Below are 45,876 nucleotides of genomic sequence, written 5' to 3'. Positions count from 1 at the left end.
TCTAATCCTGATAGATGTGTTTGGATAATTTCCGTCAGTTATTAAAGCACAAAAAGCGCCCGGTCGGCGCTTTTTGCGTAAAGAAGAGCGCTTGCTTAACGCGTGGCCGACCCCGGTACAAGGAGTTCGGTGGCGATAATCACTACCAGCAGACCGACGATAACCGGCACCGACGTACGCTTCACCACCTCAAACGGGGAGATGTTTGCCATTCCCGCCACCGCCACAACCACACCAGAAACCGGCGAAATCGTCCGCCCCAGGTTAGACGCCTGCAGCATCGGGATGGACAAATAGGCCGGGTTGATGCCCGACTGGTGGGCCAGTTTCGGGATCATTTCGACAAAGGCGTAGAAAGGAGCGTTGCCGGAGCCGGTAGTCATCGCCGCCAGCATGGTCAGGATGACCAGCACCAGCATCAGGATGATGCTGGCGGAGCCAAACGAGGTGGCAATAGAGATAAGGCTCTGAATAAAGCCAATGGTGCTGAGCCCCTGGGCAAAGACCCCGGCGGCGACCAGCAGCATGACCACACCGGCGAAGGCGTCCGCCATGCCGCGATAGGCCACTTCCAGACCGGAAAAGACGCTCTGGGTGTTAAAGCTACGCAAAAATTCCAGGATTGCCGCCAGTATCATGCAGATGACCAGGATAGTGATAATGTGCAGCTCCGGCCCCCATTTGCCATCGAAAATCAGCACGCCAATAATCGGCGTAAACGGCAGAATGGCATAAAACGACGGCGCGGTGGTGGTGATATCTTTAACATCCAGCATCTCCGTCGTGATGTGCTCTTTTTTATCCAGAAAACGTTGCCAGAAAAAGTGGGCGACAGCCATACAAACAATGGCGGTAATGGAAATAGGCAGCGTGGTTTTAAACGCGAAATCAATCAGCGGCATTTCCGCCGCCTTCGCGGCTAATACCACGTCGCCGGAGGTGGGCGATAAAATAATCGCGGCCGGCGAGGCGCAAATTGCCGCCGCCGCCCCGCGGCTAATGCCGACATTGACCATGACCGGAAACAGCGTCGCCATTAATAATACGCCAAGACCGGTAGCCGAAGAGACCGCCAGCGACATCAGGCAGGCGACGAAATAGGCGGCGACCATCAATAAATAGGGCGAGTTAATTAAACGCAGCGGGCGCGATGCCAGTTTCACCACCATGTCGTTGGCGCCGATATGGGTCATATATGCGGCGAAACCGCACAGCACCATAATCATCATGCCGAGGTCGCCGCCGCGGCTCATCAACAAAATCTTAATATATTCAAAGATATCGGTAGTGGTGTAACCCGTGCTGGTGGCATCGGCCGGCAGGACTTTATGCCCCATCAGAGCGCTGACGATGAGCAGCAGCAGGCCGCCGACAAACAGCACGCCGGTGGCCGAGTAGCCTTTGATGATATAGCGTGCCACGCCAACGATAACCGCGACGCCAATCAGAAGTTCTATAAACGTTAACATAAAGTGTTGGATCCCAGCAGAAAGGTATAAAAGGCGACCGAAAAAGAAAAAGGCAATGTGCCGAAGTTCAGCGCAGCTGTAGATGATTAAAATCAAGGAAGGGCCAATTTAAGCATATTGTTGTGAGAATTTACTGATTGGTTGGCAAAACGAGGCTGGCGGGGACGGTCTTTTTATTGGCGTCAAAGAAAAGTTAGGGATTTGTTTTAATTTGGTTGCATCAACTCGCGTTGCGTAAATTAAATAAAAAAGCCTTTTAAAATAAAAAACGCGCCGCCTATACTCGCCTTCACTTACCGTATTCACTGACGGACGATTATGCATACTGGCGGGTCAGCGGGCTTACACGCAATCAGGCGGCATCTGGCGATGCTGCTTATCGCGTTCGGCTGGCTGTTTATCCAGAGCCAGGTCGCTATCGCCTCGCACGATTGTCAGCTCGACGTGCAGGGCGAGGCGGTGATTGCCCAGCATCATCATATGATGCCGGAAACGCTCACCCCGTCCGTGCATCTGGCGAAAGCTCCGCTCTGTGATAAGCACTGCGTGCCGGATACGGCACAAAAAGAGAGCGGTCACTTTACGCCCGTCGCGCTGCCGGTAAGCGTAACGCTGGCGGTAGTCGCGCCCGTTTGCATTGAGAGCCCGCATGAAGGCTGGTCATTAACCCCGCCTGCCACAGGCCCGCCGGCAACCATCCGCTTTTGCCGGTTTCGGGAGTAGAACGCTGTTAATTCGTTGAAATTTTAACTATTTACGATTAACAGGAGTTCAATTATGCGTTCTTATTTTTTCCGCGTGCTGACAGGCGTGCTGGCTCTGCTTTCCCTTTCCGCCGTGCAGGCGCACGACATCCATCACGATATGACGCAGCACAGCGCCGCGCAGGCCCCGGTCTATCATGCCCGCGGCATCGTCAAAACCATCACTTCGCAGACCCTCACCGTTCGCCACAAGGCTATTCCCGAACTTAACTGGCCGCCGATGACCATGCAGTTCGAACTGCCGCCAGCGGCAACGCTGCCCGCGGTAAAAGCGGGCGATAGCATTCAGTTCTCGTTTGTTCAGAGCGCGAACGGCTATCAGGTCGTCTCCCTGACGCCGCAAGACTAACGGGGGCGCCATGAAACATAACTCACTGAGCCTGCGGGCCGGTGGGGTTTTGCTGTGCCTTATCTGCTCCGCCGCAAAGGCGGAGCCGCTGACGCTGACGCAAACCCTCGCCGCCGCCGAACGCTATTCGGCTGAACTCTCCGCCAGCCGGAACGAAGCCCGGGCGCTGGACGCGATGGCCGAATCGGCCCGGCAGCTTCCCGATCCCAAACTGAAATTTGGCATTGATAACCTGCCGGTGCAGGGCAACAACGACCGCCGCTTCACCCGCGAAGGGATGACCATGCAGCGGGTCGGCGTGATGCAACGCTATGTCAGCGACGAAAAACGACAGCGTAAGGCGCTGACCCTGCAGGCGCAGGCCCGAAGCGTTAACGCGCAGAGTGCCGTTACCCGCGCCGCCCTGCAGCGCGAGGCGGCCCAGGCATGGCTTGAGCTGGCGATTTCGACACGCGCGCTGGATACCGCCCGCAGGCTGCTGGCGGAAAGCGCCGCCCAGCAGGGGGCGCAAAAAGCCAGCGTCGGCGCAGGCAGCGCCAGCGCGGATAGCGTGCTGGTCTGGCGGCTTGCCCTCAGCGCTATGCGTGACAAAGTCACCCTGGCCGAGCGCGACGTGGAACTGGCTCAGGCGCGTCTGGCGGAGCTTACCGGCCAGAACGTCACGGCTGCCAGCGGCTCGTTACCGCGCTATCAGCGGCTGCCTGCCGATGAGCAGACCCTGAAAGAAGGGGTGGCGCAGCACCCGGAAATGGTCGCTGCCGCAAGCGTCGCTAACAGCGCGAAAGCGCGCTCGGCGGAGTCGGCCATCGCCGCTATTCCCGATGTGGACGTTGAAGTCTGGTATGGCCGGCGCGCGCAGGAGTATGAAGATATGGCCGGGGTAATGTTCACCGTCGATCTGCCGCTGTTTACCTCGCAGCGGCAGGATAAAGACCACGCCGCCGACCTTTCCCGCTCTATGCAGGCCAACGATCGGCTGGCGCAAACCACCCGCGAACATCAGGCGCAGATCCGCACGCTTATTGCGAACTACCGCGCCGCGCAGGCGCTCTGGCAGCGCCAGCGGGAGGAGGTAACGCCGCTGGTACGCCAGCGCGCCATGCTGTTGGCGGCCCAGTATCGGGCCGGGCAGACCCAACTACCCGAACTGCTGGAGGCGCGTCGCGCGGTACTTGATAGCGAGCTTTCCACTCTGCAGGCGGAAAAAGATCTGGCCCGCGCCTGGGCCGCAATTCAATGGCTGATTCCTCAGGAGCTGGCGCAATGAACAAGATAATTCTCGCCGTCGTTATTGCCGCTTGCCTGGGGACAGGTTTTATCGCAGGCAGATCGCAGATCGCCGCCCCCGCGCCGCAGGAGAAGCCCGCAGAGCGCAAGGTGCTCTACTGGTACGACCCGATGGTGCCGGATCAGCGTTTTGATAAACCCGGTAAATCGCCGTTTATGGATATGCAGCTGGTGCCGCGTTATGCCGATGAAGGGCAGAGCGATGCGGGCGTCGCCGTCAGCGCCAGGCAGCAGCAAAACCTTGGCATGGTCACGGCGCGGGTGGAAAAGCGCCCGCTCGGCTCCGCGTTTTCGGCCTTTGCCACGGTCACCACCGATGAGCGCAGCATACAGACTATCCCCGCCCCGGCGGATGGGGTGGTGGAAAAACTCTACGTGCGCGCGCCGCAGCAGTGGGTAAAAAAAGGCGAACCGCTGGCGCAGCTCTGGATCCCGCAGTGGACGTCCGCTCAGCAGGAGTATCTGGCGGTGCGGCAACTTGGCGACCGGGAGCTGACCCGTGCCGCCCGCGACCGTCTGGCCCTGCAGTTCATGCCGGAAGGGGTTATCCGTTCGGTGGAGCGCAGCGGTAAACCCCAGACCCGACTGACGTTACGGGCAGAGCGGGCGGGTTATGTGGTGAAGTTGGATGTGCGCGAAGGGGCGCAGATTGCGCGAACGCAAAGCCTGCTTGAACTGGCGAGCCTCGACCCCGTCTGGCTGGTCGTGGATTACCCGCAGAGCGAGGCGCGCAGCCTTGCGCCCGGCAGCGACATTATCGCCACCTCCGCCAGCTGGCCTGCAGAACAATTTCATGGTCGGGTCAGCGAACTTCTGCCGCAACTTGAAACCGCCACCCGTACCCTGAAAGCGCGCATCGTGCTGGCTAACCCGCAGCAAAAACTCAAGCCCGGCATGTTTCTGACGGTCACGCAGCCACCAAACGGGCAGCAACAGCCGGTTCTCGCCATGCCTGAAGAGGCGCTGATTGAAACCGGCAGCGCCAGCCGGGTGCTGCTGGCCACCGGGGAGGGCCATTTTCAGGCGGTGAATGTGCTGACGGGCCGCACGTCACAGGGCTGGACCGAGGTGCTTTCAGGGCTGCGTGAAGGAGACCGGGTGGTCACGTCCGGCCAGTTCCTTATCGATTCCGAAGCCAGCCTGAAGAGCGCGCTGCCGTCGCCCGCGGCGGAGAAACCGGCGCAGGCCTGGCAGAGCACAGGCGTGGTGAAGGCGATTACCTCGGATAGCGTCACGCTGGCGCATCAGCCAGTCCCGGCGCTGAACTGGGGAGCCATGACCATGGATTTCGTCCTTAAAACGCCGCAACCGGCGATTAAACCGGGCGACCGGGTGACGTTCAGTTTCACGCTGGATGATGAAAACGGCGCGGTGATAGAGCGCTTAACGCCGCAGCCGGAGGAGAAACCATGATTGCCGCCATTATCCGCGCCGCATTACGCAACCGCCTGCTGGTGCTGCTCGCCGCGCTGGCGCTGACCGGCTGGGGCGTCTGGTCGGTACAGCGCGCGCCGCTGGACGCGCTGCCGGATCTCTCTGATGTACAGGTGATTATTCGCGCCAGCTATCCGGGGAAGGCGCCGCAGATTATTGAAAACCAGCTCACTTACCCGCTCACCACCGCCATGCTCTCCGTGCCGGGGGCAAAAACGGTACGCGGGTATTCCATGTTCGGCGATGCCTATGTCTATGTTCTGTTTGATGACGATACCGATCTCTACTGGGCGCGCTCGAGGGTGCTGGAAAATTTAAGCCAGATCCAGAGCACCCTCCCGGCTGGGGTGAAGGTGGCGCTCGGACCGGATGCCACCGGCGTGGGCTGGATTTACGAATATGCCCTGACGGACCGTACTGGCCGCCACAGCCTGGCGGACCTGCGCGCCCTGCAGGACTGGACGCTGAAATATGAGCTTAAAACCGTGCCCAACGTGGCGGAAGTGGCCAGCGTCGGCGGTATGGTGCGTCAGTATCAGGTCGTGCCCGATCCGCAAAAAATGCGCGCGCTGAACATAACCCATACGCAGCTTATCAATGCCGTACAGGCCGCCAACCAGGAGAGCGGCGGCGCGCTGCTGGAGATGGGCGAGGCTGAATTTATGGTTCGCACAACAGGCTATCTGCGCGGGCTGGACGATTTTCGTCAGATAGTCATCGCCAGCCGCGACGGCGTGCCCGTCATGCTCGCCGATGTGGCAAGCGTGCGCCTCGGGCCTGAGCTACGTCGCGGCGTGGCGGAATACAACGGCGAAGGGGAGGTGGCGGGCGGAGTGGTTGTGATGCGCTATGGCAAGAACGCGCTTGAAACCTTGCACGGCGTCAAAGCGAAGCTGCAGGCGGTGCAGAAAACCCTGCCTGAAGGGGTACAGATTGTGCCGGTTTACGATCGCGCCACCCTGATTGAGCAGGCGGTAGAGACCCTGACCCATAAGCTGCTGGAAGAGTTTATCGTGGTGGCGCTGGTCTGTACGCTGTTCCTGTTCCATTTCCGTTCGGCGCTGGTGGCGATAATCTCCCTGCCGCTCGGCATTCTCGGGGCGTTTATTGTGATGCACTACCAGGGCATCAACGCCAACATCATGTCCCTCGGCGGCATTGCCATCGCCATTGGCGCCATGGTCGATGCGGCCATCGTGATGATTGAAAACATGCACAAGGTGCTGGAGCAGTGGCGGCATGATAACCCCGGCCGCCAGCCTGCGTCCGCTGATTACTGGCGGCTGTCGGAACAGGCGGCGGTGGAGGTCGGCCCGGCACTCTTCTGCAGCCTGCTTATTATCACCCTCTCGTTTATTCCGGTCTTTTCGCTGGAGGCGCAGGAGGGGCGCATGTTTTCCCCCCTGGCCTTTACCAAAACCTGGGCGATGGCGGTAGCGGCAGGGCTGGGCATCACCCTGGTGCCGGTGCTGATGGCACTGTTTATTCGCGGCAACATTCCTGATGAGAAAGCGAACCCGCTTAATCGCTGGCTGATTCGTCTTTACGAGCCGCTGCTCGAACGGGTGCTGCGTTTCCCGAAAGCTACCCTGGCGGTGGCCTTTTTGCTGCTGCTGGCGACGCTCTGGCCTTTAAGCCGTCTGGGCAGCGAGTTTATGCCGCCGCTTAACGAAGGGGATTTGCTGTATATGCCCTCGACGCTGCCCGGCGTGTCGGCGCGGGAGGCGTCGCGTCTACTCCAGCAAACCGACCGGCTTATCAAAAGCGTCCCGGAGGTGGAGAGCGTGTTCGGCAAGGCGGGCAGGGCGGAGAGCGCCACCGATCCCGCGCCGCTGACCATGCTTGAAACCACTATTCGCTTTAAGCCGCGTGCGCAGTGGCGGCCCGGCATGACGCCGGAAAAACTGGTGGAGGAGCTGGATAAAACGGTCAGCCTGCCGGGCATTGCCAACGTCTGGGTACCGCCGATTCGTAACCGCCTTGATATGCTGGCGACCGGTATAAAAAGCCCGGTCGGCATTAAGGTGAACGGCAATAATATTGCCGATATCGAGCAGGTGGCCCGGCAGATAGAGCAGGTGGTGAAAACCGTGCCGGGGGTGACCTCCGCGCTGGCGGAAAGGCTGGCGGGCGGCCGCTATGTCGATATTAATATCAACCGCCAGCAGGCCGCGCGCTACGGCGTTTCGGTCAAAGAGCTGCAGTCGCTGGTGGCGACGCTGGTCGGCGGTGAGAACGTGGGGGAGGTGTTACAGGGGCGCGAGCGTTATCCCATCAATATTCGCTACCCGCGGGAGCTACGCAATAATGTGCAGGCGCTGCGGGCGCTGCCCGTCATCACCGATAACGGCAGCCAGATAGCCCTGGGCGAACTGGCGGAGATAGTTGTAACGGAGGGGCCGCCAATGCTGAAAAGTGAAAATGCCCGGCTGTCGAACTGGATCTATGTCGATCTGCGCGGGCGGGATTTGAAATCGGCGGTGGAGGAGATGCAGCAGCGGGTGGCGCAGCAGGTTAAGCTGCCGTCAGGGGTCACACTCTCCTGGTCCGGACAGTTTGAATATCTGGAACGGGCCACGGCAAAACTGAAAATTGTCTTACCCGTTACGCTAATGATTATTTTTGTGCTGCTGTTTATTACCTTTAAGCGCATTTCAGACGCCCTGCTGATTATGGGAACCTTACCGTTTGCCTTAATTGGCGGCGTCTGGTTACTGTGGCTGCTGGGATATAATTTATCCGTCGCCGGCGCCGTTGGGTTTATCGCCCTGGCGGGGGTGGCAGCGGAATTTGGCGTTATCATGGTGCTTTATTTAAACCATGCCCTTAAGAAACATCTCATCAGCGATCCGCACGGCGGTAACGCCATGCTGCGCCGCGCTATCCACGAAGGGGCAGTATTACGGGTACGACCAAAAGTGATGACGGTGGCGACAATTATGGCAGGCCTGTTGCCTATTATGTGGGGCGGAGGAACGGGCTCGGAGGTGATGAGCCGAATTGCCGCGCCAATGATTGGCGGCATGATTACCGCGCCGCTGCTGTCGCTGTTTGTGATTCCGGCCGTCTATGAATTACTGCATCGACGCCGATAAAATGCCGCGCCTCGTTTCACGAGGCGTCAATTTTACCATGGTTAAAGAGTAATCATCCTGCTGCGTGCCGGATAAACAGGAGCTACGTAAAAACTTCGCGACATTTATCACTTTTTGACGAATAACGACTGGACAAAAGTCTCTACAATTGTTGTACTGTCAGTCGACACAGCATTTGTGTCGTTTTTCATGTAAAGGTAATATTGATGTCTAAGATTAAAGGTAACGTTAAGTGGTTTAATGAATCCAAAGGATTCGGTTTCATTACTCCGGAAGATGGCAGCAAAGACGTGTTCGTACACTTCTCTGCAATCCAGAGCAATGGTTTCAAAACTCTGGCTGAAGGTCAGCGTGTAGAGTTCGAAATCACTAACGGTGCCAAAGGTCCTTCTGCTGCTAACGTAATGCCTATCTAAGTTAGCATTAAGACAGAATTGTAAAAACCCGCTGAGAAGCGGGTTTTTTTTGCCTTCAGTTTGCGCTGACGGTTGAAAACAGCCAGAAGGCGAGCGCCGTCATGGCAAACGATCCCAGCAAATTGACCGCGACATTCAGCAGCGCCCAGCCAACACGCCCCTCCTGGAGTAAAAAAACCACCTCAGCGGAAAAGGTTGAGAAGGTAGTCAGCCCGCCGCAAAAACCGGTGGTCAACAGCACTTTCCACACCGGGTCGATATGCGTCATCCGACTAAACCAGGCGAACCCCATGCCAATAATAAACGCGCCCAGCAGATTGGCGCTCAGCGTACCGATTGGGATGGCATGGTGAGAGGGGTTGAGTTTCATGCTCAGCGCCCAGCGCGCCACGCTGCCCGTGCCGCCGCCGATAAATACGGCTAAAAGAAGTTGAAACACCGGGAAATCCTGCTATTTGATTTGTCAGAGTGATGAGTGTAACGCCAAAGCCTGACTGTAGCTATAACGGGCCGTTGAGGAGAACAGAGATGATTGTTGCGGCAGGGCAGTTCGTTGTAACCCCGGACTGGCGAAGCAATGCCAGCACATGCGTGTCGTTAATGGCGCAGGCGGCTGACCGCCAGGCCGCGCTGCTGGTGCTGCCAGAAGCGCTGCTGGCGCGGGACGATGGCGACCCGCATCTGTCAGTGAAGTCGGCGCAGGCGCTTGACGGCGAATTCCTGGCGTTATTGCGCGCCGAAAGCCGTAAAAACCGCCTGACCACCGTACTGACGATCCATGTCCCTTCCTCGGCGGGCAGGGCAATCAATACGCTGGTGGCGCTGCGCGAGGGGGAAATTATCGCACGCTATGCCAAGCTCCACTTATATGACGCTTTCAACATGCTTGAGTCAGAGAAAGTGGATGCAGGGAGCGTTGTCGCGCCGCTGATTGAGGTAGGGGGAATGAAGGTCGGCCTGATGACCTGCTACGATTTGCGCTTTCCTGAGCTGGCCCTGGCGCTGGCGCTGCAGGGAGCGGAGATGCTGGTTCTCCCGGCGGCGTGGGTGCGGGGGCCGCTTAAAGAGCACCACTGGGCCACGCTGCTGGCGGCAAGGGCGCTGGATACCACCTGTTATCTGGTGGCTGCCGGAGAGTGTGGAAACCGCAATATCGGCCAGAGCCGTATTGTCGATCCGCAGGGGGTGACCATCGCCGCCGCTGGCGAAGGGCCGCAGCTTATCTGTGCGGAAGCCCCGGCAGACAGGCTTTCGCAGACCCGGGCGAAGCTGCCGGTCTTACGCAACCGCCGTTTTGCGCCGCCGCGTCTGCGGTGATGTTTTTTTAAACAACGCTTGATTCATCTCGTTACAGATTGCTATTGTGTGCGCGCGCCGAATGTCCGTTAATGACGTCAGGGTATAATGGCGCTTTACGCAGTCTGATTGATGAAAGAAGGTATGTATGGGTGAGATTAGTATTACCAAATTGCTGGTGGTTGCCGCGCTGGTTGTCCTGCTGTTTGGTACCAAAAAGCTTCGTACGCTTGGCGGCGACCTGGGCGCAGCCATTAAGGGCTTTAAAAAAGCGATGAATGACGACGACGTCAGCGCGAAAAAGAGCGTCGATGGCGAGATTACGGCAGAGAAGCTTTCGCATAAAGAGTAAGCGCGCGCTCCGCCCGATAAAAAAACCGGCCTTCATAGCCGGTTTTTTTGTGGGAAGTGTAATCAGATATTACAGCGACTACTTCACTTCCATCCCTTTGGCCTGCAGATCGGCGTGGTAAGAAGAACGCACGAACGGGCCGCATGCCGCATGGGTAAAGCCCATTGCCAGCGCCTCTTCTTTCATCTCATCGAACTCTTCCGGGCTGACATAGCGCTGCACCGGCAGGTGGTGGCGGCTTGGCTGCAGGTACTGACCCAGCGTAAGCATAGTGACGCCATGACGGCGCAGATCGCGCATTACCTCAACGATTTCCGCATTGGTTTCGCCCAGGCCAACCATCAGACCTGACTTGGTGGGAATATCCGGGTGCGCTTCTTTAAAGCGTTCCAGTAATTTCAGCGACCAGTTGTAATCCGCCCCCGGACGCACCTGACGATAGATACGCGGTACGTTCTCCAGGTTATGGTTGAAGACATCCGGCGGCGTTACGGTAAGGATATCCAGCGCGCGGTCCATACGGCCACGGAAGTCCGGTACCAGGGTCTCAATTTTGATGGACGGGCTCTTTTCACGGATGGCGGTGATGCAGTCAGCGAAGTGCTGAGCGCCGCCGTCGCGCAGATCGTCACGGTCAACCGACGTGATAACCACATAACGCAGGCCCATATCGGCAATCGTCTGCGCAAGTTTAGCCGGTTCATTGGCATCGGGCGCCACGGGGCGACCGTGCGCGACATCGCAGAACGGACAGCGGCGGGTACAGATAGCGCCGAGGATCATAAAGGTTGCGGTGCCGTGGTTGAAACACTCCGCCAGGTTCGGGCAGGACGCCTCTTCGCATACCGAATGCAGCCCGTTTTTGCGCATTGCGGCTTTAATGCCCTGAATGCGGGAGGAGTCTGCCGGCAGTTTGATTTTCATCCATTCCGGTTTTCTCAACAGGGCTTCGCGCTCTGTTGCCACGTTTTTAACCGGGATTAGCGCCATTTTATCGGCATCGCGGTATTTAACACCGCGTTCCATCACAATGGGTTTACTCATAGCGTGCGTGTTCCAGTTGCGGATAACGAAGTAAGCTTTTTAATTCAAGGGAATGTTGTATTTATCAACTATTTTTGAATTCATGGGGTGCAGTATACCACTGAAAGCGGGGAGAAAGCAGCCTGACAACCGGGCAAAATGTAAAATAGTTGTTGTTTTGCACCAAATGCCCAACGCATGTTAGCGGGTTTGCCAGGCCTGCACAGAGGTTAGAATGCGCGGCGAATGACGTTAATCACGTTTTCCAGCACCGGATCGCGCAAACTTAACTTGTTATAATACAGCGAGATATCCAGCCGTTCGTTGCTGACCGGAGGGAAATCGATTTCCACAAGAGGCCAACAACCGCTGAATAACTTGAACAAGCGGGTAGGCATCAGTCCCAGCAGATCGCTGTTGCCAATCAGTGCGGCAATGGTAAACATATTGTAACTGCTAAAGCTCACCTGACGGTCGGGAAAGAGATCCTGCATACGCTGGCGCAGCCCGCTCAGATTCTGCCCTTCAAGCATCAGCACGGTATGTTCGTAATGCTGTAGCACATCTTCATTAATGGTGGAGCCCAGGCACGGGTGGCCTTCCCGGCAGACCAGCATCAGTCGATCGGTATAAAGCGCGTGATGGTTCAGCGTGCGGGTGGTGGGAATGTGGGTATCGATAATCAGGTCCGTCTGAAACTGCCCGAGCTGGTTCTCCACGTCATGAATGGGAATATTGCGCATCACCAGGTGCGGCGCGCTTTCTTTGATCGCCTGCCAGATGACGGGGATGACGATTGCGCCCAGCGAAGGCGGGGTGCCGATGGTGATCGTGCGCTGCTTATCGTAGCTGCCCGTCAGGTCGAGCGCGCCCAGGATAGACTCTAAACCCTGGCTGATATACTCGTGCAGATGCGACGCATAGGCGGTGGGCGTTACCCCCTGACCCTTACGGATAAAAAGCGGATCGGGAAATATTGTTCGTAATTTTTGAATGGACTGGCTTATTGCGGAAGGGGTGAGATTAAGCACTCGGGCGGCGTTGACGATTCCTTTATGTACATATACTGCCTCGAAAATGGTCAGTAAGTTGAGATCAATATTGCGTAACGTTCGAAATATTTGCGGTTTATCTTCCTCTGGGCGTTCCGCTACGCGCTTTTCCGGCAGGCTATTATAATCCACGCTTGTACCTCGTAATCATTCACATCATGAATGATAGTTGAAATTATTTTTTACGATCATGAAAAATTTAAGCCAAACCCTCTTCACTAGCATGCCAGAGGGATTTTCCAGAATGATGTCATTTGCAGCTTAAATCAGGTCTGAATATACGCAATATGCTTCCGCGCTCAGGCACGGCAGCGGCGAATAAAGCAGACGGGCAGGTAATTTGAAAATAGAGAATACAGCAGTGGTTGTAAAGGATTGATGTAGCAAATATATAACGGCCCGGTTAAATTCCAGGCCGCTATACATTATATATTAAGCATCAATATATTCATGAGGTGGATAGTTTAGCAGTGCTAAAATATTACTTATTAACTGTGCTCTTATTTTGTCCATATTCACATCAGGCTGAAAATGACTGAGCTGGGTCATTTCCATCCCCGCATACCCACAAGGATTTATGCGTAAAAAAGGGGTGAGATCCATGTTGATATTCAGCGCCAGCCCATGAAATGAGCAGCCTTTACGGATACGTAACCCCAGCGAACAGATTTTCTTTTCCTGAACGTAAACGCCGGGCGCATCCGCGCGGGCACGGGCTTCGACGCCCTGTTCACCCAGCGTGTTAATGACCGTTTGTTCCAGCAGGGTGACGAGTTCCCGCACGCCAAGCTTGCGGCGCTTAAGGTTGATCAGCAGGTACATCACCTGCTGACCGGGGCCATGGTAGGTCACCTGGCCACCGCGGTCGCTCTGGATCACCGGAATATCGCCAGCGGCAAGCACATGTTCAGCTTTGCCCGCCTGACCCTGGGTGAAAACAGGATAGTGCTCCACCAGCCAGATTTCATCGGGGGTGGCATCGGTGCGGGTGTCGGTAAAATCATGCATAGCCTGCGACACAGGCTCGTAAGGCTGCAGGCCGAGATTACGAATTAGGATTTTATCCTGAGACAAAACAGCATCTCCGGGAGAGGAAAAGGTGAGGGGAGTATATCACAGAGAGGGCGTTGCCCGACCAGCGGCCTGGCAACCCCTTACGATTACAGCACCATACGAACGATTTCGATATTGCCTAACTCTTCGTACAGTGTCTCAACCTGCTCAATATGGGTGGCATTGATGGTGATAGAGACGGAATGGTAATTGCCTTTGCTGCTCGGTTTAACCTGTGGCGAGTAATCACCGGGCGCATGGCGCTGTACCACTTCCACCACCAGATCAACCAGCTCCGGCTTCGCCAGACCCATCACTTTGTAAGTAAAGGGGGTGGGGAATTCAAGCAGTTCTTTGAGATTGGTTTTCATGTTAGCTCCGGCGTAAAAAATAATAACTCCTGCCACAAGAGCAGGAGTTTTTTGAGATGCTTAGTATATGGGGACGGAAATCACACTTTCAAGTGTTCATTTTTTAGCCGAACCAGTGGTGGAACATCAGCTTGATATAGTCGATGATTTTGCCGAAGAAGTTGCCTTCTTCGATCTGCTGCAGCACCACCAGCGGGCGCTGCTCAATGGTTTTACCGTCAAGCTGGAAGTTGATAGTCCCTACCACCTGGTTTTTCTGCAGCGGCGCGTGCAGTTCGCTGGTGGTTAACACGTAGCTCGCTTTCAGATCTTTCATCCGGCCACGGGGAATGGTCAGGTAGACATCTTTGTCCACGCCCAGCGAGGCGCGATCGCTGTCGCCAAACCAGGCGGGTTCAGAGGCGAACTCTTTGCCCGCTTTCAGCGGGTTAACGGTTTCAAAGAAGCGGAAACCCCAGGTCAGCAGTTTCTTGCTTTCGGCTTCGCGTCCTTTGAAGGTTCTGCCGCCCATCACCGCGGAGATCAGGCGCATCTGGCCTTCTGTCGCCGAGGCGACCAGGTTGTAACCTGCTCTTTCCGTGTGGCCGGTTTTAATCCCGTCAACGTTCAGGCTGTTATCCCACAGCAGGCCGTTGCGGTTCATCTGGCGGATGCCGTTGAAGGTGAACTCTTTCTCTTTGTAGATGGAGTATTCGTTGGGGACGTCACGAATCAGCGCCTGGCCGATCAGCGCCATATCACGAGCGGAACTGTACTGCCCGTCGGCATCAAGACCATGTACGGTCTGGAAGTGGGAGTTCTTAAGCCCCAGCGCGTTGACGTAGTTGTTCATCAGGCTGACAAACGCGTCCTGGCTGCCGGCAACAAAATCCGCCATCGCCACGCAGGCGTCATTGCCGGACTGTAAGTTAATGCCGCGAATCAGCTGCGATACCGGCACCTGCATGCCTGGCTTCAGGAACATCAGCGAAGAGCCGCGGAACACCGGGTTGCCGGTCGCCCAGGCGTCATTACCAATCGTGACCAGATCGCTCTCTTTGAATTTACCCGCTTTCATCGCCTGGCCGATGACATAGCTGGTCATCATTTTGGTCAGGCTCGCCGGATCGCGGCGGGAATCAGCGTTCTGCTCTGCCAGCACCTTGCCGGAGTTGTAATCGATAAGGATCCAGGATTCGGCGTCAATTTGCGGCGCGCCGGGAATCATGGTTTTGATATTGAGGTCATCGGCGTGAGCGACGCCAAGGGACGCTGCGGCCAGAGCCGTGGTGAGCGCCAGGCGCTGTATAAAACGAACGGAGAAAGTGGTCTTCATGGTCTGAACAACGACATCCGTGATGGAGTTAAAAAAAGTGCCTTACTATAACAAAGGCGACACTGGCAGGCACCTGACTTTCCGCATGACTTTGTTAATGTGCTTTACACAAAATTACAAAATCAGGTGCCTTTCTGTTATTGCGCGCTGGTGACGAACGACTGGAGCTGCGCTTCGTTTTGCAGGCGTTGCTGGAGCGCGCTGGCGTCCGCTTTGCTGCTGAACGGGCCAAGCTGAATGCGCCACACCGCGCCGTTTTGCGTCACCCGACCCGGTACAGAAAACTGCTGGGCAAGGCGTTGTTGATACTGCTGGGCGCGGGCCTGGTCGCTAACTGCGCCGACCTGCACCATATAGCTGCCGCTGGCGGCGGCAGGCTGCGCCGCGCCGGGGACGCTACCCTGAACGGAGCCGGGGGCGGTGACCGGCGTTGCGCGCGTCGGCGCGGCTACCGGCTGAGCCGCTGGTTGTACGGCGGCGTCCGGCGTGGCGGGCTGCGCCGCTGGCGCTTCGCTGCCTTCCAGGACGCCGTTGGCGAGGGGAGCCGGGGCGCCCAGGAAGCCGCCGCTGCTGGCAGGGGCTGCGCCGGAGGCGTCGGTTTTCAGCGTATCATCGCTAATGGCGTGTACATCGGCTTGCGGCTGGGCTGCCGGAACGGCGGCAGGCTGCGCCTGGTCGATAGGTTGCATCTGTACCGGCTGCGCCATGCCGTTGCCCAGATCCGGGCGCGCCGGCAGCGCATAGGTCTGTTTCGCAATGGTCGTACAGGCGGTGCCCGGGCCTGACAGGGTACCATCCTGCGCGACGATAATCGGGTCGATGCGCACTTTGGTGTTATTGGAGGTGTTCAGGCGATCGGCGGCGGCCCGTGATAACGAAATAACGCGATCGTTGCCGTAAGGGCCGCGATCGTTGATACGCACGACGATCATCCGGCCGTTGGCCAGGTTGGTGATACGCGCATAGCTGGGAATGGGCAGCGTTGGATGCGCGGCGGTGATCTGCGTCGGATCGAACGCTTCACCGGACGCGGTCAGATTGCTGCCTGGCTCGGCGTCATAAATGGCCGCGAACCCCGCCTGACTGAATCGGGACGGGTCCTGCACAATTTGATAACGCTTGCCGTCGCGTTCGTAATCCTGGTTAACGGAAGGATTTAGCGTCTCGAAACGGGGCTCCGCGCCGCTGATTTCAACGACCGGACCGTTACACACCGCTGCAGGCGGCGCAACCATCGTCTGTTGCTGAACATCATCCGTTGTACATGACGCCAGAAACAGTGCTGCTATACAGACACCTGGCCATTGCTTTCGCATTGCGCACCTCTTATACGCTTTTTGATAACATCTTCCTGTGGGTATGGATCGACATAACAATCCCAAACCCGGCCATCAGCACGATCAGGGCCGAACCCCCGTAGCTCACCAGCGGCAGCGGAACGCCCACCACCGGCAGAATACCACTCACCATACCAATATTTACGAATACATAAACGAATAAAATCAACATCAAACCGCCTGCCATGACCCGGCCAAAGGTGGTTTGCGCCCGGGCCGCTATCCACAGGCCGCGCATAATCAGCAGCAGGTAGAGCGCCAGCAGAACCAGAATCCCCACCAGCCCCAGCTCTTCGGCCAGTACGGCAAAAATAAAGTCGGTATGACGTTCCGGTAAAAATTCCAGCTGCGACTGCGTGCCGTGCAGCCAGCCTTTACCGCGCAGGCCGCCGGAGCCGATAGCGATTTTCGACTGAATAATATGATAGCCCGCTCCCAGCGGATCGGTTTCCGGGTCAAGCAGCATCATCACGCGCTGGCGCTGATAATCGTGCATCAGGAAGAACCAGAGTATCGGGATAAACGCTGCCACCAGCAGTACCGCAACGCCGATTAACCGCCAGCTCAGGCCGGATAAAAACAGCACGAAAAGGCCGGAGAGCGCGACCAGAATCGCCGTACCCAGGTCCGGTTGCGCCGCGACCAGCAGCGTCGGCATAAATATCAGCACCAGCGCAATACCGGTATTTTTCAGCGAAGGCGGGCAGACGTCGCGGTTAATAAAGCGAGCGACCATTAAAGGCACGGCGATTTTGGCGATCTCCGACGGCTGGAAACGCACTACGCCCAAATCAAGCCAGCGCTGCGCCCCTTTGGATATCGCCCCGAAGGCGTCCACCGCCACCAGTAATATCACGCAGAAGACGTACAGATAGGGCGCCCAGCCTTCATAGACTCGCGGCGGCACCTGCGCCAGCACCACCATAGCGATAAGCCCCATGGCTATCTGGCCGACTTTACGCTCGGTCATGCCGATATCCTGGCCGCTGGCGCTCCAGATAACCAACGCGCTGTAAATCAGCAGCGCCAGCACGATCAGCAGAAACGCCGGATCGATGTGGATCTTATCCCAGAACGATTTTTTGTTCGGATTATCCGTCATGTTATTGGTCCTCTGCCGCGGTGGCCGCCGGGTTTTCCGCCGGCAGGTCTGTGTTGTTATCGCCAAGCATAATATGGTCGAGGATCTGGCGCATGATAGTCCCCACCGCCGGACCTGCGCCGCCGTTCTCAAGGATCATGGCGACCGCCACCTGCGGGTTGTCATAAGGGGCGAACGCGGTCATCAGCTTATGGTCGCGCAGGCGCTCAGCGATACGGTGCGCGTTATAGGTCTCGTTCGCCTTCAGGCCGAAGACCTGCGCGGTCCCCGACTTAGCGGCAATCTTATATGGCGCGCTCGCAAAATATTTATGCCCGGTGCCGTTGGCGCGGTTGGCCACGCCATACATGCCGTCTTTGGCAATCTCCCAGAAGCCGGAGTGGATATCGCCGACCGGTTTCTGCTGGGGCTGCTGCCACGGCACCTGTTTGCCGTCTTCCATGGTGCTCATCAGCAAATGCGGCACTTTAACGATGCCGTCATTAATCAGGATCATCATGGCTTTATTCATCTGCACCGGCGTGGCGGTCCAGTAGCCCTGACCGATGCCGACCGGGATGGTATCGCCCTGATACCACGGCTTTTTAAAGCGCTTGAGCTTCCATTCCCGCGTGGGCATGTTCCCTGAGCGCTCTTCGGAGAGATCGATCCCCGTATAGTGGCCGTAGCCAAACTTGCTCAGCCATTCGGAGAGCCGGTCGATCCCCATATCGTAGGCGACCTGGTAGAAGAAGGTATCTGCGGACTCTTCCAGCGATTTGGTCACGTTCAGACGACCGTGGCCCCACTTCTTCCAGTCACGATAGCGCTTCTCGGAACCGGGAAGCTGCCACCAGCCGGGGTCAAACAGCGTGGTATTGCGGGTGATAACCCCGGCGCTCAGCGCCGAAACGGCGACATACGGTTTTACCGTCGAGGCCGGAGGGTAGACCCCCTGCGTCGCGCGGTTAACCAGCGGCGTATTGGGGTCGCTAAGCAGGGCGTTATAGTCTTTGCTGGAGATACCGTCCACAAACAGGTTAGGGTCATAGCTCGGCGTTGAGACCAGCGCCAGAATCGCCCCCGTCCGCGGGTCGGTGACCACCACCGCGGCGCGGCTGCCCTGCAGCAGCGTTTCGATATACTGTTGCAGTTTCAGATCGACGGTCAGATAGATATCGTGACCGGCCTGCGGCGGCACCTCTTTAAGCTGGCGGATCACCCGGCCACGGTTGTTGACTTCAACCTCTTCATAGCCGGTCTGGCCGTGCAGTATGTCTTCATAGTAGCGTTCAATACCCAGCTTACCGATATCATGGGTCGCGGCGTAGTTGGCCAGTTTTCCCTCTTTATCCAGTCGCTCGACGTCCTTATCGTTAATTTTGGAGACGTAGCCGATGACATGGGTCAGGGCGGAGCCAAACGGGTAGTAGCGGCGCTTGTAGCCTTTTACTTCCACGCCGGGAAAACGGTACTGGTTAACGGCGAAACGCGCGACCTGCACTTCGGTCAGGTTGGTTTTTACCGGAATAGAGGTAAAACGGTGCGAGCGGGAACGCTCTTTTTTGAATGTGGCGATATCATCATCGGTCAGATCGACCACCTCGCGCAGGGCGTTGAGGGTCTGTTCGACGTTGTCGACCTTCTCCGGCATCATTTCAATCTGATAAATCGTGCGGTTAAGCGCCAGCGGGGTGCCGTTACGATCGTAAATGATGCCGCGGCTGGGCGCGATCGGCACCAGCTTAATACGGTTTTCGTTCGAGCGAGTCTGGTAGTCAGCGTGACGAACAATCTGCAAATTGTAGAGATTGGCTATCAGCACGCCGGTGAGCAGCAAAATCCCGGCAAAAGCGACGAGGGCCCGGCGCACAAACAGCGCAGACTCAGCCGAATAGTCGCGAAAAGAATTCTGTAATTTCATCCGCTGCTTAGGTTACCTGGTGGTCATTACTCACGATGATAAGGATGGTTGGTCGTGATACTCCATGCGCGATAGAGGCTTTCCGCAACCAGCACGCGCACCAGCGGGTGAGGAAGCGTTAACGCAGAGAGCGACCAGCTCTGTTCCGCCGCTGCTTTGCAGGCGGGGGATAACCCTTCGGGGCCGCCAATCAGCAGGCTGACGTCCCGACCGTCCTGCTTCCAGCGTTCCAGCTCGTGCGCCAGCTGCGGCGTATCCCAGGGCTTGCCCGGTATATCGAGAGTGACGATGCGATTTTTGCCTGCCGCAGCCAGCATCAGTTCACCCTCTTTTTCGAGGATACGCTTGATATCCGCGTTCTTGCCGCGTTTGCCGGCGGGGATTTCCACCAGCTCAAAAGGCATATCTTTAGGAAAGCGACGCAGATATTCCGTGAAGCCCGTCTGTACCCAGTCCGGCATTTTAGTGCCGACGGCGACCAGTTGCAGCTTCACGCATCAGCCCCAGAGTTTTTCCAGTTCATACAGGCGACGACTCTCTTCCTGCATGACGTGAACCATGACATCGCCTAAATCCACGACGATCCAGTCGGCGGCATTTTCGCCCTCAACGCCGAGCGGCAACATACCCGCCGCGCGGGATTCCTGAACCACATGGTCTGCGATAGACATCACGTGGCGCGTGGACGTGCCGGTGCAGATGATCATACAGTCGGTGATACTGGATTTACCGTGAACGTCTAACGCAACGATGTCCTGACCTTTCAGGTCATCAATTTTGTCGATTACAAAATCCTGGAGTGCTTTACCCTGCAAGTGTTCCCCCTGGGTGAATTAAGAGACAGTGAAAATAAACAGCCTGACATTATACCTAAAGCGCAGCATTTGTCGGGACAAATGTCCGCCCCGGCTTTGCAAAAGTGGGCTATCATCCCACCCCGCGGGTGAGAATGCATCGCCATTTTTGTAAAACAATTTCTGCAAGGCCTGAAGAGCGGTGCGGAGAATAGCAGCCTGTCCGCGGCTGTCAATGACCGGGGCGGTGACAGACCGCTTTTAATCCTCCTGTTGCCAGGCCGCGCGGCTATTTAATACGCGCAGCGTGGCGAAGCCGTCATGAATGTCAATGGCGCTCCACGTTCCCTGATCGACGCGAAAATGCCACAGCGAGGCGGCGGGCATTTGCAGCAGTTTCGCAATCATCAGGCTAAGTACCCCCTGATGGCTGACAATCAGCAGGTTCTGGTGGGTATGCAGGTCAGCGAGCTGGTCAATAAAGCGTTGCACGCGGGCGGAAAAGGCCTGAAAACCTTCGCCATTGGTGGGGATGGCGTTTTGCCAGTCGGCGCACCAGGCGGCATAGCTTTCCGGGTCTTCCTCCACCAAATCGCGGTGGTGGCGCATCTCCCAGTCGCCAAAAAACATTTCGTTAAGAAGCGGGGTGGTATCGGTGGCAATCTCGTGCCCCTCTAAGACCAGTTCTGCGGTGCGCCCGGCCCGCTCCAGTTCGCTGCACATTACCCTGTCAAACGGCACTTCCCGTAGCAGGTGATGGAGCGTTTGCGCCTGGCGGATGCCTTTTGCCGTTAGCGCGGTAGGCGAGTGCCCGCTATAAAGACCGGCGACATTCGCCTCGGTTTCACCATGTCGAATCAGCCAGAGTCGCATTGCCTTCTCCCGTCAGAGTTTGTGCTGGAAGTTTATCATCGCATCCATATTCCCGATGCGTTTTCGTTTAAAATAGCCGCTTTTGCATGGAGCGGAAGATGGCTTTATTTCACAGCGCGCACGGCGGCAATATTCGTGAGGCCGCGGCAATGTTAGGCATCGAGGCGGAAGATCTGCTGGATTTCAGCGCCAACATCAACCCGGCGGGGATGCCCGCGTCGCTGCGTCAGGCGCTGGGTGAGAACTTCTCCGTGGCCGAACGCTATCCCGACCCGGAGTATCAGCAGCTGCACCAGACGCTGGCGGCCCACCATCATGTTCCCGTTGAGTGGCTGCTGGCGGGAAATGGCGAAACGGAGTCCATTTTCGCGCTGGTTAACGCGCTGGCCCCGCGCCGGGCGATGCTGGTCACGCCGGGCTTTGCGGAGTACCGGCGCGCGCTGTCCCTGGCGGGGTGCGATATTGTCGATTACGCCCTGCGCGAAGAGGACGGCTGGCAGCTTACTGAGGCAATCCTTGATGCGCTTACCGGCGGTGTCGATTGCCTGTTTCTCTGTACCCCCAATAATCCCACGGGCCTGTTGCCCGACGAGGCGCTGTTGCAGGCCATTGCCGCCCGCTGTGGGCAGCGGGGCATTACGCTGGTACTCGATGAAGCATTTATGGATTTTCTTTGCGACCGCGAAGGGTTTATTCCCCATCTTGCGGCGAACCCGCATGTCTGGGTGCTGCGCTCGCTGACCAAGTTCTATGCCATTCCGGGGCTGCGCCTGGGCTATCTGATCGGCAGCGATGTCAGCAGCGTTGAAAAGATGCGCAGAGCGCAGATGCCCTGGACGATCAACGCCTTTGCCGCCCTGGCGGGGGAGGTGGTGTTGCAGGATAAAGCGTATCAGCAGGCCTGCTGGCAGTGGCTGCGCACGGAAGGGCCGCGATTGCTTGCCGCGCTGCAGGCGATGCCGGGACTGAGAGTCTGGCCCGGTCAGGCTAACTACCTGTTTTTACGCTGTGACGCGGGGTTCGATTTGCAGCAGGCGCTACTGCGAGAGCATATCCTGATTCGCAGCTGTGCAAACTATCCGGGGCTTGATGGCCGCTACTATCGGGTGGCGATCCGCAGCGCGCAGGAAAACGACCGGCTTATCCGCGCCCTGCAGGCGGTGCTCAGCAATAGAGTCCCTGTTGCCTGATGTAATCGAGAACGGCGGCGGGCAGCATGTCGTCGCAGCTTTCGCCCTTTTCCAGCCGCTCGCGGATAAGCGTCGCGGAAATATTAAACCACGGCGTCTCGGCCAGCAGGATTTTACCGGCGGGCCGGGTGTGCAGCTCCTCGACGTTATGCGTCAGATGCGCTTCCAGCCACTGCTGGTGCGCCTCTTCTTGCATGGTGAGCGGGTAGCCCGGGCGGCGGCAGACAATAAGATGGCTGTTATCCAGAATGGTGTCGTAGTCGTGCCAGGTGGGGAAGGTGAGTAAAGAGTCCTGGCCGATAATAAACGCCAGCGGGCGCGTCGGGCCCTGCTCTTCCCGCCATGTCCGCAGCGTCTGAGCGGTGTAAGAGGGCGTATCGCGCAGCAGTTCACGCTCATCAAGGGTAAACAGCGGCTTGTCGCTAATCGCCAGTTCCACCATCTTTTTACGCTGGGCGCTGGTGGCCTCAGGCTGCGGACGATGGGGCGGCACATTATTTGGCATAATGATAACGCGGGAGAGGCCAATCTGGTTGGCCAGCGCCTCTACCGGTTTCAAATGGCCATAATGAACAGGATCAAAGGTGCCGCCAAACAGTGCCTGCAATTGATTCATATCACCCATCAATAAAAACGTCTGCCAGTGCCTTATGACAGAGTAGCAGAGAAAGCCCTTCCAGCTCGGCCCATACTGACTGACCAAAATCCTGTTTCACAATAAGCTCGGTGCGGGCCAGCAGATGAACGGCCTGACGCAGCTGTTCCGGGCTCAGGCGCTGGAGCGCTTCGCCCATGATGCCGCGGCGGTTTTGCCAGACGCGATGTTTATCAAACAGCGCCCGTAGCGGGGTGCGCGCCGACTCGCGCTTGAGCGACAGCAGTAACGTCAGTTCACGTTGCAGGGTGCGCAATAAAATGATCGGCTCGCAGCCCTCCAGCCTGAGCTGCTGCAAAATATGCAGCGCGCGTTTGCTTTTGCCGGCGAGAAGGGCGTCCGTCCAGTGGAAGGGGGTAAAGTGCGCCGCGTCGTTAACCGCCTGTTCTACTCTGGGCAGGGTGAGCTTGCCGTCAGGGAAGAGCAGCGCCAGCCGCTCCAGCGCCTGGGCTGCGGCCAGCAGGTTACCCTCATAGCAGTAGCAAAGCAGCTGGCAGGCGGCGTCATCAAGCTGCAGGTTATTCTGCTTTGCGCGGGCGGCAACCCAGCGGGGCAGGTTAGCCTGTTCGGGCGTCTGGCAGCTGACCGCGACGGAGCGGTTATTCAGCGACGTAAACCAGGCGGCATTTTCCTGGGCTTTGGTCAGCTTATTACCACGCACAATCAGCAGCAAATCGTCATGCAGCAGGCTCACAAGCGTAGCCAGCCGTTCATGAAGCGCAGCGTTGGGGCCGTTTTCCGGTAGCTGTAAGGAGAGAATCTGCCGACTGGCGAAGAGGCTCAGCGCCTGACAGATGGAGTAGATGCTGTCCCAGTCTGTGGTGGCGTCGAGCGTAAAAGCATGATGTTCTGAAAACCCCTCTTTTGCGGCGGCCTGCCGAACGGCGTCCTGGCTCTCCTGCAGCAAAAGCGGGTCGTTGCCGAGTAATAAATAGGCCGCGCGCAGCCCTTCGTTGAGCTGCGCGCGGAGCTGTTCAGGATACAACCTGAGCATCAGTTACTCGTCGTGGTGGAAGCGCGTGGCGATGTCGACGTTTTTTCGACCTCCGCCGCATGCACGCTTGGGAGTTTACGAATCAGCTGCTCTGCCGCTTTGTCGTACATCTCCTGCATGATCATGTCCTGCTCCGCATCTTTCGCCAGCGCGGTCTGCGGGTTATCAAAGAATGAACGGTAGACCTTGGTGTTGATGGGGTAGATATCGTGACCCGGGATCAATACGCTGGCGCTTACCGTCAGTACCATTTGATATTCCGCCGTGCGGCCATCCTGGAAAATGGACGCCGTATCGCGCGCAAAGACGGCATTACCCAGGCGAAGCGAGGGCACATCCTGGCGCAGCGATCCTTTTTCCACCAGTTCAACGCCGTTAAGGCGCAGCTGGTTACGCACGGCGCGGCTGAGCGGGCCGTTCGGATCCCCGGAATCGAAGATCATTGTTTTCATCTCGTCCGGCACCTGCGTCGTGTTACGCAGATGCCAGCCGCACCCGGCGGTGAGAAGCACCGCCAGAGATAACAACCATGTTGCCAGATGTCGCACGCTTCCTCCCGCGCTTAGCCAACGACCAGATTGAGCAGTTTGCCCGGTACGTAAATGACTTTACGTACGGTAACGCCCTCAAGATATTTTGCGACCAGGTGCTCTTGCCCCGCGCGCTCGCGGACCTGTTCTTCGGTCGCATCGATTGCCACGGTGATTTTTCCGCGCACCTTGCCATTCACCTGCACTACCACCAGGGTGGTGTTTTCAATCATGGCAGCTTCATCGGCAACCGGCCACGGCGCGTTATCAATATCGCCTTCGCCTTTCAGCTCCTGCCATAGGGTAAAGCTGACGTGCGGGGTGAACGGGTTAAGCATCCGCACGACCGCCAGCAGCGCTTCACGCATCAGCGCGCGATCCTGCTCGCCTTCCTGCGGCGCTTTCGCCAGTTTGTTCATCAGTTCCATAATAGCCGCAATCGCGGTGTTGAAGGTCTGACGACGACCAATATCATCGGTCACTTTGGCGATCGTTTTGTGAACATCGCGGCGCAGCGCTTTCTGATCTTCGCTCAGCGCATCGGCGTTCAGCGCCGGCGCGTCGCCCTGCGAGGTGTGCTCGTAAACCAGTTTCCAGACGCGTTTCAGGAAGCGGTTAGCCCCTTCCACGCCGGACTCCTGCCACTCCAGCGTCATATCGGCTGGGGAGGCGAACATCATAAACAGACGGACGGTGTCCGCGCCGTAACGCTCAACCATCTCCTGCGGGTCGATACCGTTATTTTTCGATTTCGACATTTTGCTCATGCCGGTGTACACCAGCTCATGGCCCGCCGCGTCTTTCGCCTTCACGATACGGCCTTTCTCGTCGCGCTCAACGATGGCCTCTTTCGGTGAAACCCAGTTACGCTCGCCGTTTTCGCCGACGTAGTAGAAGGCGTCCGCCAGCACCATGCCTTGGCACAGCAGCTGTTTCGCCGGCTCGTCAGAGTTGACCATGCCCGCGTCGCGCATCAGCTTGTGGAAGAAGCGGAAGTAGAGCAGGTGCATGATGGCGTGTTCGATACCGCCGATGTAGATATCCACCGGCAGCCAGTAGTTGGCGGCGTCGGAATCCAGCATGCCTTCCTGATACTGCGGGCAGGTGTAGCGCGCGTAGTACCAGGAGGACTCCATAAAGGTGTCGAAGGTGTCGGTTTCGCGCAGCGCAGGCTGGCCGTTAACGGTGGTTTTCGCCCACTCAGGATCGGCTTTGATCGGGCTGGTGATGCCATCCATCACCACGTCTTCCGGCAGGATCACCGGCAGCTGATCTTCTGGCGTCGGTATTACCGTGCCGTCTTCCAGGGTGACCATCGGGATCGGCGCGCCCCAGTAGCGCTGGCGGGAGACGCCCCAGTCACGCAGGCGGTAGTTAATTTTACGCTCGCCCACGCCTTTAGCCGCCAGTTTGTCGGCGATGGCGTTGAAACCGGCTTCAAAATCCAGACCGTCAAACTCGCCGGAGTTGAACAGTACGCCTTTTTCAGTCAGCGCCTGCTCTGACAGATCGGGTTCAGAACCATCAGCCGCCAGAATAACCGGCTTAATCGTCAGGCCGTATTTGGTGGCGAACTCATAGTCGCGCTGATCGTGGCCCGGTACGGCCATTACCGCGCCGGTGCCGTACTCCATCAGGACGAAGTTCGCCGCCCAGACCGGGATCTCTTCACCGGTCAGCGGGTGTACCGCTTTAAAGCCGGTGTCGACGCCTTTTTTCTCCATGGTCGCCATGTCGGCTTCGGCCACTTTGGTGTTGCGGCACTCGTCGATAAAGGCCGCCAGCGCCGGGTTGTTCGCCGCCGCTTTCTGCGCCAGCGGGTGACCTGCGGCAACCGCCAGGTAGGTCGCACCCATAAAGGTGTCCGGACGGGTGGTATAAACGGTCAGGGTGTTGTCGTAGTCTTTAACGTCGAAGGTGATTTCCACGCCTTCGGAACGACCGATCCAGTTGCGCTGCATGGTTTTAACCGTGTCAGGCCACTGATCCATATGATCGAGATCGTTGAGCAGCTCATCGGCGTAGGCGGTGATTTTAATAAACCACTGCGGGATCTCTTTACGCTCAACTTTGGTGTCGCAGCGCCAGCAGCAGCCGTCGATAACCTGCTCGTTAGCAAGGACAGTCTGGTCATTCGGGCACCAGTTCACCGCGGAGGTCTTTTTGTAGACCAGCCCTTTCTTATACAGCTCGGTGAAGAATTTCTGTTCCCAGCGGTAGTATTCCGGGGTGCAGGTCGCCAGCTCGCGGCTCCAGTCATAGCCGAAGCCCAGCATTTTGAGCTGGTTTTTCATGTAGGCGATGTTGTCATAGGTCCACGGCGCTGGCGCGGTGTTGTTTTTCACCGCTGCCCCTTCCGCAGGCAGACCGAATGCGTCCCAGCCGATAGGCTGCAGCACGTTTTTGCCCAGCATACGCTGGTAGCGGGAGATCACATCGCCAATGGTGTAGTTGCGCACATGGCCCATGTGTAGGCGACCAGAAGGATAGGGAAGCATCGACAGGCAGTAATACTTCTCTTTGCTCTCGTCTTCAGTTACTTCGAAGGTGCGCTTCTCTTCCCAGTGAAGCTGTACTTTGGATTCTATCTCTTCCGGGCGGTATTGCTCTTGCATGGCAGCCAGTAGTCCTGTTTTCGATACAGCTACAAATGTAGCGTTTTAACGTGGTTTTTCAGATCCGCATAGCATAGCCCAAACGCTACCGCCAAAACAGCTTTTCACACATTAAGTCCCGCAAAAGCCCCGACGGTAATTTACCAGGAGTGTGGCGTAATTGACAAAGCGACAGGGAAATAACGTCTACTATTAGAACAGGTTAACCACCCGGGAGAGGATACGATGAACAAGGTTGCTCAATATTATCGCGAACTGGTCGCGACACTGACTGAACGCCTGCGTAACGGCGACAGGGATATCGACGCGTTAGTGGAACAGGCGCGCCTGCGGGTAAGCCAGACCGGGGAGTTAACGCGTACCGAGGTCGACGAGCTGACGCGTGCGGTACGCCGGGATCTGGAGGAGTTTGCTCGCAGCTACCAGGAGAGCCATGAAGAGGTCACCGACGGCGTGTTTATGCGCGTCATTAAGGAGAGCCTCTGGCAGGAGCTGGCGGATATTACCGATAAAACCCAGCTGGAGTGGCGGGAGGTGTTCCAGGATCTTAATCACCACGGCGTCTATCACAGCGGTGAAGTAGTAGGGCTTGGCAACCTGGTATGCGAAAAGTGCCACTTCCACCTGGCTATCTATACCCCGGATGTGCTGCCGCTGTGCCCGAAATGCGGCCACAGTCAGTTTCAGAGAAGGCCATTTGAGCCGTAATGGACGGCGTCAAAGGAAGCGCGGCGCGCAACATTGCGCGCCGCAGACCATTAATGAAGGATTTTAGCGAGGAAATCTTTCGCACGTTCCGATTTAGGATTAGCGAAAAACTCTTCTTTGGCGGAGTCTTCTACGATTTTGCCTTCATCCATAAAGATAACCCGGCTGGCTACCTTGCGGGCGAAGCCCATTTCGTGGGTGACTACCATCATGGTCATGCCTTCGTTAGCCAGCTCGACCATCACATCCAGCACCTCGTTGATCATCTCCGGGTCAAGAGCGGAAGTGGGTTCGTCAAACAGCATCGCCACCGGGTCCATGCACAGGGCGCGGGCGATAGCCACACGCTGCTGCTGGCCGCCGGAGAGCTGCGCCGGAAACTTATTGGCATGGGCGGATAAGCCAACCCGCTCCAGTAGCTTGAGCCCCTTTTCACGCGCGGCGGCTTTATCGCGCTTAAGCACTTTAACCTGCGCCAGCGTCAGGTTTTCAATAATTGACAGGTGGGGAAACAGCTCGAAATGCTGGAACACCATGCCGACATGGGAGCGCAGCTTCGCCAGATTGGTTTTTTTATCATTGACGGTGGTGCCATTAACGATAATTTCCCCTTTCTGCACCGGCTCCAGGCCGTTAACCGTTTTAATAAGGGTGGATTTACCCGAGCCGGACGGCCCGCACACTACCACCACTTCGCCTTTTTTCACTTCGGTTGAGCAGTCGGTCAGCACCTGAAAGTGACCATACCATTTTGAAACGTTTTTCAGGGAAATCATTACACAGTCCTTCTTTTCAGATAGCTGACCAACAACGACGCGCTCAGGCTAATAACAAAATAGACGGCGCCGGCAAACAGGATCATCTCAACCTGGGTGCCGTCGCGTTCGCCAATGGTGGAGGCGGTGCGGAAGAAGTCCGCCAGGCTTAACACATACACCAGCGACGTATCCTGGAACAGAACGATACCCTGCGTAAGCAGCAGCGGCACCATGGCCCTGAAGGCCTGCGGCAGGATGATCAGTTTCATTGACTGCCAGTGGGTCATGCCCAGCGCCAGCGCGGCGCTCGACTGCCCGCGGGAGATGCTCTGGATACCGGCGCGGATGATTTCCGAATAGTAGGCGGCTTCGAACATCGAGAATGCGACCATCGCGGAGATCAGACGGATATCGCTTTTCGGCGACAGTCCCAGCACGTTTTGCAGAAAGCCCGGCACAATCAGGTAGAACCATAGCAGCACCATGACCAGCGGGATAGAGCGGAAAACGTTCACATACGCTTTCGCAAACCACGCCAGCGGGGTAAAGCTGGAGAGGCGCATTACCGCCAGCAGCGTGCCCCAGACGATACCGATAATAATGGCGGTAACGGTGATTTTTAAGGTAACGACCAGCCCTGCCATCAGGTAGGGCAGGGAAGGTACGATAGAACTCCAGTCGAACTCGTACATTATTTGCCCCCCATATTGCCCGGCAGGCGCACTTTGCGCTCGACCAGGTTCATCACCAGCATAATGATGGCGTTAATGATCACATAGGCGATGGTGATCGCGGTAAAGGATTCCCAGGCATGGGCGGAGTAGTCAAGCAATTTGCCCGCCTGCGCCGCCATGTCCACCAGACCGATGGTTGAGGCGATAGCCGAGTTCTTTACCAGGTTCATCATCTCCGAGGTCATCGGCGGCACAATCACCCGGTAGGCGTTCGGCAGCAGAACGTAACGGTACGCCTGCGGCAGCGTCAGCCCCATCGCCAGCGCCGCGTTTTTCTGCCCGCGCGGCAGCGACTGAATCGCGGCGCGAACCTGTTCGCACACGCGCGCGGCGGTGAACAAGCCCAGGCAGATCATGGATGAGAGGAAGAACTGAATATTCGGGTCCAGTTCCGCTTTGAACCACATGCCCAGATCTTCCGGCAGCAGTTCCGGTACGACCAGATACCAGGTAAAGAACTGGACGATCAGCGGGACGTTACGAAACAGCTCTACATACAGCGTGCCGATGCCGGATAAGAAACGATTAGGAACCGTGCGCAGGATGCCGAACAGGGAGCCAACCAGAAAAGCGATAATCCAGGCCGTAATCGATAAGGCGACGGTGACCTGAAAGCCGCTCCATAGCCAGCCAAGATAGGTGGTGTTGCCGAACGGGGCTTGTTGCAGAAAAATTCCCCAGTTCCAGTCTATGGACATAAATCTACTCCAGAAAAAAAAGGGTAGCAGCGCTACCCTCGAAGATTGTGTGAAGAGCCTGTGTTCGCGTCGACGGGGGAACGACCCGTCAGCGTATAGTCTGTCCGCGCTGCTTCTACAATCGAGAGGGCAGGAGGTCCCGCCCCGTTGTTTTAATTAGTTAAGTGCCTTGTCATTCGGTTCTTTGAACAGCGCTTTCATATCGTCGGAAAGCTCGAAGTTCAGGTTAAGGTTTTTGGGCGGAATCGGGTTTTTGAACCACTTGTCAAACCACTTCGCCGCTTCGCCGGAGGTTTGCGCCTGGGCGATGGTATCGTCGATCAGCTTTTTAAAGTCGGTATCGTCTTTACGCAGCATACAGCCGTAAGCTTCTTTCGACTGCGCTGTGCCGACGATGTCCCAGTTGTCCGCTTTCTTCGCCTTCGCGCGCTCGCCCGCCAGCAGGGCGTCATCCATCATAAAGGCCACGGCGCGGCCGCTTTCCAGCGTGCGGAAAGAGTCGCCATGGTCTTTGGCGCTGATGATGCGCATGTCCATTTTCTTCTCGTCGTTCAGCTTGTGCAGCAGAATTTCAGAGGTTGTCCCGGAGGTCACCACCACCGCTTTGCCTTTCAGATCGGCGAAATCTTTAATGTCGCCGCCTTTTTTGGTCAGCAGACGGGTACCAACCACAAAAATCGTGTCGGAGAAGGCAGCCTGTTTCTGGCGCTCAAGGTTGTTGGTGGTCGAGCCGCACTCAAAATCGTAGGTGCCGTTTTGCAGCAGCGGAATACGGTTTTGCGAGGTGATAGGAATCAGTTTGACCTGCAGGTCAGGTTTGTTGAGCTTTTTCTTCACCGCTTCAACGATAGCGTTTGAATAGTCCTGAGAGTAGCCCACGACCTTCTGCTGGTTATCGTAGTAAGAGAACGGCACGGAAGATTCACGATGCCCAACCACGATCACGCCGTTTTTGGCAATTTTGTCCAGGGTGCTGCCTGCGGCAGGGGCGGCATCTTCGGCATGCGCCACACCGGCTGTCATTCCCATCACCAGCATTGCTGTGGCCAGTTTACGTAATTGCATATCCAACTCCTTCATCGTCGCGCCAGAGACGCATTGATACCCGTGTGAGTGTGTGTTGTGTTTTTATATCCTGCTGCACATCCGTGCAGTGTTGTATGCGTTTGTTAGCATTTAGTTTGGCTTAATGTAAAGATTTTGCTGCGTTATTGTTTGTTTTTGCGAAGTGCGCCGCACCGTTTAAAGGCAAAAATCTTACATTGCACCGTTTTGGTGCTACCCGCGATCCCCTTTGGTGCGACCGGGTTGCACGTTAAGCTAAATGCGTTATCTCTGAATGTATAAAGCAAGAGGCGTGCCAGAATGGAAGGGTAGCCCGGCGCACAGGGGCGCCGGGAGAAGGGCGTTAAGAACGGCGCTGGCGCAGGCTCATAATGACAGCCGCAAAGCCCAGCAGGGCGGTAAACAGCCACAGCGGCCAGTGACCCAGACGGGCATAGAGCGTCAGCCCTCGGGTCGGCGTCACTTCGCTGGTCAGTACCTGACGGCTAAACTGGGGAATCATCGACTGGATGTCACCCTGCGGGCCGATTACCGCCGTAATGCCGTTGTTGGTGCTGCGCAGCAGGGGGCGCGCCAGCTCCAGCGACCGCATCCGCGCCATCTGGAAATGCTGCCACGGGCCGATGGATTTACCAAACCAGGCATCGTTAGAGATGGTCAGCAGGAAATCGGTGTCCGGGCGGAAATTATCCCGCACCTGTTCGCCAAGGATGATTTCGTAGCAGATGGCGGGCGTCAGCTTATAACCGTGCGCCAGCAGCTGCGGCTGAACATACGGGCCACGGCTGAAAGAGGACATCGGCAGGTCGAAGAAGGGGGCCAGCGGACGCAGAATGGACTCCAGCGGCACAAACTCGCCAAACGGCACCAGGTGGTTTTTGTTATAGCGGTTAGTGGAGTCGTAGCTGTACGGGCTCTCTTTACCCAGCGTGATAATCGTATTGTAGGTGTCGTAACGGTTTTCCCGGTTCAGACGCGCGTCCACCACCCCGGTAATAAGGGTGGTGTCATGGTCGCGCAGGAGGCGGTCCGTCTCTTCCAGGAACGGCTGCTGGTTAATTTCCAGATCGGAGATAGCCGATTCCGGCCAGATGATAAGCTGCGATTTGCCCAGCTCCGGTGCGGTGGCGTTACGATAGATAGATAACGTCTCCAGCAGCTGCTTCTCTTCCCATTTCATCGACTGGGGAATGTCGCCCTGTACCAGCGTCACTCTTGTCGCCCGCTCCGGCAGCAGCTGATACCACTGGATATAACGCAGCGGGAAGGGCAGAGCAAACAGTACCAGCGCCACGATCAGCGCGCGCACGCTGCGCGTCGTTATCGCCAGCACCAGCAGGCCGCTTACCGCCATCAGCAGAAAGGTTATCGACTCAACGCCAAATAACGGCGCCAGCCCTTTAAGCGGGCCGTCAATCTGACTGTAGCCAAACTGCAGCCAGGGAAAGCCGGTCAGCACCCAACCGCGTAAAAACTCGGTGATTTGCCAGACTACCGGAGCGGCAATGGCCACCCGCAGCCAGCTGGTTTTTGGCCATAACCGTGCCAGCACCCCGGCGAACAGGCCGGTGTAGAGCGAAAGGTAGGCCGCCAGCAATACCACCAGAAAGACGTTAACGAAGCCGGGCATGCCGCCGAACTGCGCGATACTGACGTAGACCCAGTTAACGCCGGTGCCAAACAGGCCAAAGCCCCAGGCATAGCCAATCCACGCCGCCTGCAGCGGTCGACGGTTGAGCGTCAGCCACTGCAGCCCCATCAGGGACAACAGCGCAAAAGGCCAGATATCATACGGGGAAAAAGCCAGCGTTCCGCTGGCGCCGAAAAGTAACGCCAGCAGCAGCCGTACGCGCTGGCGTTCAAGCAGGGGGGCAAATGCCATTTATGTTACTCGTCCAGTTTTGGGGCGGGGGAATCGTCCGGCATTCTGACATGAACCTGAATAATACGTCGACTGTCGGCCATCGCCACTTTGAACTGATAGCCATCGATCTCAATGGATTCGCCGCGCGCCGGAAGATGCCCGAACGCCTGCATCACCAGACCGCCGATGGTGTCGACCTCTTCATCGCTAAAGTGGGTACCAAAGGTTTCGTTAAAATCTTCGATAGGCGCAAGGGCGCGCACGGTCCACGTATGGCGGCTGAGCTGACGGAAATCGATATCCTCTTCGTCATCGTATTCGTCTTCGATTTCGCCGACGATAAGCTCAAGAATATCTTCAATGGTTACAAGGCCGGAAACGCCGCCGAACTCGTCAATCACGATAGCCATATGGTAACGCTGAGAGCGAAACTCCTTGAGCATGCGGTCAACGCGCTTGCTTTCAGGAACCACCACGGCCTGGCGTAACACTTTTTCCATGCTGAAAGCGTCGGCGTCGCTGCGCATAAACGGCAGCAGATCCTTAGCCATCAGAATCCCTTCAATGTGATCCTTGTCTTCGCTGATAACCGGGAAACGCGAGTGGGCGGACTCGATAATGACGTCGAGGCACTCGTCCAGCGTCTGGTTGCGTTTCAGGGTAATCATCTGCGAGCGGGGAATCATGATATCGCGGACGCGCTGGTCGGCGATGTCCATAACCCCTTCGAGCATTTCGCGGGTATCCTGGTCGATAAGCTCGTTCTGTCCGGAATCACGGATCAGCGCCAGTAAATCGTCACGGTTTTTAGGTTCGCCGTGAAAAAGCTGGCTAAGTAAAAGGGAGAAGAATCCCTTTTTGCTATTTACTGTGTCACTACTGTGTGAATTGTCGTCGCTCATGGCGTCGTTTGGGTTCTCATATTGGTGATAGTGTCGCCATAACGCGCAAACTCAGCGCATGGCAGCATAGGGTGTCAGCGCGGCGGGAGGCCGCCGCACGGACTATTCCTTCTCGGAAATGTACGGATCCTCATAGGCCAGAGCAAGCATTATCTCTGTTTCGAGGCCTTCCATCTCTTCCGCTTCGTCATCTTCAATGTGGTCGTAACCCAGCAGATGCAGGCTACCGTGCACCACCATATGCGCCCAGTGCGCCTCCAGCGGTTTGCCCTGTTCCTGCGCCTCCTGTTCGACCACCTGACGGCAGATGATCAAATCGCCCAGCAGCGGCATTTCGATGCCTGGCGGGGCTTCAAAGGGGAAAGAGAGCACGTTGGTCGGCTTATCTTTCCCACGATAGGTCAGGTTTAACTCGTGGCTTTCCGCCTCGTCTACCAGACGAATGGTCACCTCGGCCTCTTCCTGAAACTGCGGAATGACCGCATCAAGCCAGCGCTGGAACTGCGCCTCTTCCGGCAGACCGGACGTGTCTTCGCAGGCCAGCTGCAAATCGAGGATCACCTGGCTCATTTCTGCTCCTGCTCGTGCGCCTGCGCTTCACGTTTACGCTCGGCGGCCTGTTCCGCACGGCGTTTCTGGTCCGCCTCTTCCCACGCCTCGTAAGCATTGACGATACGGGCGACAACCGGATGGCGCACCACGTCTTCGCTATGGAAGAAGTTAAAGCTGATCTCCTCCACGTTCGCCAGCACTTCGATGGCGTGACGCAGACCCGATTTGGTGTTGCGCGGCAGGTCAATCTGGGTGATATCGCCGGTAATCACCGCTTTCGAGTTGAAGCCGATACGGGTCAGGAACATCTTCATCTGCTCGATGGTGGTGTTCTGGCTCTCATCAAGAATGATAAAGGCGTCGTTCAGGGTACGGCCGCGCATATAGGCCAGCGGCGCGACTTCAATTACGTTACGCTCAATCAGCTTCTCGACTTTCTCAAAGCCCAGCATTTCGAACAGCGCGTCGTACAGCGGGCGCAGATACGGGTCTACCTTCTGGCTTAAGTCGCCGGGCAGAAAGCCCAGTTTCTCCCCCGCTTCCACCGCCGGGCGCGTCAGCAGAATACGCCGGATCTCCTGGCGCTCCAGAGCGTCTACCGCTGCGGCGACCGCCAGATAGGTCTTCCCGGTACCGGCCGGGCCGACGCCGAAGGTGATGTCGTGGTCGAGAATATGGGCGATGTACTGCGCCTGGTTCGGCGTGCGCGGTTTAATCACGCCGCGTTTGGTCTTGATATTCACCGCTTTGCCATATTCCGGCACGCTCTCGGCGGTCTGCTCAAGTACCCGCGCTTCTTTAATGGCCAGATGGATCTGTTCCGGTTCAATATCCTGAATTTGCCCGCGCATGGGGGCCGTATCGACATACAGGCTGAGCAGAATATCTGCGGCAGCGTTGACGCAAATTGTGCGTCCGGTGAGTTTGAAATGGTTATCGCGACGGTTAATTTCGATGCCCAGCCGCCGCTCCAGCTGTTTGATGTTGTCATCAAACGGACCGCACAGGCTCAGCAGGCGAGCGTTGTCTGCTGGCTCAAGCGTTAGTTCACGAGTGTCTATGTTCAAACTGTTCCTCTTAATTTGGATGTCGCCGGGTATCCGGCCTGCAGACGGGAGTCGTCTTGATGAAATTATTCACGCCACGCGGAAAAGGCGCAAGCATTGCAGCAAATATGGGGGTGGGGAGGGGAAATACAAGGCCTGCCGGAAAGGCAGGCCTGAATGGATTAGGGCTGATACATCCCGACGCCTAACTCATTTTCTTTACGGGTGCGGGCAATAACGGAGGCCGGCGTTTCCACCACCCGCAGCCCCATCTCCTCTTCGGTACGGACCACTTTACCGCGCAGGGAGTTCGGGAACACATCGACAATTTCTACATCAACGAACTTGCCAATCATATCCGGGGTGCCTTCGAAGTTCACCACGCGGTTATTCTCGGTGCGCCCGGAGAGCTCCATAATGCTCTTACGAGAGGTGCCTTCAACCAGAATACGCTGGGTGGTGCCGAGCATGCGGCGGCTCCAGGCCATCGCCTGCTGGTTAATACGCTCCTGCAGGATGTAGAGACGCTGCTTCTTCTCTTCTTCCGGCACGTCGTCAACCATATCGGCCGCAGGCGTTCCCGGACGGGCGGAGAAGATGAAGCTATAGCTCATGTCGAAATTAACGTCGGCGATAAGCTTCATCGTGCGCTCGAAATCATCGGTCGTTTCACCGGGGAAGCCGACGATAAAATCAGAGCTGATCTGAATGTCCGGGCGGGCCTCACGCAGCTTACGAATAATGGCTTTATATTCCAGCGCGGTATGGGTGCGTCCCATCAGGTTCAGCACCCGGTCAGAGCCGCTCTGCACCGGCAGGTGGAGGAAGCTCACCAGCTCCGGCGTATCGCGATAAACCTCCACGATGTCGTCGGTAAATTCGATCGGGTGGCTGGTGGTAAAGCGGATGCGATCGATACCGTCAATCGCCGCCACCAGACGCAGCAGGTCAGCAAACGAACCGGTGCTGCCGTCATAGTTTTCGCCACGCCAGGCGTTCACGTTCTGCCCAAGCAGGTTAACTTCACGCACGCCCTGCGCCGCCAGTTGGGCTATCTCGAAGAGAATATCGTCGCACGGACGGCTGACCTCTTCGCCACGGGTGTACGGCACCACGCAATAGGTGCAGTATTTATTACAGCCTTCCATGATGGAGACAAAGGCGGTCGGGCCTTCGGCGCGCGGCTCCGGCAGACGATCGAATTTCTCGATCTCCGGGAAGCTAATGTCCACCACCGGGCTGCGGTTGCCGCGTACGGAGTTGATCATTTCCGGCAGGCGGTGCAGCGTCTGCGGGCCAAAAATAATGTCCACGTAGTGGGCGCGCTGACGAATATGGTCCCCTTCCTGAGAAGCCACGCAGCCGCCAACGCCAATAATCAGGTCCGGATTTTTTCTTTGAGTAATCTCCAGCGACCTAACTGATGGAATACTTTTTCCTGAGCCTTCTCGCGGATTGAGCAGGTATTCAGCAGCAGGACGTCCGCCTCCTCCGCCACGTCGGTAAGTTGATACCCGTGTGTGGCATCCAGAAGATCGGCCATCTTTGATGAATCGTACTCGTTCATCTGACAGCCCCAGGTTTTAATATGGAGTTTTTTCGTCATCGACTTGCTCATGCTTTGTTTAATGGCGCAATGCAGGGCGCGTATTGTAATGCTTTGGTTGCGCCCTGACCAGTATGGCGATTAAAGGACGTCGTCAGCCCTCAAGAAATGAAAAATCCGGTAAACTTAAGGGATTCACCTTTAAGGATAATGGCCCATGAAAAATCAAACCACTGAGGTCGCTATTGTCGGCGGCGGTATGGTCGGCGGGGCGCTGGCGCTGGGTCTGGCGCAGCAGGGTTTTCACGTCACGGTTATCGAACAGCACGCGCCGCCCGCCTTTGACCCAACGGCGCAGCCGGATGTGCGCATCTCGGCGATCAGCGCGGCGTCGGTCGCCTTGCTCAACCGGCTGGGCGTGTGGGACAGCGTGCTCGCAATGCGCTGTCACCCCTGGCAGCGGCTGGAGACCTGGGAGTGGGAAAACGCCCACGTGATGTTTGAGGCCAGGGAGCTGGGGCTGGCGTCGCTTGGCTATATGGTGGAAAACAATGTGCTGCAGCGCGCGCTGTGGGAGGCGATGGAGCGTCATCCGCAAATTACGCTAAGTGTACCCGCGGCGCTGAGCACGCTGCATGCGCATAACGACAGCCATGAACTCACCTTTGATAACGGTGACACCCTGACCGCCACTCTGGTTATTGGCGCTGACGGCGCTAATTCACGGGTGCGCCAGTGCGCGGGCATTGGCGTGCACGCCTGGCAGTACCAGCAATCCTGCATGCTGATTACCGTAGAGTGCGAAAATGCCCCAGGCGAGAGCACCTGGCAGCACTTTACGCCGAGCGGCCCGCACGCTTTTTTGCCGCTCTTTGGCTACTGGGCCTCGCTGGTCTGGTATGACGCGCCGGCCCGTATCCGCCAGCTGCAGAGCCTGAATATGGTGCAGCTCCAGCAGGAAATAGCAAAACATTTCCCCGCCCGGCTTGGGCGAGTGATGCCTGTCGCGGCCGGGGCGTTTCCTTTAACCCGCCGTCATGCGCTGCAGTATGTGCGGCCAGGGCTGGCGCTGGTGGGGGACGCGGCGCATACCATTCACCCGCTGGCGGGGCAGGGGGTCAACCTGGGCTATCGTGATGTAGAGTGCCTGCTGGATGTGCTCAGCCGCGCGCGCCAGCGTGGCGAAGCCTGGGCCAGCCTGCCGGTGCTGCGGCGTTATCAGACGCGGCGGATGGCCGATAACTACATTATGCAGAGCGGGATGGATCTGTTCCATGCGGGGTTCAGCAACACGCTTGGCCCGGTGCGCGTGCTGCGTAACATCGGCCTGATGGCGGCCGACCGTGCGGGTGTACTTAAGCGCCAGGCGCTGCGCTATGCGTTAGGGCTGTAGCGAAGTCAGGTCTGCTGTAGCGCAGGCCTGATGCACCCCTCCAAAGGGCAGAAAAGCAAAAAGCCCGCCGAAGCGAGCTTTTTACTTTAAGTGGCTGGGGTACGAGGATTCGAACCTCGGAATGCCGGAATCAGAATCCGGTGCCTTACCGCTTGGCGATACCCCAATAGTCTGCTCGCCTGGGCGAACGACTGTGAGTTGGCTGGGGTACGAGGATTCGAACCTCGGAATGCCGGAATCAGAATCCGGTGCCTTACCGCTTGGCGATACCCCAACAAATTTTTTTACTCAGGCAACGTCAGTAACGTTAGCCTCTAAATATGGTGGCTACGACGGGATTCGAACCTGTGACCCCATCATTATGAGTGATGTGCTCTAACCAACTGAGCTACGTAGCCAGACTGCGCTCTTCGATGGCTGGGGTACCTGGATTCGAACCAGGGAATGCCGGTATCAAAAACCGGTGCCTTACCGCTTGGCGATACCCCAATACCGCGGAGAACCGCTTACCCGAAGAAAATATGGCTGGGGTACCTGGATTCGAACCAGGGAATGCCGGTATCAAAAACCGGTGCCTTACCGCTTGGCGATACCCCATCCGTGCAACGCTTACTGGGAATGGTGCGGGAGGCGAGACTTGAACTCGCACACCTTGCGGCGCCAGAACCTAAATCTGGTGCGTCTACCAATTTCGCCACTCCCGCAAAAAAGATGGTGGCTACGACGGGATTCGAACCTGTGACCCCATCATTATGAGTGATGTGCTCTAACCAACTGAGCTACGTAGCCCTCTTTTTTCGCGTTACCTTATCGGCGTTGCGGGGCGCATTATGCGTATAGACCCTTGCAGCGTCAACTCCTTTTTCATCGAAAATAAGTGCAAACTGACTGTTTGGTTAGGTTGCGAACAGCCTGGCGCAATATTCGGCAATTATTGGTTATTTATCGCTTTTGTGGGGTAAATCTCAGGCAGAAATAAAAACAGGCCCCGCAGGGCCTGTCGCTTTTACACGGGCTTATTTATACGCCGACTGGTGAACGCCCACGGCACGGCCTGATGGATCGTTCATGGTTTTGAAGGCCTCATCCCACTCAATGGCTTTCGCAGAGGAGCAGGCGACGGACGGGCCGCCCGGTACGCACTCTGCCGCGCTGGGCAGCGGGAACAGCTCTTCAAAGATCTCGCGGTACAGATAAGCCTCTTTTGACGATGGCGTGTTGTACGGGAAGCGGAAGCTGGCGGTTTCCAGCTGCTGGTCGGAAACCTGCTGCGCCGCTACCTCTTTCAGGGTGTCGATCCAGCTGTAGCCGACGCCGTCGGAGAACTGCTCTTTCTGACGCCATGCAACGCTTGCCGGCAGGTAGGATTCAAAACATTCGCGCAGAATGTGCTTCTCCATTTTGCCGTTGCCGCACATTTTATCCTGCGGGTTGATGCGCATCGCCACATCCAGGAACTTCTTGTCGAGGAAGGGCACGCGGGCTTCCACGCCCCAGGCGGACATTGCTTTGTTGGCGCGGGCGCAGTCAAACATATGCAGCGCCTGCAGTTTACGCACCGTTTCTTCATGCAGCTCTTTGGCATTCGGCGCTTTATGGAAGTACAGATAGCCGCCGAACACTTCGTCAGACCCTTCGCCCGAGAGCACCATCTTAATGCCCATCGCCTTGATTTTGCGCGACATCAAATACATCGGCGTCGAGGCGCGAATGGTAGTCACATCGTAGGTTTCGATGTGGTAAATCACATCGCGGATCGCATCCAGCCCTTCCTGCACGGTGAAATGGATTTCATGGTGCACGGTGCCCAGGTGGTTCGCCACTTCCTGGGCGGCTTTCAGATCCGGCGACCCTTCCAGACCAACGGCGAAAGAGTGCAGCTGCGGCCACCAGGCTTCGGAACGCTCCTGATCTTCGACGCGGCGGGCGGCGAATTTCTTGGTAATAGCGGAAATAATGGAAGAATCCAGGCCGCCGGAGAGCAGTACGCCGTAGGGCACGTCGGACATCAGGTGGCTTTTCACCGCCTCTTCCAGCGCCTGGCGCAGTTCAGCTTTATCGGTCACGTTGTCTTTTACCGCATCGTACTCAAACCAGTCGCGCTGGTAGTAGGGGCGAATCTCGCCGTCCTGGCTCCACAGGTAGCTGCCCGCCGGGAACTCTTTAATGGTGCGGCAGACCGGCACCAGCGCTTTCATCTCTGACGCGACATAGAAGTTGCCGTGCTCATCGTGGCCCATATACAGCGGGATAATGCCGATGTGGTCGCGGCCAATCAGATACGCGTCTTTTTCGCTGTCATACAGCACGAAAGCGAACATGCCTTGCAGCTCATCCAGGAACTCCGGGCCTTTCTCCTGGTACAGAGCGAGGATCACTTCGCAGTCAGAGCCGGTCTGAAACTGATAGCGGTCGGCATATTCCGCGCGTAGCGCCTGATGGTTGTAGATTTCACCGTTAACGGCCAGAGCATGTGTTTTTTGGGCGTTATAAAGCGGCTGTGCGCCAGCGTTAACGTCAACAATCGACAGGCGTTCGTGAGCCAGAATCGCTTTGTCGCTTGCGTAAACGCCGGACCAGTCCGGACCGCGGTGACGCATCAGGCGGGATAACTCCAGCGCTTTTTTACGCAGTTCAACCGCGTCGGTTTTAATATCCAGTACGCCAAAAATAGAACACATAGACTTCTCCGTTACTCAGGCAGTGCAGATTAAGGTGGCAGACGTCGCGTCATCGCGTTGTCTTATTGCTTGCTGTAAAAAATGCCGCAAAGGCGTAAGCCGCGCAAGCGTTTTACCGCCTCAGGCGAAAAAAGCGCAATGACGATTGCTGAATGTTGAAAAAAGCGCATGAAATAGACGGTGAGATTGAGGAATTATCAATTTTTGGCGGATTTCATTGATGGCGGGTCCGTTTGCGGCCCCCAGAAATGAAAAACCACGTCCTGGGACGTGGCGGAGTTAAAAAATATCGATTTCGGCGACGGAGGGGTAAATCCATGACGGGCGAAAAGGCATATCGTCAATATCGTCGATGGTCGACACGCCGGAAAGTACCAGCACGGTCTCCAGCCCGGCCTGGAAGCCAGCCAGAATATCGGTGCGTAAGTTGTCGCCGACAATCACCGTATGCTCAGAGTGAGCCTGCATAGTATTCAGCGCCGCGCGAATAATCCACGGGCTGGGTTTGCCGACGTAAAAGGGGCGGCGGCCAGAGATCTTTTCAATCCCGGCGCACAGCGCGCCGCAGGCAGGATAAAAACCGCGGCCGTGGGTATCCGGGTTAGTGGCGATAAAGCGCGCGCCGTTGGCCACGAAGAACGCGGCTTTATGCATCATCTCCCAGTTATAGGAGCGCGTCTCCCCGACGATAACAAAATCCGGGTTGATGTCAGTAATGGTGAAACCGGCTTTATACAGTTCGTGGATCAGCGCGCCTTCGCCAACCACATAGGCTTTTTTCCCTTCCTGACGTTTAAGGAAGTCGGCGGTGGCCATTGCCGAGGTGTAAAAGACGCTGGCGGGGGCGTCGATGCCTGCGGAGGCAAAACGGTTTGCCAGGTCCTGGCCTGTCTGGGAGGGATAGTTAGTCAGCAGTACCAGCGGCATCCCTTTTTCCAGGATGCGGGTTATAAATTCCGCCGCGCCCGGCACGGCAACGTTATCGTGCATCAGCACGCCGTCAATATCGCAAATGATGTTCTGAATGGTCATGGACTACCCGGCTAAAAAAGAGAAGCAATAACTATAAACCCTGTCAGTTTTCCAGCAAGCGCTGTAGCAGCATACCGTTAAGCATTGCGCGTTTGACAAGCGCGAACGCCCCGATAGCCGAGCGATGATCCAGCGTCGAGCGGACAACCGGCAGGTTTTTACGAAACGCCTTAAGCGACTGGGTATTAATGCAGCCTTCAATAGCAGGAAGCAGCACTTTTTCAGCCTCAACGATTTCGCCAGCGATTACCACTTTTTGCGGATTAAAGAGGTTGATGGCGATAGCGATAGTTTTACCCAGATGGCGGCCGACATATTCTATGACCTCGCAGGCCAGCGCATCGCCTTTATTCGCCGCTTTACAGATGGTTTTAATGGAGCAATCTTCCAGCGTAACGCGGCTCTGATAGCCCTGTTCCAGCAGGTGCCGCACGCGATTTTCAATCGCCGCATTGGCGGCGATGGTCTCCAGGCAGCCGAAGTTACCGCAGTGGCAGCGTTCGCCTAACGGTTCGACCTGAATATGGCCGAGCTCCCCGACGTTGCCGTTGCGACCAATGAAGATTCGGCCGTTGGAGATGATGCCCGCCCCGGTGCCGCGATGAACGCGCACCAGAATGGAGTCTTCGCAATCCTGACTTGCCCCAAAATAGTGCTCTGCGAGGGCAAGGCTGCGAATATCGTGGCCGACAAAGCAGGTGAGCTTAAAGCGTTTTTGCAGCGCATCCACCAGCCCCCAGTTCTCCACCTGAATATGCGGCATATAGCGAATCACGCCGCTTTCCGGATCGACAAGGCCAGGAAGAATCACCGAAATAGCGATAAGCTCGCGGATTTTGCGCTGGCAGGCGTCAATAAATGTGCTGATGGTGTTGAGCAGCGCGTGCTCCAGCGTCTCCTGCGTGCGCTCAGGCAGCGGGTAGTGCTCTTCCGCCAGCACTTTGCTGCTCAGGTCGTAAAGGGTGAGGGTGGTATCGGAGCGCCCAAGGCGCACGCCAATAGCCTGGAAATTGCGGGTTTCGGTGATAATCGAGATAGCTCGGCGGCCCCCGGTGGAGGCCTGCTGATCCACTTCTTTGATCAGGCCGCGCTCAATAAGCTGACGGGTGATTTTCGTCACGCTGGCTGGCGCAAGCTGGCTCTGTTCGGCAATCTGAATGCGCGAGATAGGGCCAAGCTGGTCAATCAGGCGGTAAACTGCCGCGCTGTTAAGTTGTTTAACGAGGTCAACGTTACCAATTTGAGCTTGTCCGCCTGATGTCATACCGTTTACTTACTCAGTGACGACCTCGTTACCATTAACGATGGTCTTGATTATTTTATAATCGTGCGTGAAGGCGGTAAGGTTCGCCACTTTACCCGGAGCAATACTGCCGAGCCGGTGCGCGACGCCAACCGCCCGCGCGGGGTAAAGGGTGGCCATGCGCAACGCTTCATCCAGCGCGATACCTACGTGCTCAACCAGATTACGCACCCCTTCAATCATCGTCAGGGCGGAGCCGCTCAGCGTACCGTTCTCATCCACGCACAGTCCATTGCGGTAGTATATTGTTTTACCAGCAAAAATGAACTGGTCAATGTTAGCGCCTGCCGGTGCCGTCGCATCGGTGACCAGGCAGAGTTTATCGCCTTTCAGACGCTTCGCATTACGAATATTAACGTAATCGACATGCAGCCCGTCTGCAATAATCCCGCAGTAAACGCTGTCGTCGTCCAGTACCGCCCCGGCGAGGCCTGGTTCACGGCCGGTAATATAAGGCATGGCGTTATAAAGGTGGGTGGCGAAAGAAATACCGGCGCGGAAACCCGCTTTTGCCTCTTTCAGCGTGGCGTTCGAGTGCCCGGCGGAGACAACGATGCCCGCGTCAGCCAGCTTGCGGATAACCTCCTGGCCTGCGATTTCCGGCGCCAGGGTGACTTTGGTAATGACATCGGCGTTCGCGCAGAGATAATCGACCAGCGCGGCATCAGGCTTGCGCACATAGTTCGGGTTGTGGGTACCCTTCTTAATGATATTGAGCCACGGCCCTTCGAGATGCAGCCCCAGCGCCTGGTTGGGATGCCCTGTAAGGTACTCGCGCATCACCGCAATACCCTGCTTCATCAGATCGTCGCTGCTGGTAATAAGCGTAGGCAGGTAGCTGGTGCAGCCTGATTTTTCATTAGCGCGCTGCATGATTTCCAGCGTCTGCACGCTGACCGCCTCGGCGGTATCGTTGAACTGTACGCCGCCGCAGCCGTTGAGCTGCACGTCAATAAAACCGGGAGCGAGCCTTGCGCCATTCAGAGAACGCTGTTCGATGTCGGGCGGCAGCTCCGCCTGCAGGCAGATCTGTTTAATCAGGCCATCCGCGACAACAAGCGCGTGGTCATCCAGAATTTCATGGCCGGTGAAAATCCGGCAATGGGTTAATGCGTACATAACGACCCCCGGTTAACAAAACGGTACCGTTCCGCAGCCGCGCCGCGAAACGGAAACACAATTACAGACCTTTGATATTTTCTGCTTCTAATTCGTTGAAATATTTCAGCGTTTTTTACTTTGAGCTCCATCGTGGACGGCTCGTCGCATACCATAACCGCTTTCGGGTGCAGCTGCAGGCAGCTGATGGTCCACATATGGTTAACGTTGCCTTCGACGGCCGCCTGCAGCGCCAGCGCTTTCTGGTTGCCCAGCACCAGAATCATCACCTCTTCGGCATCCAGCAGCGTACCCACGCCCACGGTCAGGGCATATTTCGGCACCAGGCTGACATCGCCGTCAAAGAAACGGGAGTTGGCCACACGGGTGTCATGGGTCAGCGTTTTAATACGGGTGCGGGAAGCCAGCGAAGAGGCAGGTTCGTTGAAGGCGATATGGCCGTCATTACCTACGCCGCCCATAAACAGATGAATTTTACCGTAAGCGCGGATTTTCTCTTCGTATCGACGGCATTCTGCGTCAATATCCGGTGCGTTCCCATCCAGCAGGTTAATATTTTCTGCCGGAATATCAACATGATCAAAAAAGTTGCGGTGCATGAAGCTGTGATAGCTTTCCGGGTGATCCTTCGGCAGGCCAACATATTCGTCCATATTGAAAGTGACCACATGCTGAAAACTCACCTGGCCCGCTTTATGCATTTCAACAAGGGCTTTGTAGGCGGTCAGGGGCGTTCCCCCTGTTGGCAAACCCAGTACAAAGGGGCGATCCGCGGTCGGTTTGAAAGCGTTAATACGATTAACGATATGGCGGGCGGCCCATTTGCCGACTTGTTCAGCAGTTGCCAGGGGAATCAGTCTCATTGTTCACCTCAAAGTTGGTTAGAAAGCTGGCGGATAGCGCGCCTGGACTCTGTTAAGCGTAACTCAGTTTCGCTACCGATGGGGGCAATCCGTCATGATTTTTTGAATGATAAAATAAGTTTTGCTGCTTAGCCAGACTGAAGGAGGGTGAATAACGATATTTGGTGATTAAAATCACAAAAGATAGCCATTTAATTTGCGAGACGAATTAATTTTTCACACACTCAGACCGTAGTGCTCAATGGCCGTGTTTTCAGAATTAGTCGGACAATAATAAAGATTGTTTTTACGAACTCTTGTCGGGTTCAAAGGGGGAATAACGTGAATCTGTTAGGTTACTTGC

General features: G+C 56.7%; 40 protein-coding genes, 7 tRNA genes and 2 pseudogenes. 11 read left to right on the top strand and 38 right to left on the bottom strand.

What is annotated here, in order from left to right:
• Positions 1-95: 95 nt before the first annotated feature.
• Positions 96-1,469 carry an anaerobic C4-dicarboxylate transporter DcuC gene (gene dcuC, locus ENTHG_RS10000; protein ID WP_044178643.1) on the bottom strand — a complete coding sequence of 458 codons (1,374 nt, stop codon included), beginning with the start codon at positions 1,467-1,469 and terminating at the stop codon, positions 96-98.
• Positions 1,470-1,838: 369 nt separating this feature from the next.
• Here dcuC and ENTHG_RS09995 point away from each other — a divergent pair, with 369 nt between their 5' ends.
• The 6 genes from ENTHG_RS09995 to cspE all read left to right on the top strand — a co-directional run bounded on the left by ENTHG_RS09995 (position 1,839) and on the right by cspE (position 8,814).
• Complete coding sequence (locus tag ENTHG_RS09995; RefSeq protein ID WP_237567463.1) at positions 1,839-2,192, top strand: DUF2946 domain-containing protein; 354 nt, start codon at positions 1,839-1,841, stop codon at positions 2,190-2,192.
• Between the two features lie 54 nt (positions 2,193-2,246).
• Positions 2,247-2,582: a copper-binding protein gene (locus tag ENTHG_RS09990; RefSeq protein ID WP_237567462.1), complete on the top strand. Its 336-nt coding sequence runs from the start codon at positions 2,247-2,249 to the stop codon at positions 2,580-2,582.
• Between the two features lie 10 nt (positions 2,583-2,592).
• Positions 2,593-3,849, top strand: coding sequence for a TolC family protein (locus tag ENTHG_RS09985; protein ID WP_044178637.1), 1,257 nt, complete (start codon positions 2,593-2,595; stop codon positions 3,847-3,849).
• Positions 3,846-5,282: an efflux RND transporter periplasmic adaptor subunit gene (locus tag ENTHG_RS09980; protein WP_044178634.1), complete on the top strand. Its 1,437-nt coding sequence runs from the start codon at positions 3,846-3,848 to the stop codon at positions 5,280-5,282. The genes ENTHG_RS09985 and ENTHG_RS09980 overlap by 4 nt, the downstream gene beginning before the upstream one ends.
• The gene (locus ENTHG_RS09975) at positions 5,279-8,398 is read left to right on the top strand and encodes an efflux RND transporter permease subunit (RefSeq protein WP_044178631.1); all 3,120 of its coding nucleotides are present in this window, start codon (positions 5,279-5,281) and stop codon (positions 8,396-8,398) included. Before ENTHG_RS09980 ends, ENTHG_RS09975 begins: the two co-directional genes overlap by 4 nt.
• A gap of 206 nt (positions 8,399-8,604) precedes the next feature.
• Positions 8,605-8,814 (top strand): transcription antiterminator/RNA stability regulator CspE, encoded by a 210-nt coding sequence (cspE, locus tag ENTHG_RS09970; protein WP_004100146.1) that lies wholly within the window; start codon positions 8,605-8,607, stop codon positions 8,812-8,814.
• Between the two features lie 55 nt (positions 8,815-8,869).
• Here cspE and crcB read toward each other — a convergent pair whose 3' ends face one another.
• Positions 8,870-9,253, bottom strand: a complete 384-nt coding sequence (gene crcB / locus ENTHG_RS09965; RefSeq protein ID WP_044178628.1) for a fluoride efflux transporter CrcB — start codon at positions 9,251-9,253, stop codon at positions 8,870-8,872.
• 89 nt (positions 9,254-9,342) lie between these two features.
• Here crcB and ENTHG_RS09960 point away from each other — a divergent pair, with 89 nt between their 5' ends.
• On the top strand, positions 9,343-10,131 hold the full coding sequence (locus ENTHG_RS09960; RefSeq protein ID WP_044178626.1) for a deaminated glutathione amidase: 789 nt from the start codon (positions 9,343-9,345) through the stop codon (positions 10,129-10,131).
• Positions 10,132-10,258: 127 nt separating this feature from the next.
• Positions 10,259-10,462: a twin-arginine translocase subunit TatE gene (gene tatE, locus ENTHG_RS09955; RefSeq protein ID WP_044178624.1), complete on the top strand. Its 204-nt coding sequence runs from the start codon at positions 10,259-10,261 to the stop codon at positions 10,460-10,462.
• 78 nt (positions 10,463-10,540) lie between these two features.
• On the opposite strand, the gene lipA is transcribed toward tatE, so the two are convergent.
• From lipA to ENTHG_RS09900, 11 genes are all read right to left on the bottom strand, one after another.
• Complete coding sequence (lipA, locus tag ENTHG_RS09950; RefSeq protein ID WP_044178620.1) at positions 10,541-11,506, bottom strand: lipoyl synthase; 966 nt, start codon at positions 11,504-11,506, stop codon at positions 10,541-10,543.
• A 209-nt stretch (positions 11,507-11,715) separates the two neighbouring features.
• Positions 11,716-12,669 carry a YbeF family transcriptional regulator gene (locus ENTHG_RS09945; RefSeq protein WP_044178613.1) on the bottom strand — a complete coding sequence of 318 codons (954 nt, stop codon included), beginning with the start codon at positions 12,667-12,669 and terminating at the stop codon, positions 11,716-11,718.
• Between the two features lie 300 nt (positions 12,670-12,969).
• Positions 12,970-13,611: a lipoyl(octanoyl) transferase LipB gene (lipB, locus tag ENTHG_RS09940; RefSeq protein WP_044178609.1), complete on the bottom strand. Its 642-nt coding sequence runs from the start codon at positions 13,609-13,611 to the stop codon at positions 12,970-12,972.
• Between the two features lie 86 nt (positions 13,612-13,697).
• Positions 13,698-13,961 carry a DUF493 family protein YbeD gene (ybeD, locus tag ENTHG_RS09935; protein WP_017455881.1) on the bottom strand — a complete coding sequence of 88 codons (264 nt, stop codon included), beginning with the start codon at positions 13,959-13,961 and terminating at the stop codon, positions 13,698-13,700.
• A 103-nt stretch (positions 13,962-14,064) separates the two neighbouring features.
• The gene (gene dacA, locus ENTHG_RS09930) at positions 14,065-15,276 is read right to left on the bottom strand and encodes a D-alanyl-D-alanine carboxypeptidase DacA (RefSeq protein WP_044178607.1); all 1,212 of its coding nucleotides are present in this window, start codon (positions 15,274-15,276) and stop codon (positions 14,065-14,067) included.
• Positions 15,277-15,413: 137 nt separating this feature from the next.
• Complete coding sequence (gene rlpA, locus ENTHG_RS09925; protein WP_044178605.1) at positions 15,414-16,592, bottom strand: endolytic peptidoglycan transglycosylase RlpA; 1,179 nt, start codon at positions 16,590-16,592, stop codon at positions 15,414-15,416.
• A 10-nt stretch (positions 16,593-16,602) separates the two neighbouring features.
• Positions 16,603-17,715: a peptidoglycan glycosyltransferase MrdB gene (mrdB, locus tag ENTHG_RS09920; RefSeq protein ID WP_044178601.1), complete on the bottom strand. Its 1,113-nt coding sequence runs from the start codon at positions 17,713-17,715 to the stop codon at positions 16,603-16,605.
• Between the two features lies 1 nt (position 17,716).
• Positions 17,717-19,618: a peptidoglycan DD-transpeptidase MrdA gene (gene mrdA / locus ENTHG_RS09915; RefSeq protein WP_044178599.1), complete on the bottom strand. Its 1,902-nt coding sequence runs from the start codon at positions 19,616-19,618 to the stop codon at positions 17,717-17,719.
• Positions 19,619-19,644: 26 nt separating this feature from the next.
• Positions 19,645-20,112 (bottom strand): 23S rRNA (pseudouridine(1915)-N(3))-methyltransferase RlmH, encoded by a 468-nt coding sequence (rlmH, locus tag ENTHG_RS09910; protein ID WP_014069327.1) that lies wholly within the window; start codon positions 20,110-20,112, stop codon positions 19,645-19,647.
• A 3-nt stretch (positions 20,113-20,115) separates the two neighbouring features.
• A complete protein-coding gene (rsfS, locus tag ENTHG_RS09905) occupies positions 20,116-20,433 on the bottom strand; it encodes a ribosome silencing factor (protein WP_044178595.1) in 318 nt (105 codons plus the stop codon).
• A gap of 240 nt (positions 20,434-20,673) precedes the next feature.
• Positions 20,674-21,285 carry an adenosylcobalamin/alpha-ribazole phosphatase gene (locus ENTHG_RS09900; RefSeq protein WP_044178593.1) on the bottom strand — a complete coding sequence of 204 codons (612 nt, stop codon included), beginning with the start codon at positions 21,283-21,285 and terminating at the stop codon, positions 20,674-20,676.
• A 98-nt stretch (positions 21,286-21,383) separates the two neighbouring features.
• On the opposite strand from ENTHG_RS09900, the gene cobD reads away from it, so the two are divergent.
• On the top strand, positions 21,384-22,475 hold the full coding sequence (cobD, locus tag ENTHG_RS09895; RefSeq protein WP_044178584.1) for a threonine-phosphate decarboxylase CobD: 1,092 nt from the start codon (positions 21,384-21,386) through the stop codon (positions 22,473-22,475).
• Here cobD and nadD read toward each other — a convergent pair.
• From nadD to leuS, 4 genes are read right to left on the bottom strand one after another with little or no spacing between them, the layout of a single operon-like run.
• A complete protein-coding gene (gene nadD, locus ENTHG_RS09890) occupies positions 22,450-23,100 on the bottom strand; it encodes a nicotinate-nucleotide adenylyltransferase (protein WP_044178582.1) in 651 nt (216 codons plus the stop codon). The genes cobD and nadD overlap by 26 nt on opposite strands.
• Positions 23,093-24,124: a DNA polymerase III subunit delta gene (holA, locus tag ENTHG_RS09885; protein ID WP_044178580.1), complete on the bottom strand. Its 1,032-nt coding sequence runs from the start codon at positions 24,122-24,124 to the stop codon at positions 23,093-23,095. The genes nadD and holA overlap by 8 nt, the downstream gene beginning before the upstream one ends.
• A complete protein-coding gene (lptE, locus tag ENTHG_RS09880) occupies positions 24,124-24,672 on the bottom strand; it encodes an LPS assembly lipoprotein LptE (RefSeq protein ID WP_044178578.1) in 549 nt (182 codons plus the stop codon). Before lptE ends, holA begins: the two co-directional genes overlap by 1 nt.
• A gap of 14 nt (positions 24,673-24,686) precedes the next feature.
• Positions 24,687-27,269 carry a leucine--tRNA ligase gene (gene leuS / locus ENTHG_RS09875; RefSeq protein WP_044178576.1) on the bottom strand — a complete coding sequence of 861 codons (2,583 nt, stop codon included), beginning with the start codon at positions 27,267-27,269 and terminating at the stop codon, positions 24,687-24,689.
• Positions 27,270-27,494: 225 nt separating this feature from the next.
• Between leuS and ENTHG_RS09870 the strand changes: the two genes are divergently transcribed.
• A complete protein-coding gene (locus tag ENTHG_RS09870) occupies positions 27,495-27,977 on the top strand; it encodes a zinc ribbon-containing protein (RefSeq protein ID WP_044178574.1) in 483 nt (160 codons plus the stop codon).
• Positions 27,978-28,027: 50 nt separating this feature from the next.
• Here the strand turns inward: ENTHG_RS09870 and ENTHG_RS09865 are convergent, their stop codons facing one another.
• The 9 genes and pseudogenes from ENTHG_RS09865 to miaB form a co-directional block, all read right to left on the bottom strand.
• Positions 28,028-28,753: an amino acid ABC transporter ATP-binding protein gene (locus tag ENTHG_RS09865; RefSeq protein ID WP_044178570.1), complete on the bottom strand. Its 726-nt coding sequence runs from the start codon at positions 28,751-28,753 to the stop codon at positions 28,028-28,030.
• Complete coding sequence (gltK, locus tag ENTHG_RS09860) at positions 28,753-29,427, bottom strand: glutamate/aspartate ABC transporter permease GltK (protein ID WP_044178568.1); 675 nt, start codon at positions 29,425-29,427, stop codon at positions 28,753-28,755. Before gltK ends, ENTHG_RS09865 begins: the two co-directional genes overlap by 1 nt.
• Positions 29,427-30,167 carry a glutamate/aspartate ABC transporter permease GltJ gene (gltJ, locus tag ENTHG_RS09855; protein WP_044178565.1) on the bottom strand — a complete coding sequence of 247 codons (741 nt, stop codon included), beginning with the start codon at positions 30,165-30,167 and terminating at the stop codon, positions 29,427-29,429. The genes gltK and gltJ overlap by 1 nt, the downstream gene beginning before the upstream one ends.
• Positions 30,168-30,323: 156 nt before the next feature.
• On the bottom strand, positions 30,324-31,232 hold the full coding sequence (locus tag ENTHG_RS09850) for an amino acid ABC transporter substrate-binding protein (RefSeq protein WP_044178561.1): 909 nt from the start codon (positions 31,230-31,232) through the stop codon (positions 30,324-30,326).
• Between the two features lie 343 nt (positions 31,233-31,575).
• On the bottom strand, positions 31,576-33,114 hold the full coding sequence (lnt, locus tag ENTHG_RS09845; RefSeq protein WP_044178558.1) for an apolipoprotein N-acyltransferase: 1,539 nt from the start codon (positions 33,112-33,114) through the stop codon (positions 31,576-31,578).
• Positions 33,115-33,119: 5 nt separating this feature from the next.
• Complete coding sequence (corC, locus tag ENTHG_RS09840; RefSeq protein WP_044178555.1) at positions 33,120-33,998, bottom strand: CNNM family magnesium/cobalt transport protein CorC; 879 nt, start codon at positions 33,996-33,998, stop codon at positions 33,120-33,122.
• Between the two features lie 102 nt (positions 33,999-34,100).
• Entirely contained in the window at positions 34,101-34,568 is a 468-nt protein-coding gene (ybeY, locus tag ENTHG_RS09835) for an rRNA maturation RNase YbeY (RefSeq protein ID WP_044178552.1), read from the bottom strand.
• The gene (locus tag ENTHG_RS09830; protein WP_044178548.1) at positions 34,565-35,617 is read right to left on the bottom strand and encodes a PhoH family protein; all 1,053 of its coding nucleotides are present in this window, start codon (positions 35,615-35,617) and stop codon (positions 34,565-34,567) included. Before ENTHG_RS09830 ends, ybeY begins: the two co-directional genes overlap by 4 nt.
• 161 nt (positions 35,618-35,778) lie before the next feature.
• A pseudogene (gene miaB / locus ENTHG_RS09825) lies at positions 35,779-37,202 on the bottom strand (tRNA (N6-isopentenyl adenosine(37)-C2)-methylthiotransferase MiaB).
• Between the two features lie 157 nt (positions 37,203-37,359).
• Between miaB and ubiF the strand changes: the two are divergent.
• A complete protein-coding gene (gene ubiF / locus ENTHG_RS09820) occupies positions 37,360-38,535 on the top strand; it encodes a 3-demethoxyubiquinol 3-hydroxylase (RefSeq protein WP_044178545.1) in 1,176 nt (391 codons plus the stop codon).
• Positions 38,536-38,626: 91 nt separating this feature from the next.
• On the opposite strand, the gene ENTHG_RS09815 is transcribed toward ubiF, so the two are convergent.
• From ENTHG_RS09815 to nagB, 12 genes and pseudogenes are all read right to left on the bottom strand, one after another.
• Positions 38,627-38,701: transfer RNA gene (locus ENTHG_RS09815), tRNA-Gln, on the bottom strand.
• A 33-nt stretch (positions 38,702-38,734) separates the two neighbouring features.
• A tRNA-Gln gene (locus tag ENTHG_RS09810) sits at positions 38,735-38,809 on the bottom strand.
• A gap of 47 nt (positions 38,810-38,856) precedes the next feature.
• Positions 38,857-38,933: transfer RNA gene (locus ENTHG_RS09805), tRNA-Met, on the bottom strand.
• Positions 38,934-38,949: 16 nt separating this feature from the next.
• Positions 38,950-39,024 (bottom strand) — tRNA-Gln (locus ENTHG_RS09800).
• 33 nt (positions 39,025-39,057) lie between these two features.
• A tRNA-Gln gene (locus ENTHG_RS09795) sits at positions 39,058-39,132 on the bottom strand.
• A gap of 22 nt (positions 39,133-39,154) precedes the next feature.
• Positions 39,155-39,239: transfer RNA gene (locus tag ENTHG_RS09790), tRNA-Leu, on the bottom strand.
• Between the two features lie 8 nt (positions 39,240-39,247).
• Positions 39,248-39,324, bottom strand: a tRNA-Met gene (locus ENTHG_RS09785).
• Between the two features lie 227 nt (positions 39,325-39,551).
• The gene (gene asnB / locus ENTHG_RS09780) at positions 39,552-41,216 is read right to left on the bottom strand and encodes an asparagine synthase B (protein WP_044178542.1); all 1,665 of its coding nucleotides are present in this window, start codon (positions 41,214-41,216) and stop codon (positions 39,552-39,554) included.
• A gap of 279 nt (positions 41,217-41,495) precedes the next feature.
• Positions 41,496-42,248, bottom strand: a complete 753-nt coding sequence (locus ENTHG_RS09775; RefSeq protein WP_044178540.1) for an HAD-IIA family hydrolase — start codon at positions 42,246-42,248, stop codon at positions 41,496-41,498.
• 43 nt (positions 42,249-42,291) lie between these two features.
• Positions 42,292-43,512 (bottom strand): DNA-binding transcriptional regulator NagC, encoded by a 1,221-nt coding sequence (gene nagC / locus ENTHG_RS09770; RefSeq protein ID WP_044178538.1) that lies wholly within the window; start codon positions 43,510-43,512, stop codon positions 42,292-42,294.
• Between the two features lie 9 nt (positions 43,513-43,521).
• The gene (nagA, locus tag ENTHG_RS09765) at positions 43,522-44,670 is read right to left on the bottom strand and encodes an N-acetylglucosamine-6-phosphate deacetylase (protein ID WP_044178535.1); all 1,149 of its coding nucleotides are present in this window, start codon (positions 44,668-44,670) and stop codon (positions 43,522-43,524) included.
• A 61-nt stretch (positions 44,671-44,731) separates the two neighbouring features.
• Positions 44,732-45,533 (bottom strand): annotated as a pseudogene (gene nagB / locus ENTHG_RS09760) (glucosamine-6-phosphate deaminase).
• Positions 45,534-45,876: the final 343 nt, after the last annotated feature.

The organism is Phytobacter massiliensis JC163 (genome assembly GCF_000321045.1).
In the GTDB taxonomy this organism is placed as follows: Bacteria; Pseudomonadota; Gammaproteobacteria; order Enterobacterales; family Enterobacteriaceae; genus Phytobacter_A; species Phytobacter_A massiliensis.
This window is presented reverse-complemented; position numbering and strand designations above follow the sequence as displayed.

Bases quoted from the DNA above. Each gene is read 5' to 3' on its own strand.
- tatE (WP_044178624.1), top strand. From the start codon at position 10,259: ATGGGTGAGATTAGTATTACCAAATTGCTGGTGGTTGCCGCGCTGGTT.
- nagA (WP_044178535.1), bottom strand. From the start codon at position 44,670: ATGTACGCATTAACCCATTGCCGGATTTTCACCGGCCATGAAATTCTG.
- corC (WP_044178555.1), bottom strand. From the start codon at position 33,998: ATGAGCGACGACAATTCACACAGTAGTGACACAGTAAATAGCAAAAAG.
- gltJ (WP_044178565.1), bottom strand. From the start codon at position 30,167: ATGTCCATAGACTGGAACTGGGGAATTTTTCTGCAACAAGCCCCGTTC.
- ENTHG_RS09995 (WP_237567463.1), top strand. From the start codon at position 1,839: ATGCTGCTTATCGCGTTCGGCTGGCTGTTTATCCAGAGCCAGGTCGCT.
- ENTHG_RS09990 (WP_237567462.1), top strand. From the start codon at position 2,247: ATGCGTTCTTATTTTTTCCGCGTGCTGACAGGCGTGCTGGCTCTGCTT.
- cspE (WP_004100146.1), top strand. From the start codon at position 8,605: ATGTCTAAGATTAAAGGTAACGTTAAGTGGTTTAATGAATCCAAAGGA.
- nadD (WP_044178582.1), bottom strand. From the start codon at position 23,100: ATGGGTGATATGAATCAATTGCAGGCACTGTTTGGCGGCACCTTTGAT.
- ENTHG_RS09980 (WP_044178634.1), top strand. From the start codon at position 3,846: ATGAACAAGATAATTCTCGCCGTCGTTATTGCCGCTTGCCTGGGGACA.
- ENTHG_RS09850 (WP_044178561.1), bottom strand. From the start codon at position 31,232: ATGCAATTACGTAAACTGGCCACAGCAATGCTGGTGATGGGAATGACA.
- ENTHG_RS09870 (WP_044178574.1), top strand. From the start codon at position 27,495: ATGAACAAGGTTGCTCAATATTATCGCGAACTGGTCGCGACACTGACT.
- ybeD (WP_017455881.1), bottom strand. From the start codon at position 13,961: ATGAAAACCAATCTCAAAGAACTGCTTGAATTCCCCACCCCCTTTACT.
- ENTHG_RS09775 (WP_044178540.1), bottom strand. From the start codon at position 42,248: ATGACCATTCAGAACATCATTTGCGATATTGACGGCGTGCTGATGCAC.
- ENTHG_RS09865 (WP_044178570.1), bottom strand. From the start codon at position 28,753: ATGATTTCCCTGAAAAACGTTTCAAAATGGTATGGTCACTTTCAGGTG.
- holA (WP_044178580.1), bottom strand. From the start codon at position 24,124: ATGCTCAGGTTGTATCCTGAACAGCTCCGCGCGCAGCTCAACGAAGGG.
- ubiF (WP_044178545.1), top strand. From the start codon at position 37,360: ATGAAAAATCAAACCACTGAGGTCGCTATTGTCGGCGGCGGTATGGTC.
- ENTHG_RS09985 (WP_044178637.1), top strand. From the start codon at position 2,593: ATGAAACATAACTCACTGAGCCTGCGGGCCGGTGGGGTTTTGCTGTGC.
- mrdA (WP_044178599.1), bottom strand. From the start codon at position 19,618: ATGAAATTACAGAATTCTTTTCGCGACTATTCGGCTGAGTCTGCGCTG.
- lnt (WP_044178558.1), bottom strand. From the start codon at position 33,114: ATGGCATTTGCCCCCCTGCTTGAACGCCAGCGCGTACGGCTGCTGCTG.
- dacA (WP_044178607.1), bottom strand. From the start codon at position 15,276: ATGAAGACCACTTTCTCCGTTCGTTTTATACAGCGCCTGGCGCTCACC.
- leuS (WP_044178576.1), bottom strand. From the start codon at position 27,269: ATGCAAGAGCAATACCGCCCGGAAGAGATAGAATCCAAAGTACAGCTT.
- nagC (WP_044178538.1), bottom strand. From the start codon at position 43,512: ATGACATCAGGCGGACAAGCTCAAATTGGTAACGTTGACCTCGTTAAA.
- ENTHG_RS09900 (WP_044178593.1), bottom strand. From the start codon at position 21,285: ATGCGACTCTGGCTGATTCGACATGGTGAAACCGAGGCGAATGTCGCC.
- asnB (WP_044178542.1), bottom strand. From the start codon at position 41,216: ATGTGTTCTATTTTTGGCGTACTGGATATTAAAACCGACGCGGTTGAA.
- ENTHG_RS09960 (WP_044178626.1), top strand. From the start codon at position 9,343: ATGATTGTTGCGGCAGGGCAGTTCGTTGTAACCCCGGACTGGCGAAGC.
- cobD (WP_044178584.1), top strand. From the start codon at position 21,384: ATGGCTTTATTTCACAGCGCGCACGGCGGCAATATTCGTGAGGCCGCG.
- mrdB (WP_044178601.1), bottom strand. From the start codon at position 17,715: ATGACGGATAATCCGAACAAAAAATCGTTCTGGGATAAGATCCACATC.
- rlpA (WP_044178605.1), bottom strand. From the start codon at position 16,592: ATGCGAAAGCAATGGCCAGGTGTCTGTATAGCAGCACTGTTTCTGGCG.
- ENTHG_RS09975 (WP_044178631.1), top strand. From the start codon at position 5,279: ATGATTGCCGCCATTATCCGCGCCGCATTACGCAACCGCCTGCTGGTG.
- ybeY (WP_044178552.1), bottom strand. From the start codon at position 34,568: ATGAGCCAGGTGATCCTCGATTTGCAGCTGGCCTGCGAAGACACGTCC.
- gltK (WP_044178568.1), bottom strand. From the start codon at position 29,427: ATGTACGAGTTCGACTGGAGTTCTATCGTACCTTCCCTGCCCTACCTG.
- dcuC (WP_044178643.1), bottom strand. From the start codon at position 1,469: ATGTTAACGTTTATAGAACTTCTGATTGGCGTCGCGGTTATCGTTGGC.
- lipA (WP_044178620.1), bottom strand. From the start codon at position 11,506: ATGAGTAAACCCATTGTGATGGAACGCGGTGTTAAATACCGCGATGCC.